We start from the raw sequence: 56,072 nt of genomic DNA, 5'->3' as shown, positions 1-56,072 counted from the left end.
TCGAACCGGTGATCGACCCTATGGGTGCTGACATGCCGACGGAGGGCGCTTTTTGGCTGCTTGGTCAGGTCTTGGGTTCGATGAGGGGCAACCTTTGCGGTAGGTGCGGTCCTGCTCACGCTCGGGCGCTCGGTGCGCCGTGGTCGTGGTGGTGGACCGCGGAGGAGTGGGTGCCTCGCTGCCGGCGCGGCCGCCCCGTGTCTCACGCGCCTCTCACAGGCATCTCACGGACGGGGTGTCATGGAGGGGCATCAGGCGTCATGTGGGACGGACTGGGTGAGCTCTGACCTGCACGACCCGGACGGGGGAACAGCGGGCGGCCGAACCGGGCCGTCGTAGGGCAGCCGTGGGCTTCGCCCATGAGTACGGTGCACGCCAGGGTCTGGCGATTCACGGCCGAGAAGGGGCCTGCCGGGGCGGAGGCTGTCCAGGCGGTGGAGGTCGGCCAGGGGCCGCTCCCGGTGTCGCTGGCCGCGCTGGCCAACATCAACGCCCTGGCCTGCGAGCTGCGCCGCACGGTCGACCAGCGCGTACGCAGCCACGAGATCAGCCTGCTGCTCAGCTACCTGAGTGGGGATGCCGGTTCGCGGCCGCTCGGGGTCGACTGCGGTGCGTTCGACTTCAGTTCCGGACATGTCCGACGCTTTGTCGGCGAGTGCACCGGGCTCGGTGTCATGACCGCTGCCAGCCAGACCCTGTTCACCTGGAAGTCCGGCGCCGACGGGCTCAGCAGCTTCGACGTCCTGCCCGACAAGCTCGTGGGCGCGTAGGTGAAGACCGGCGTCCGCCCGGATCTGCTCTACGACCTCGCCGCCGGTCCGCTCGCTGGCGAGGCGCGCGGTCGGCGCCGGGACGCGAAGCAGATGCTCCCGGCGGTAAAGGGAACCGCGGACCAGCGAGAGCGCCTGGAGAAGCTCGCGGCCTGGTCTGTGGGCCACGGTGATCACGACTACTTCATGAGCTGGGTGTGGCTTGGCGCGGGCGGTGTCTACGTCGACATCTTTCTGCCCAAGGACTCCCCGGCTACGGTCAGCCTGAAGACCGGGTGGATCAAGAAGCCCGGGAGCCGGCAGCCCTGGCGCTTCCGCCTCCCGAGGCCTGACCCCCGCCGACGGGTGGAGGTGAACCCGGAGGGCGACCTCGACCAGCCCTTCCTCCTGAACGAGCCGGGCGCCGATGCTCCGGACGGGATGGCCGACGAAGAGGTGCTTTCGGCCGACCGCGCCCGGCAGGTGGTCAACGCGGCGATGGACAGGGCCTTCGGCCGGGAGGGGCGAACGCTGGGCGAGCTCGGCGGCGTGCCGGTGCGCGGGACCTGGCTCAGGGCGGACGCCATCGGCCCCGCACGCCACGAGGTGCTGGTCGGTGTCCTCGGCGAGCGTGTCCCCGTAGACCTCCGGGCCCAGCGCCGCCGTCTTGAGGCAGGGCCGGGCCACCGGCTCGACCTGTTCCTCGAAGGCCGCCTGCTGACGCTCGTGCACCCGGTCGGCGAACCACGCCCCAGCTGGGGCCGTATCGCCGAGGAGGCTGTCGGCTGAGCCGGGTCGGCCTGTATCGGGCAGATCGACACCGAACTTCTGTTCTGATCGCCCCTGCGTCAAATGCGGTCTCAGAGCCGGCTGTTGTCCGCGATGATGGCGTGGTGCGAGTCACCCGCCTGCTGATCTCGAACTTCCGGGGCTGGAAGTCCCTCGACCTGCGTCCGCGTGACCACGTCGTGCTGGCGGGAGTTCCCCGCGCCGACCGTAGCGACATCGTCGAGGCGCTGGCCCGCGTGCTGGACCCGGACGCCGCACAGAGTCCCGCCCCGACCTCCACCAAGAGCCTCCCGCTGCCCAGGCGGACGCCCCGAAGGACGACAAGCTGGCGCTCCCGGGCGACAGTGGCCCAGGCGGAGCGTTCTGCAAGACCGAGCCTTTCGTTCGGACCGACTTCGCGGAGGTCGAGGTCACGCTGACCGACCTCGACCCGGGCATCGAGCAGTCGGAGAGGAGTACTGCCGAAGTCGATGCGGCGTTCGACAGTGGAGATCCGGACGTGGGCGCGGCCGTCGTCCGGCTCGTCTTCGCCTGTGACGACTTCGACGCCGCGGCAGCGCGCGTCAGCCGCGCCCTGGCGTCGGACGGCTCCGGGGTCCGCCAGTTGGGTTTCGTTGCAGTGGGGGATATGACCCGGGTCTTCCGGCGGCTCACGCCGGAGATCTACGGATCCCTGCGCGTCGAAGGGCTGGGCGGAGTCGCGGACACGGCGTTCAGGGACGCGTTGACGTTCGTGCCGTTCCGCGATCTCCCTCTGTGGTTCCAGTGGAAACGGATCGCCCTCACCGTCCTCCGTGTCCTTGAGGGGTACCGGCTCCGACTGGAGGATGCGGCGATCTCCCGCCGTGACGGTCTGCGCAGGGTGTGGAGGTCCAGGCGCGGCAGGTGCTGAATCCAGGGAACATGACATCACTCCGCCGAGACCGGGACGGTTCACGCGGAGGGGAGCGGACCTCGGCAGCCGTTCCTTGATCGCCGACGGGATGCAGCGGCTGTTCTCGATCAGCCGGGCCGAGGTCGGGTCCAGGATCAGCCAGTCCCGGGGGAACACCGGGTTCGGCTCCTGCCCCGACCTGGTCTGCAACGAGTCCGCCGAGTACTGGGCCCACGGCATGAACTACGGTGACGTCCTTTGCTGGGACGAGCAAGCCGACCGATCGGCACGGCGGGTCAAGCTCCTGCCTTCGGAGGACTCAAAGGCCTGGACCCTTCTGCGCTGACGGGCGGCGCCGGCAGCTCCTGGGATGCTGTAGCGGCATGGCCGGTCAGTACACGGGCCGCCGGCCGGGCCTGCAGGCAGATCCGGCTCGGACGCCGCTACCACTACGGCAAGGGAGTCGTCACGGAAAGCAGGCTCCGGCGAGAACTCCGGGAGTACCGGGAGAATGCCGCGCTGGAACGCATCGCTGGTGAACTCTCCGGCCTGTTCACCGGCGACGGCCTGGCGGCCGAAGCGGTACCCGCCTGGGTCGACGGGACCCTCTGGGGCTTCTGGGACATCTCCGCCCAGCCGGCGGCGGCCCTGCCCGACGACTCCGATCCCCGGACGGTGGACGCATGGGTCGAGGAACTGGTGGCGGGGCACGGCACGGCCGACAGGATCTATGTCGGCAGCCACTTGGGCATCCTGCCCTGGCTCGAGTGCAGACTGCCGGCCGGGGGATGGATGGCGCGGATTCGGCAGGCCATTGAGGAACCCTGGATGTTCCTGACCGGATCGCTGGACTTTCTCGTGGTGGTGGCCGAGGCGGAGTACTGCCACGAGGCCCACATCGGCCACCGCCCCACGACGGAATGACTCCGCCGGGCACGGTCCGGCGCCCTGCATCGTTTCAGGCCGGGACGGCCGCGGTGAGTCGCCCGTCGTCGTGTGGGATCCGAGTGGGGTGTGGGAGATGAACGCCGTCGAATCCGTCGCCGCCCTTGCCGAACTGCTGCGGAACAACCTGGACCGGTGCACCTGGACGGGCGCCCTCGGCCCGGAGGACGTCGCCCGGGCCGAGGAGCAGCTCGGGGTCGCCTTCCCGCCCTCCTATCGCCGCTTCCTGGCAGAGCTGGGGAGCTGCGAGGCCGAGGGCGAGGAGTTCCTCGGTGTCTACCGGACGGGTGCCATGGGCGATGTCCTGCTGGGCACCGTGTCCGAGACCCTGCATGCCCGGTCGGACCCGCGGTTCCCCCAGCACCTCCTGGTCGTCCAGTACGACGGCATGGGCGGCCTGGTGTCGATCGACGTCTCGCTCCGGGACGGCCGCGGTGAGTCGCCCGTCGTCGTGTGGGATCCGGGCGCGGCGGACCGCGGGGGTCCTGAGCTCCTGGCCGAGGACTTCGGCAGTCACGCCCTGCGCCAGTGCACCCGAGCGTTGGGCCGGTAGCCGTATGCGTGGTGGAGTCTCGGCGGGGTCTCACGGCTGACCGCGGCTTGTCCGCGGCTTCCCCGCGTCTCGCACGTTTCTCACCGGCGTCTCACGGACGGGGTGTCACGGAGCCGTATCAGCGGTACACGGGGTGGACGAGGCAGGCCCTGACCCGTGTGCCCCGGACGGAAGAAGACCGGGCGGACAGGCGTTCGGCCGCTGGGGGTGTCAGCGGGCCAGGGAGGGCGCAGGTCCACATCCTGTCGTCCCGACAGGGGTTCGCCTCATGGTCGCAGTTCAGAGGCGGCTTTCTCCTTCGCGGGGAAGCGGCCTTCGGCGCACTCCGGGACCAGCCTCTCACCTTCGTCCCACGTTTCCATGGTCCGACGCCGGGCTCGGAGGCCGTTCGGCGTCGCGAGCTGACGACGGCATGCGCCTGTTCCCCGGCAACGCAGCGGTCCGTAGCTCAGTCGGAAGAGCAGCCGTCTCCAAAGCGGCGTGCCGCAGGTTCGAGTCCTGCCGGACCAGCAGAAGTACCGGCCGTTCTCCGGGACCCCGCACATGCGGCGATCAGCAGAACCTGGTGGGCAGAAGCCTCAGGGGATGCGGTCGCATCACCCGGGCGAACGGGGCCGCGGGCAGGTGGTGAGGAACACCGCGACCGGCGCGGATCTCGCGCAGCGCCTCTCCCGCGCTCTCACGGACGGGGCGTCGTGGGGCGGCATCAGATGTCGTGCGGGGCGGATGAGGTGGGCCCTGACCTGCGAGGTTCGGGCCGGCGGACATCGGTCGGACGACCGTGCGACCGCCGAGGCCGAGGGGCCGCACGTGGTCGCTGGACGGCGATGGGGTGCCGGGCCCGTCACGGGCGCGGAGGAGACGGCGCGGTCGAGTGCGCCGGCGAGTGCGATGACGACCTCGTGGACTGCCTGGGGGAGCAGGCGGCCGTAGAGGTCGACGGTGGTGGCCAGGGTGGGGTGCCGCAGGGGCGTGGAGACGATGGCCGGCGGGACGCGTAAGCCGATCATGGTGGTCGCCGCGGTGTGCCTGAGATCGTGAACGCCGGTCCTGGGCAGCCCGGCTTCTGCGGTGCGGCGGTGCGGTTCGTTCGGCACCCGCCGGGGGTCGCGGCGGCCGCCGTCGGGGCGGGTGAGGACGAGCCCTTCCAGGGATGCGCCGGGGCGGACGCAGCCCCCGCACGCCTCGAAGGCCGGGAAAGGAGTGACCACGGGGGTCTGCCGGGTCAGTACCAGAGGGCCATTCCGACAGCCCCGGAGCCGGTTCGTGCCGCGTGGCGCAGCACCTCGAGCGGGCCGTCGATCAGCTTGCCCGCGTCGTGACCGGCGTCGTCGCCCATGCCGTCCAGCCACAGCCCGACCCGGGCGGTGACCTCGGCGCGGCGCGCAGGTTCCAGCGCGAGCGCCTGCCGGGCTTCGGGCAGGACGGCCTGCACCTGGGCGGCGTCGAGGAGGAAGTCGCCGAACCGGCCGGGCAGGTGCTGCGCGGAGGCGGGGCCCAGGGCCCAGGCCAGGGCCGCGGCCGGGTCGCCCTTGCGGGCGGCTGCGCAGAACAGTCCCTCGCCCTCCCGCTGGGGGACCAGTCGCAGGAGGTCGTCCCTCATGTCCTCCGCGGCGGCGGAGTCGCTCCGGGCGGCGTCCACCAGGTCGGCGAAGCGCCGGGCCGCGCCGGTCGGCGCCGGACAGTGCGGCCCTTCTTCGAAGAAGACCTCGGATGCGGACTGCCTCCGCCACCACTCCAGGTCGGCCGAGGGGGCCGGGGCTGCACCGTGTGCGGCGGCGGCGTCGGGGTGGACGCGGCGGATCCGGCTGATCTCGGGGTCCGGGACGGCGCCCACGACCCAGAACCCGGTCGCGCTCATCCGTTCCTCCTCGGAGCTGCCGCGGTGCGCCCCGCTGTCCATGGCCCGGCGCGGCTGGTCTGCGGGCCCCTGGGGCGGCCGGGCCGCCGGTGCGTGGTTCCCCGAGGCCGGCGGGGTGGAACGGTACCGCGAAGCGGTCCGCCGGCGCGCGGCCGACGGCGTCGGCCTCCCGGGCCTCCGGCGGGGGTGGGACCTCGCCGGTGAACAGGCCGGCGTCGCCGCCGTGCCGTACCGGCGCGAGGAGGTGTTCCCGTGGCGGTGCGACGGGCCGTGCCGTCAGCCGGGCGGACCGCCCCGGTCGGCGCCGCCGACGGCGTGGGGTCCACTGTCATCGTCCAGCGGGCGGTGCGGGCCGGGCGGTGCGCCCAGGGGCGGTGGCCGGCAGCGGGCTCAGGAAGCGCCGGTCGGCCGGGGCGACGTCCCGAAGCGGCCCGGCGGCGCGCAGGACGACGTCGAGGACGGCGTCCGGGTCTGCGGCGTAACTGTGCGCGAACCAGGCCATGTTGGCCTCCACCACGGCCCACTGCTCGGCCCCGGAGTCCGGGTCCTGGATCAGCCCGACGTCGACCACGACCGCGCTGGGCAGCGTGTGCGCGCAGGCGTCGAGCAGCGCGGCAGCGAACGTGCGGACCTCGGCCTCGTGCACGGCGCCTGCGAGCGGGGCGGTGTCCAGGTGTCCGAAGCGGGCGTAGCGGCTGCCCGCGGCGATGCGGCCGTCCAGGACGAACAGCCGGTACTCCCAGGCGAAGGTGACCGGGTCGCTGACGAGCACCGCCGTGTCCGGGCCGATCCGCTCACCGCTGCGTGGCAGGCGGCCGCCGTCGGCGTACACGGCGGCCGGGAACTGCTTGTCGCCGGGAGGCTTGACGAACCGCGGGCGGGTCGCGGTCCAGGCATCCGCGAGCGTGGTCAACTCGATCCGACGTCCGGTGAACTCCCGTGGCAGCTCGGTCTGCCACGCGTCCGACGGTTCGAGCAGTCCCAGGCCGAGGGCGCCGGCGCATCGATTGGCGGCCAGCGGGCCGCCGTACCAGTACACCTCCCGCCCGCCCAGCGCCGCTGCCGCATCCACGCTCACCGCGGCCGGCGCGGTGTGCTCCAGGCCGCGTCGCACCGCTGCCTCGGCCAGCACCACGCCGGTGCTGGTCTGCCGTCCCACGGTGAGCAGCACCGGACGGCGCGTGGCGGAGGTGTTCACGACGGGCACCGGAACTCTCGGACGGCCTCGGCCGGGCCCGCGAGGCGCTTGTCGGACCCCGCCGGCTCCTCGGCCGGCACCCGCCTCCGGCCTTCGGCCAGGGGTGCCCCCATCTCCAGGAGGGTTCGGCGGCCGGCCTGCCGGCCCGGGGAGCGGGCCGTGAAGGCGGCGTCCCCCCGGAACGTCGTCGCGCAGCCGGCCCCGGAGGCGGGTGCGTTCCGGCACCGGGCGGTGCGGAGCGCATGGTCCTCGTGCGGCACCGGGCAGAGGATCGGCTGCTTCGGCGGCCCGGGCGGCCCGGGCGGCCACGCCCGCCAATCCGACGCCTCGACCAGCGCGAGCTCCACCCGCCCGGTCGGACGCCGCAGCGTCACGGTATCCGTCCGCGCCATGAGCGCACTCCCCCCTTCCGCGTCGGTGGGCTGCCCACCGTAGTGGCGGCGCCGCATCGGCGGCGAACACGATGTCGTCCGCCGTCCGCGCGTGGCATGTCCCGAGGACGGTCCCGAGATCGCTCCGGCACTCGAGCAGCCGGAGTCGAGCGCCCGGGTGGCCCGCCTCGAACGGTCCCGGGGATGCGCGGGGCGTCACGCGGCGGAGCCTGCGCCGGGACCACGTGCGGCGCCACGACCGGACGCCACGGTGGCGCAGTGGCCGGCGGTGCGCTGCGCCGGGACCTCGGCGACGGTGCGGCCGGGCGGGACGTGGAGGAACCCGGTTGCACAGGTCATCGCCCGGCGCTCCGCATCGCCCAGGTCTCCAGCGCGGCGAAGTCGTCCGTGGTGAGGCCGCGGCGCGGGTCGACGTGGTGGAGCAGGGCAGGCCGGTCGTGGCGGGCGGCGATCCAGGCGTGGTCGGCGTCGGTGAGCTCGTCGTCGACCCAGGCGAAGGCACGGCCTCGGGCCCAGTGGGCCACGTGCCTGGTCTTCCAGTGCAGGCCCTCGGGGTCCTGGCGGTGCATGTCGGCCGAGGGCCACTCGATCACCGGAAGCTCGGGCAGACCGAGCGCCGGGGCGATCCAGTCGTTCGCCTCGTGCATCCACGTGGTCGCCCAGACCAGCTCGAACGGCAGCGCCCGCAACTGCCTCCCGTGGTCGGGGTCGAGCCACACCCGCAACGGCTTGACGTACTCGGCGGCCCGCAGCCTGCCGTAGGGGCGCGAGGCCGCCGGGGAGGCCGACCAGGACGCCGGGCGCATGCGGAAGGTGGCGTAGCCCGCCGGCCGCCGCTCCGGTTTCGCGGCGTAGGGGTTGAGCGGTCCGTCCACATCCAACAGGAGCAGGGGGCGCTGCACGGGCGCGGTCATGGCCTGCACGGTAGCTTCCGGCAGACCGGTCGCACACCCGGATATCCGGCGGGTGCAGCGGCCGGGCCGACCGGCGGTGGGGTGGCCGTCCGCTCCCGACAGGTCGGGTGCTCCCCGTGACGGTGGACGCGCCTCTGGGAACTCCCGCAGCCCGTGGTGGCCGCGCCGGTGCCGGCCGCACCCGTCGACCTGGTGACCCCGAGCCGGCCGCAGGGTTCGGCGGAGGCCCGGGATCCGTACCGGGCTCCGTGAGGTGAAGTCCGCCCGATCGGCCGGCCCCGGCCCCGGCTCCGCCGTCGGCGGCGCGGCGCGGCCCCGCACGGTCGTCCGCCTGCGTCCGCGCAGTCGACCGTCCGGCCCGTGGACCGGACCGGCATGCCCATCGCGTCCCGCCCGGATCCGTCGCCGCACTGCGACGGACGTCCCCTCCTTGCTCCCCCCCCCGGATCCACGGATCCGGTGGTCAGGGGCGTCCGCACTCGAAGCAACCTCGGGCGCGACGTGTAGTAGTTTGCCTGCGGTCGCTGCGCGTGCATCTTCCTCTCGCCCGGTCGACACGGGGCGAGGGGGCGCTCGGGCTGCAGGGGGCGGTCCGGCTGCGGCAGTCGACCGGCCCCTCCCGGCCCGGAGCGCCGGGGCGGGAAGCCCGCGGCCGGGCCTCGGGCGCCGGGGCGGCGGAACAGGTGGAGGCGAGGTTTCCAGTGGTTGCGGAGGCAGGATGACGAGCACGGCGAGCGCGGACATACCGGTCGAGGCCGGTGCAGGCATACCCCCGGCGGACGGTGGTGCGCGGCCGTCGACGCTCCGGCGCCGGGCTGCGCATCCGTACGTGTGGTTCAGCTGCCTGGTGTTCGCGCTGATGGTCCCGATCTGCCTCTGGCTGCCCTGGGGCGGCGACCTCGGCGTGCACGCGGCCACCCTGGAGCGGCTCCGGGCGAGCCTGACCCATCCCGGGAACCCCATGGTCGCCGAGCAGACGCCGAGCCCGTACTACTCGCCCTGGACGGTGTCGCTCGCGCTCATCGGGAGGCTGACGGGCCTGGGGACCTTCCACCTCCTGTCCGTGGGCGGCCTGATCTCGCTGCCGGTCATGGTGTCGGGTGTCTTCCGGCTCACCCGCGCCCTGACGCCGGCCCGGTGGGCGCCCGTGCTGGCGTTCCTGTGCGTGATGCTGCTGTGGGGCCCGCAGGTGTGGAGCTGGAGCGGCTTCCTGTCGCTCACCTCCTGGGCGCTGAGCCTGTCCTACCCGAGCACCATCGGCTGGGGCCTCACCCTGCACCTGTGGGCCTTCCTCCCGCTGGTGGCGCGGCGCGGCTGGCGGTGGCCGGACTGCCTCGGACTGGGGGCGTTCGCGGCGCTGGTCCTGCTGGTGCACCAGTTCACGGGTGCGATAGCCGTCATCGGCGCGGTCGCCTTCGCCGCGGCCTCGTGGCGCTCCCTCGACCGCATGGCCTGCCTGCGGGCGGGGTCCGGCATCGCGCTGACGGCCGTGATCCTGGCCCTGTGGCCGTACTACCGGTTCTTCTCCCTCGGCAACAGCCCGGAGATGGACGGCATCCACCAGCCGCTGTACCAGATGCTGCTCGCCCACTTCGGCTTCGCCCTCGTCGGCCTGCCCGCGCTCTACGCCCGGGCGCGCAGGCGGCTGCTCGACCCGCTGCTGCTGCTCTTCGCGGGGTGCACGGCGGTCTACCTCGCCGGCGCGGTGAGCGGGCACTGGGCCTTCGGCAGGATCCTGCCGGGGGCTCTGATCGCCCTGCAGTTCGCCGCCGCGGTCGAGGTGGCGGAGCGCGGCGGCGGCCTCCTGGTGCGGCGCGTGCTCACCCCGCTGGTGGCCTGCGGGCTCCTGGCGGGCCTGTGGGTGCAGTGCGGCACGGTCTCCTACACCGTGACCGGCTCCTCCTCGCTGACCCGCGACACCCCCGTCCCGCACCTGGACATCCTGAGCGGCTACACGTGGACGACCCCCTACGTCCGCCGCGGCGACGTGGTGATGACCGACAGCTACCACGCGCAGCGGCGCCTGCCCGCCTACGGCGGCTACGTCGTCTTCTGCCTCTTCCCCGACCCCTTCCTCAAGGACTGGTCCGTCCGGAGGGACGACACCGTGCGCTTCTTCAGCGCCTCCGCGAGCAGGGCGCAGCGTGAGGCGATCCTCCGCAAGTACCACGTCTCCTGGGTGATCGCCGCCCAGGGCGACTCCCCGCGGCGGACCCCCGGTCTCACGCACCCGGTCGCCGTCGGGCCCCACGGCGAGAGGCTGTACCGGGTCTCCGGGTACGCCCGCTGAGTCCCGGACTCCGGGCGGCCGGTCGGGTCGGTTGCGGCACCGGCAGGCCGGTCGCGTGTGCCGGGCCGAGGTCCCGGGCCGGTGCCGGGTGCGCTGTCAGGGCGCCCGGCACCGGCCGACAGGTCGACCGGTCAGCAGGTCAGCAGGTCGGCCGGCCGACCGGTGGCGATGACGGGGTTGCGGGTGCCGGGGATCCCCTCCGCGGCCTGCGACGTGCAGGTTCCGGAGGGCGGCGGCCGCCGTGCAGGGGGCCCGGAGCCCCGCATCCGGGGAGCCGGTGGTGCGGCGGCCGGTCCTCGGCGCCGGGCACCCCGGTATTCGGTTGCCGTCCCCTCCCGCCCGCAGTCATGATCAGCGGCATGTTCAGACGGTCCTCCAGGAAGGAACGCCCGCCGACCCGGCCCGAGCTGGCCCGGGCCTGGGAGCAGGTGGCGGCCGGCGACGTGCCGGGCGCCCTGCGGGAACTGCGGTCGTTCACGGCGCAGCCGGAACCGGTCGGCGACGACCTGGGCGAGCTGGCCCGGGTGGTGGCGCGGGCCGCCGCGGCCTGCGGGTTCGACGACCTCGCCACGGCCGGCACGGCGCTCGCGGAGGACTCCCGCCGGCCGCGGGCCCTGTACGACTTCGGGTACGCCTGTGTGGAACGCGGCGTGTCCTACCTGGCCGTCCCGGCCCTGAGGGAGGCACTGCGGCAGGTGCCGGACGCCCGGGGGATCAGGGCCGAGCTGGTCTCCGCGCTGGAGGACGAGCACCGCCACAGCGAGGCGGTGCAGCTCCTGGCGGAGCGCGAGGACGTGCTGGAGGACTGGCCCGAGCGCTACCTGCTCGCCTACAACGCGCTGATGGCCGGCGACCTCGACCGGGCCGCCGGAGCCTTCCGCCGCCTGTCGCCTCCGCCGGACCCGTGGCCCGGGGCCCACGGCCGCCTGGGCCGGATGCTGGAACGTGCCGAACTCGCCCGCACCGCCTCCCCGCTGGACCGGCGGGACCTGCGCGGCTGGCACTTCGCGCTCACCGGCGGCCTGCTGGGCACCCTGTCGCCGTACGGCTTCGCCGCCGGCATGACCGGCCGCTACGCCTACCTGCAGGACAGCTACGACCTGTGCCTGCAGGGCCTGCACCGGATGCGCCTCCTGCTGGACGCCACCGGCAGCCGTCCTCGGGCCGTGGCGCTGCTGCCCGACCGCGGCAGCCGCGCCCTGGGCCTGGCCGCCGCGGAGCTCCTCGGCCTGCCGAGCGAGCCCTTCGCGCCGGACCGCGCCGACACCGTGGTCGTCGCCCACGACCTCACCGGGACCGACCCCGACGCGGCGGCGCGGCTGCGCGAGCGCGCCCCCGGACAGGTCCTCTTCGAGCACGCGTCATGCTGGACCGGTCCCCCCGCCGTCACCGCGGACATCACCACCCTCCTCCACCAGACGGCCGTCGCCCCCTGGGGGGTGAGGACGCGCTTCACGGCCGAGGGGGAGGCCGAGCGCCTGCCCGCCGACGACCGGTCCGAGGCCGAACTGGCCGCCGAGATCCTGCGCGCCGACCCCACCCCCGACCCCGGGGACGGGGAGACCCCCGCCGACCCGGAGGCCGCGGTCGCCGCCTTCGCCGCGGCCGTGCGCGACCGGTGGCTCCTCGGCCCGCGCGACCCCGCCCGCTCGCCCGGACCGGTGCCCAGCTCCCGCTTCCGGTGAGGCCTCGCACGCCCCGGGCCCGGATCGCGGTCCGGCCCGCGGCGGCGTCCGCCCGGCCGGCGCCGACCGGACGCCGCCGACCGAACCCGCCGACCGAACCCGCCGCCCGCCCGGCCGGGCCGCGGTGCTCCGCCGGAGCCCCGCCGAAGCCCCGAACCCGTGGCGGACCGTCCCCGCCGTCTGCGACCATCCTGCCCATGCCGACCTTCGACGCGCCCGACGGTACCCGCCTCGCCTACCACCGCACGGGCTCGGGGGGCGACGGCCCGCTGGTGTGCATCCCCGGCGGGCCGATGATGCGGTCCGCCTACTTCGGCGACCTCGGCGGCCTGGCCGCGCAGCGGGAGCTGGTGCTGCTGGACCTGCGCGGCACGGGGGACTCCGCCCGGCCCGCCGACCCGGCCGGCTCCCGGGTGGACCGGCAGGCCGAGGACGTGGAGGCGCTGCGCACCGCCCTGGGCCTGGAGCAGCTGGACCTCCTCGGCCACTCCGCCGCCGGCGACCTCGTCCTGGCCTACGCGGCCCGCCACCCGGAGCGGGTGCGCTCGCTCGTGCTGGTCTGCGCGCGGGCCCGTACCGCGGGGATCGACTTCCCCGTCGAGCGGCGCCGCGAGGCGCTGGAGCTGCGGCGGGACGAGCCGTGGTTCGACGAGGTCGTGCCGGCCTTCGAGCGGGCGGTCGCGGGGGACGCGGACGGCGACGACTTCGCACTGCTGGACCGGCTCGCCTACGGCCGGTGGGACGCCGCTGCGCAGGCGCACGCGGCGGCGTGCGAGGAGTGGTTCGACGCCGAGGCCGCGGGCGCCTACCTGGCCCCGGGCGCCTTCGACGAGGCCGACACCGCCCGCGCGGTGCTGGGCAGGCTCGACGCGCCGGTCCTGGTGCTCTCCGGCGAACTGGACGGCTCGCCCCGCCCGGACGCCGCCGCCGAGGTCGCCGCGCTCTTCCCCCGCGGGGAGCACGTCGTCCAGGCGGGCGCGGCGCACAGCCCGTGGGTGGACGGTCCGGAGGTCTTCGCCCGCACCGTCGCGGACTTCCTGGCCCGGGTCTGAGCGGACCGCGGGCCCACCGGGTGCGGGGCGGCTCCAGCCGTCGCGCCCCCGGGTCGTGGACCGCGGCCGGCAGAACCGGGCCGCTTCCGGGTCCTCCGCGCCGGCCGGGGGAGCACGGAGGCTGCGACCGCCCGGATCGGCAGGGTTTCGACGCGGCGGACGGCCGCAGCGCCGGATCAGACGAACCGGACAGCTGTGCTCAGCAGGTAGGCCGCGGCGAACAGGAGGGCCGGGCGGCGGCCGCGCGAAGCCCACAGAGCGGCGGCCCCGCTGCCGAACCAGCAGAGTTCGAGGAGGGCGCGGGCCGGTCCGTGGACGGGGTGTGCCGCGGTGGGTGCTCCGAACAGGCCCCAGGCCAGGATGAGCAGGGCCGGGGTGCCGAGGGCCAGGAGCAGCCGCTTCGGCAGGCCCCCGTCGCGGGTGAAGCCCCAGTATCCCGCGGCGGCGTAGACGGCGAGCTCGACTAGGAAGGCGAGGACCGCGTCCACGCCCTCGACCGCATGCCGGATCACCGCTGCACCGCCCGGACCGGGACCGGGTGCAGCACGGCGAGGGCTCCTGCTCCGAGGGCCGTCCCCAGGTGGCGCCGGTGCCCGCCGGGCACGGAGTCGCCGGCCTGGGCAGGACCGGCGACGAGCAGCATCGGCGCCCCGGCGGAGCGGCCGCCGCCCGGCAGCAGCCAGGCTGCCGCAGGCCCCGGCGGCAGGGCGCGGGCGGCGCAGGTCCGAGCGGCGTGGGCCCGGGCGTGGAGGCCGATACCGGCGGTGGCCTGCGCGTCCTGGGGCAGGCCCGGCCCCGGGCGCGGCATTCCGTCGGCACGTGATCCTGCGGAGGCCGGCGCGGCGAGCGCGTCGGCGAGGAGCAGGGCGGTCATGTCATCCCCCGTAATCATTCGAGTTGTGAATGATATGGAGAAGCTATCATTCCTGCCATGACTGACGTCAAGGGACCAGAGGAGCTCGGGTCCACCGTCGCCTACCGGCTCGGCGCCCTGGGCTCGGTGGCGGAGAGCCGCTTCGCGGCCAGGGTCGAGCCCCTCGGGATCAAGCCCAAGCACGCGGGCCTGCTGGCGGCGCTGGCCGCCGGGGGCGCACCGTCGCAGCAGGACCTCGCGGCACGGCTCGGTGTTGCACCCAGCCTGGTGGTGTCCCTCGCGGACCACCTGGAGGCGTGCGGCGCGGTGGAGCGCACCCGGGACAGCCGGGACCGCCGCCGTCAGGTGCTCACGCTGACCCGCGAGGGCCGCGGCCTCCTCGCCCGCTGCGCGGCGGCGGCCCGGGAACTCGACGACGAGCTCACCGCATCCATGACGGGCCCTCAGGTCGCCGCCCTGCGGGAAGCGCTGGAGCTGGTGGGAAGGGGTCTCTAGGGCCGGACGGCTCACGGCGCCCTGGCGCTGTCCCGCACCGGGAGCTCCCGGCCTCCGCCCCCGGCACGGCCTCCGCCCCGGTCCGCCATGACCGGGGGAGGTGCCGCCGGGCCCCGGGGCACGGGCGGACCGCCGGCCGGGGGCCCGAGCGCCGGCCCGCTGCGGGCGGGCCGCCCCGGCCCGCACGCCGGCCGGGGGCCGGCCCCGGCGATCGGGGGCCGGCCCCCGGCCGGCCGTGCGAGGGAGCCCGGGCGCCGCGACGCGGCGGCGTGCCCGGGGCGGCGTGCCCGGAGCGTCGGCGCGCTCAGACGACGGTGGTGATCCGGATCGCGTCGACCACCGCCTCGGCGTTGCGCAGGGCGTCCGCCGAGGTGGCCCCCCTGGTCATCACCGAGCCCACCCGGTCCCAGGAGCTGCGCAGCTCGTGCACGGTGTCCCCGGACTCCAGGTGCAGCGAGAGCGAGAGCACGTCCGGCCGCCGGGCCGCCTCCTCGGCGCCGTCGACCGACACCACCTCGCCGGGCGCCGCCTCCATGAAGCGGACCGCGGCGCCGCCCGCCGCCTGCCGCGGCAGCGGCTCCGGGCGGCGGCCCTGCATGACGGTGTAGAACGCCCCGGCCAGGTTGATCCGGTACGCCTCCTCGATCAGCATCGGGATGCCGTCGCCGGGGAACCGGCCGGCGCACTCCACCAGGTACGGGCGGCCGTCGCTGACGATCCACTCGCAGTGCACCATGCCGCTGCCGAAGCCGACCGCGCGCAGCACCGCCTCGGTCCGGGACACCAGCAGCCCGCTCAGCGAGGCCGGGATGCCGGCGGCCGGCACCGTGTGCCCCAGCTCGATCGGGCGCGGCCCCGGGTAGAGCAGCTTGCCGGTGACGTTGGAGAACAGCACCTCCCCCTCGCGGACCAGCAGCTCGACGCTGTACTCCTCACCGTGGACGTACTGCTCGACCAGCATCCGCAGTTCGCGCTCCCGGTCCGGCACCCGGTTGCCCTCGTCCTGGCTGGTGCACTCCGCCCAGACGGCGTCCAGGCCGTCCAGCGAGTGCAGCACCCGGGTGCCGACGGAGGCCTGCCGGTCGGCGGGCTTGAGCACCAGCGGGCCGGGGTGGGCGGCGGCGAACTCCCGCACCCCGTCCGGGGAGGCGACCTCCCGGGACGCCGGGTTGAGGATGCCGGCGGCCCGGGTGACCCGGCGCAGCAGCGACTTGTCCCGCATGACCTGGGCCGCCCCGGACCCCGCCCCCGGCAGGCCGTACCGCTCGGCCAGCCGGGCCGCGAACGGCGTGGCGTACTCGACCAGCGGGGCCACCACGGCCGGGTCGAGGTCGGGGTGGGCGGCGAAGAACTCGTCCGCCGCGGCGGGGAGCTGGTACTCCCACTCGATCAGCCCGCGCAGCATCGCGGCGCCCTCGAGGGCGTTCTTGACGTCGCACTTGCGGATCACGTCCGGCTCATCGACGACGATCACCGAGCCGGGGGCGAACTCCTTGATGAAGGGGAGGACGTTGACGTAGCCGACGATGATCCAGGGCCGCTCGGTCATGGTGCTTCTCCTGATACCGGGACGAAGGGAGGGGTCAGTGGCGGATCTCGAGCGTGCAGCACTTGACGCTGCCGCCCGCCTTGAGCAGCTCGGACAGGTCCACGTGGTGGGTGCGGAAGCCGTGGGCGCGGAGCCTGGCCGCCAGGCCGGCGGCGGGCTCGGGGAGGATGACGTTGCACCCGTCGGAGACCAGGTTGAGCCCGAAGACCAGGGCGTCCTCCTCGTCCGCGAGGACGGCGTCCGGGAACAGGCCCTCCAGCACCTCGAGGCTCTCCGCGTCGAAGGCGCCCGGGTAGTACACGACCTCGTCGTCGTCGAGCGCGGCCAGCGCGGTGTCCAGGTGGTAGAAGCGCGGGTCGACCAGTCTCAGGCCGACCACCGGGCGGCCGAACAGGGCCTCGGCCTCGGCCTGGGAGCGGGGGTCGGAGCGGAAGCCGTTGCCGGCCAGGACCGCTCTGCCGGTCGTCACGTAGTCGCCCTCGCCCTCGCTCGTGAAGGCGGCCCGGACCACGTCCGTGTACCCCTGCTCCCGGAACCACTCGGCCCAGAGCCCGGCCTCGGCCCGGCGCTCGGGGTGGCGGAACCTGGAGACCAGGACCTTGCCGTCCACCACGAGCGCGCCGTTCGCGGCGAACACCATGTCCGGCAGCCCGGGGGCGGCGTCGATGGTCTGGACGTAGTGGCCGAGCTCGACGAACAGGGTGCGCAGGCTCTCCCACTGGGCGACGGCCAGGGCCCGGTCGGTGGGCTTCCCGGGGTCCATCCACGGGTTGATGCTGTAGCTGACCTCGAAGTGGTCGGGGCGGCACATCACGTAGTTCCGGATGCGCGCCTGGCGCGGGGCCGGGGCGGCCTCGGGTGCGAGGAGTTCGGTCACGGGGGAGTCCTTCCGGGGTGTGGGGGACCGCGGTCCGGGCGTGCGGGGCCGGGTCCGGGGTGTGGGGGGCCGCGGTCCGGGCGTGCGGGGCCGGGTCCGGGGTGTGGGGGTCCGCGGTCCGGGCGTGCGGGGCCGGGACCGGGGTGTGGGGGCCGGGGCGCGAGGGCCGGGGCGGGGCGGGTCCTTCCGGGGTCAGCCGGTGATCCCCAGGCTGAGCGGGAAGCTGGGCCTGCCGCCCAGGAGGTGGGCGCCGGCGGACTGCAGGATCCTGTCCTGGGCCACCACGTGCTGGCACATCGTCATGGTGTCGCGGAGCCAGCGGTCGAGCGGGCTGGGCTTGTAGATCGACGCGGTCTGCATCAGGTCGTAGAGCCGCATCACCACGGAGCGGGCGGTGCGGAAGGCGTGCAGCCGGGAGAGGGGGAGCGCGGCGCGCTCCTCGGGGGTGAGGTCGTCGAGGGTGCCGCCCGCCTCCAGCACCTCCCACTGGCGCCGCATCGCGCCGTAGACCGCGCTGCGGGTGGCGTTGAAGTCGGCCTCGCACTCGGCCAGGGTGACCTGCACCCGCCAGGTGTCCGCCCAGCCGCCCCCGCCGGCGGGGGACTTGGCCACCACCTGGGCGCGCACCCAGTCCAGCGCGGCACGGGCGACGCCGAGCGGGACACCGGGCATGTTGCGCATGTGCACCTCGGGCTGGGCCAGCGGGCCCTCGCCGTTGCGGACCGTGCCGAAGGTGAGTGTCCGCCCCTCGGGGACGAACACGTCGTGGATCGCGTAGTCGCAGCTGCCGCTGCCCGCCAGGCCGGTGGTGTTCCAGGTGTCGATGATCTCGACGTCCGCCTGCGGCACCATCAGCAGGAGGGAGTCGTGCGCGCCGTCGAGCAGGAGGGGTTCGCCGTCCTCGTAGAGGAAGGCGCCGGAGATCACCCAGTCCGCGTGGGTGATGCCGCTGCCGAACTGCCACCGTCCGGACAGGCGGTACCCGCCGTCCACCCGTTCGGCCCGGCCGGTGGGGAAGAGCAGGCCGGCGGTGGCCATGTCCAGCCGGGGGAACATCTCCTTGGCCACCGTCTCGTCGAGGAACGAGGCGTAGAGGCCGGAGTCCATCCCGATCATCACGGCCCAGCCGGCCGAGGAGTCGCCGTAGGCCAGGGCCTCGACCACCTCGGTCTGCTCGGCCGAGGTCAGCTCCGGACCGCCCCACGCCTTGCTGAAGCCCATCCGGAACGCGCCGGTGGAGCGGACCAACTCGACCACGTCGGCGGGCAGGCGCCGGTTCTGCTCGATCTCGGCCGCGCGCTCCCGCAGCTGCGGGGCCAGCGCCTTCGCGGCGGCGAGGATCTCGGCGGCGGTGTTGGGGACCGCCCGGGTGTTCGTCATCTCAGGACTCCTTGGTCGCGGCGGTCGCCAGCGGGTGGAAGCTGCCGTGCAGGAAGAGCAGGGGGGGCTGGTGGTCGCGGACGCCGGTGGAGACCACCTCGCCGATCACCATCGTGTGGTCGCCGAGGTCGAAGCTGTCCCAGAGCACGCACTCCAGGCTGCTCTGCGCGTCCAGCATCAGGGCCCCGGTGGCCGGTCCGGGGTTGGCCCGGAGGGCGGCGACCGCCTCGGCGCGGTCGTCGCGGCCCCGGGCGAGCCGGCGGGCCAGCGGCTCGGCGCCGCTGTCCAGGATGGAGACCGCCCACTTCCCGGTCTCGAGCAGATCGCCCAGGAACTGGGAGTCGCGGTGGAGCGAGAGCGAGACCAGCGGCGGGTCGAGCGACACCGAGGTCAGCGAGTTGAGCGTCACCGCGTCGTGGCGGCGGAGGCCCTCGCGGTCCGCGTAGGTCGTGGCGACGCAGACGCCGGTGGCGAAGTTGCGCATCGCGCCGCGCAGATCTGGTGACATGACGGCTCCTCCTCGGGGCTAGACGGCCTGGCTGAAGGTGAAGACCCGCTCGGGGTCGTAGCGCTGCTTGACCTCGCGGAGCCGGTCCAGGTTGGGGCCGAAGTAGGCGGCCTGGGCCTCGGACAGGTCGGGGTCGGCGAAGTTGACGTACGAGGCGTCCCGCGCGTGCTCACCCATCGCGGCGTACAGGCCGGTCAGCCACTCGAGGTTGGCCCGGCGCACCTCCTCCGGGTCCTCGGCGGACCAGGACGTGTCCATGGAGACGAGGAAGAGCACGTCCCGGTGGGGGAAGGCGGTCTCGGTGACGGGCACCCGGTTGATGGCGCCGCCCCAGGTGAACAGGGCGACGCCGGCCCCGTCCGGGTTGCCGCTGCCGGGCCACTTGCGCAGGGCGGTCAGGACGGTGTCCACGCCGGCCTCGGTGAGCGGCTCGCCGACGGTCCGGGTGCGGACCGCGAACGGGTCCCCCGACGTCTCGTGGCGCAGGTAGTCCTTGGCCTCCCAGTAGCCGCGGTCCTCGATGTCCACCGTGGACGGCGAGCCGACCTCCAGCGCGGGCGCCAGCAGTCCGCGCAGCTCCGAGGCCGGGCCCAGGTGCTGGCCGATCACCGAGACGGTCCCGTCGTCGTCCCCGGACCGGTTCACGCCGATCCGGGCGGCGAACCGGTCCGGAGCGTCCCGCATGATCCGCTGCATCACCGGCAGCACCGCCTCGGCGTCGTCCAGGGGCCACAGCACGAGGCAGGTGGAGCTGGCGACCGTCGGCCGGGCCTGGAAGGTGAAGGAGGTGTTGACCCCGAAGTTGCCGCCGCCGCCGCCCCGGCAGGCCCAGAACAGGTCGGCGTGGTCGGTCTCGTTGCAGGTGACCAGCGTGCCGTCGGCGAGCACGACCTCGGTCTCCACCAGGGAGTCGCAGGTGAGGCCGAACGCCCGGGAGACCGCGGCCACGCCGCCGCCGAGGGTGAGCCCGCCGATGCCGACCTCGTCCGAGTTGCCGAGCGGCACCGCCAGGTCGTGGCGCTGGAGCTCGGCGTACAGCTCGCCGGAGCGGACCCCGCCGGCGACCGTGACCAGCTCCCGCTCGCGGTCCACCGTGATGGTGTCCAGACCGTGCAGGTCGAGCACCAGTCCGGTGGTGGCGGCCTGGCCGGCGTAGCTGTGGCCGCCGCCGCGGGCCACCACCGGCAGCCCCTGCGCCCGGGCCCAGGCGATCCCCCGGGAGACGTCCGCGACGCTCGCCACCGAGAGCACCCCGGCCGGGCGGATGTCCGCGTAGCGCCTGTTGAACGCGCTGCTGGCCTCGTCGAAGCCGGGGTCCCCCGGCAGCCGCACCGTTCCGTCGACCTGCCCGCGCAGGCCCTGCCAGTCGGTCATCCCGTTTCCTCAGCTTCCGTTACCTCCGCCAGGTACGAGACGCCGGTCTCGGCGTGCGGCCCGTACCGCTCCCACTCCTCGCGGAGCAGCAGACCGCCGCCGGCTCCCTGCTCCGGGGTGTTGACGCTGCGTCCGGCGATCACGTCGCCGCCGTCCAGCACCATCGTGTAGACGAGCCGCAGGGTGCCGTCCGGACCGCAGACCCCGTTCACGCTCCCCCGGCGGACCGGGCCGCCGGCGAAGTCCGCCCAGACCAGGTCGCCCTCCTGGTGGTAGCGGGCCGTCACCCCGTCCGCGGAGGCCGCCTTCCGGAACCGGCGGCCGTCGTAGTCGATGGTCATCCGTCCACGTCCAGCAGTCCGGCGGGCATCTCCAGCCGCGCGGCCACGTCCTTGCGCTCCAGCGGCTCCGCGTCCAGTCCGACGGCCGCGACGGCGGCGGCGAGGCGCTCCCGGCAGGTCTCCCGGTCCTCGCCGGTGCAGACCACGAAGGAGTGCCGGGCCAGGTACCCGCCGGGCGGGAGCCGCAGCTCGGTGCCCGGCTCGACCATCGGCGAGGCGGTCACCAGCCCCGGCAGGCCGGTCGGCACGCGCACCTCGCGGACGGTGACGTCCTCCGGCGGGTAGCCGAAGCGGATGCCCGCGACCCCGTGCCGGGTGAAGGCGGTGTCCGGGCGGTGCCCGGCCGCGACCTCCACCAGCAGCTCGCCGGGGTCGATCCCGGTGGCGATCCGGCCGAGGAAGGGGATCAGGTCCCCGCCGAGCCGGCCGTTGATCTCGATGATCACCGGGCCGAGGGAGGTGAGCCTGACCTCGGTGTGGGTCAGCCCGTTCTCGACGCCGAGCACCTCGTGCGCCTTGGTCAGGACGTCGATCAGCCGCTGGTCCTGCAGCAGCGGGTCGGCCGCGTCCACGACATGGCCCACCTCCTCGAAGTACGGGTGGAGCCCGGTCTCCTTGCGGGCCACGAACATCGCCCGGTACTCGCCCCGGTGCACCACGCCGTCGACGCTGATCTCGGGGCCGACGGCGTAGCCCTCCACGATCGCCCCGCCCCGGAACGGCTCGTCCCCGACCAGGCTGGCGTTCGAGGCGACCAGGTAGGCCTGGTCCAGCTGCGTCTCGTCCTCGGCGAGGACGACGCCCATCGAGGCGCCCAGCGCCCGGGGCTTGACGACCACCGGGTACCCGATCCGGGCGGCCGCCTCGCGGGCCTGCTCCGGCGTGTCGGTCAGCTCGAAGCCGGGCTGGGGGAGGCCGGCGGCGGTCAGGGCCGACCGGGTCCGGTGCTTGTCCCGGCAGCCCTGCACCCCGGCCAGTCCCAGGCCCGGGACCCCGAACTCGGCGGCCAGCTCGGCGGCCGGCATCACCAGCGGCTCGTCGTAGCAGAACAGCCCGACCACGGTCCGGCGGCCCGCGATCTCCCGGGCGGCGGCGCGGAGCTCCTCGTGGTCGAACACGTTGACCACGGTGATCTCGTCGAAGTGGTCCTGCTGCCAGGTGGGCCTGAGGTTGTTGACCAGGACCAGCTTGAGGTCCAGCTCGGCCGCCCGGCGGGCGGCGGACTCGATCAGGTACTCGCGGTACACCTTGAGCCCGCTGCCGATCACCAGCAGCACGCGGTCCTCGGTGGTCATATCGTCTCCTCTCGGAAGTCTGTGGTCAGTGCCTCGAGAATCCGTTCGGCGACCAGCGGTGCGGTCCGGAAGCCGTCGCCCCCGCTGGCCGTCCGGGCCCAGGTGCTCGGGCCGATCCGGACGAGGTGGGCGGCGCCCGTCTCGGCGTCCACCAGGTAGTGGCAGCGCTTCACCGCGATCACGGAGTAGCGGTCGGGGTCGGTCAGGAACCGCTCGGCGAGCACCTGCTCCGCCCACCGGCGCTCCTCCACCGCGGAGCCGGTGGTGACCGCGTCCGCCTCCCGGCAGACGGAGGCCGAGCTCACCTTGAGCAGCGTCCCGTCGCCCGGTGGCAGCAGCCAGGCCAGACCCGAGGTGCCGATCCGGCCGATGCCCGGGGTGTTCTCCCAGGCCGAGGCCAGCTGCTCCGGCGGCTTGAGGTAGACCAGGGTCTGCCGGTGCAGCACCATCGGCAGGTCGACCAGGTCCTTCGACCAGGGGCCGGTGGCGATCAGGGTCAGGTCGGCGTCCAGGAACTCCGCGTCGGGCAGGTACACCCGGCCGGTCTCCGGGTCCACCGCCTTGACCTGCTGCCAGGGGCGGAGCGTCACGTTCGGCTGCTCGTTCAGCCAGCGGACGAGCACCTGGAGCGCGTGGTCGGCGAGCAGGACGCCGCCGTGTCGCTCCAGCACCCCGACCGTGCCCTCGGGGAACCGGACGTGGGGCACGGTGGCCGGGTCGACCAGGCCCACCGGGAGGTCGGCGGCGGCCGCGGCGTCCATCACCGCGTCCACCTCCCCGGCCGACCAGGCGGTGATCATGCCCACCCGGCGGTAGAACTTGGATCCGGTCAGCGCTTCCAGCGCCATCCAGCGGCGGTGCGCCACCGCCACCCGCCGGGAGGCGGCGAGGTCGGCCAGGTCGAGTGCGCGGACGGCCCGGTGCTGGTCGAAGGAGGTGGAGCCGGGGTTGGGGATGGCGTCCCGGTCCAGCACGGTGACGCGGTGCCCGGCCAGCGCGCACCGCACCGCCGAGAGCAGTCCGGTCACCCCCGCCCCGACCACCAGGACCCGTCGCGCGTCGGTGGGCATCTCACACCGCCCCGCCGTCCAGCCGCGGCAGTTCCCTCACCGTGATCCCGGTCGTCCGGTCGCCCCGTCCCAGCCGGGTGTCGACCCCGGCCTGCTCGGCGAGGTCGATCAGGATCGGGGCGGCGTTGCGCAGCACCGTCTCCACCTGGTGGCAGAAGTCGCCCGCCTGCGCGTCGGACACCTCCCAGCGGTCCAGCCGGCCCAGCTGCTCGGCCAGCGTCTCCGCCGCCCGGCCGAGACTGAAGGAGTCGAGCCCGTAGGCGGCGGCGAACCGCTCGGTGATCCGGTCGGCGGCCTCACGGGAGGCGGCGGAGACCGGCAGGGTCTGCCCGGCCCACCGCCCGGCCTTCGCGGCCACCCGGTTCCACGGCTCGACCAGCCGGGCCCCGGTGACGGCGGCGACCGCCGCCCAGCCGAAGTTGGTGCGCTGGTGCTCCGGACTGGTGGCGGCCAGGTGGTAGCGGCCGACGTCCCGCGGCAGCCGGTCCGCGAGCTCCTGCCCCCAGACCAGGTGGCCCCGGCTGGTGGAGAACTTCTGGTGCTCCAGCTCGTAGAACTCGTTGGTGACGAACCGGGCCGGCAGGGCGTACCGGTCGTGCAGGGCGAGCAGCATGGCCGCCCCGGCGACGGCGAACGGGAAGGTGTTGTCGAAGCCGAGGAAGTAGACGACCTCGGTCCCGGACTCCGGCCACCAGAGCTGGTCGTCGGCCGACAGCACCTCGCCGCGCGCCTCGGCGGACAGGGCGGTGGTGTAGACGGACCAGGCCATCGTCTCGGCGTTGGGGTTGATGCACTGCCCGGTGGTCTCGGGGAACGGGGCGGGGATGCCCCAGGAGACCGGGTAGGTGACCGGGAAGTCCGGCAGCGGACGGGCGAGCATCTCCGCGACGGCCTGGGCCATGTGCGGCCGCAGCGCGGCGCCGGACTCCGCGAAGTACGCCTGCAGCCGCTCCCGGTACTCCTCCAGCGGCAGCACCAGGACCGGGACCTCGCGCAGCTCCAGGACCTCCTCGGGGTTCTCCGTGGAGCGGGGGTCGATCAGGTCGCCGGCCGCCAGCGGGTGGCCGCAGCTCTCGCAGAGCCCGGCGCAGCCCTCCGCCAGGCAGTTCGGGCAGCCGCCCCGGACGAAGCCGTCGACCAGGTACTCCCCGGTCCTGGGCGCGTAGGGGAACCGGGTGGGCCGCAGGACCAGCCGCCCCTCGTCGTGGAGCCGGCCCATGAACCTCAGCACCTGCTTGGTGAAGCGCTCCTCGTCCCGGGTGAAGCCGTCCACCGCGATGCCCATCGCGGCGAGCGTCGACTCGATCCTGGCGGTGGAGTCGGCGACCAGGGCCTCGGGGGTGGTGCCCAGCCGGCGGGCGGTGGTGACCACGAAGGTGGAGGTGTCCTGGGCTCCGGTGCCGAGGACGGCCTCCCGGCCGACGGCGCGCTGGTAGCGGGTGAAGACGTCGGCGGCCAGGAACGGGCCGGCCAGGTGGCCGAGGTGCAGGTCGCCGTTGGCGGTCGGGGCGGGGGAGATCACCGCCACACGCTTGCTCATGCCGTGCTCCCCTTCTGGTGGCGGGTCAGGAAGGTCACCGACATGTCGGCGTCCCACCAGATCCCGTAGTACTCGAAGTCCGCGGAGGAGGCGTTGACCACCTTGTGGGTGCAGCCCGGCGGCAGGTGGACGATGTCGCCGGCGGCGAACTCGTGCTCGACGCCGTCCACCACCAGGGCGGCGCTGCCGCTCATCGCGATGAAGATCTCGTACTCGTGGTGGTCGTGCGGGGTGGACTCCCCGCCGGCCCGGACCACGCACCACGCTCCCTCGAAGGGGGCGTTGAGCGCGTCCCAGGGCTGCAGGCGTTCGCCCTCGATGCCGTAGGCGGGGGTCAGGTTGGCTCGGTCCAGACGGCGGATCTCCATCAGCGGGCACCCGCCGTCGCGGCGACGCTGCGGCGGTCCAGCAGGTCGGTGGTGATCTCGTGCGACCGCTGCGCGAGCACGCTCAGCAGCGAGTCGGATATGCCGTGGGTGGCCTCGTTGAAGCCCTGCAGGTAGAGGCCGGCGCGGGCGTCCTCGCCGAGGTCCACCCGGTAGCGGCGGTTCACCTCGATCCGCTCCAGGCCCACCTGGTCGGCCAGGCCCCGGACCATCGCGGGCATGCGCTGGTCGTAGCCGGTGCCGAGCAGGACCAGGTCGCAGCGGAGCGCCTCCACGCGGCCGGTCTTGCGGTCGCGCAGCTCCAGGACCACCTCGCCGTCCTCCTCGCGGGCGGTGAGCACCTCGGTCATCGGCCGGACGGCGGAGCGCTGCGAACCCGTCAGCTTCTGCTCGTAGAGCATCAGGTAGGTCTCGTCCAGGAACGGCGCGGCCAGGCCGGCGTAGTTGGTCAGGCGGACCTCGTCCAGGATCTGCCGGCGCGCCTCCGGGGGGCTCGCGTGGAACTCGTCGATGAAGGACGGGAAGAAGAGCTCGTTCACGAACTTGCTGGTCTGGTAGTTCATCAGGCCGACCGAGCGGTGCACCAGGGTCGGCTGGCTGAGCGGCAGGTCCTGGTGGACCGAGACGAACATCTCGGCGGCGCTCTGCGCGGCGCCGACCACCACCACCCGCACCGGGCGGTCGATCGGGTACTGGGCGATCCGGGTGGAGTACTGGGAGCTGTGGATCACCCGGTCGTGCGGCAGGCCGGCGAACTCCGCGGGGACGTGGGCGTCGCGGCCGGTGCCGACCACCAGGTCGCGGGTGTCCACCGTGTCGCCGTCGGCGAGGGTGGCGCGCCAGCCGGTCACGGTGCCGTCGTCGGCCCTGCGCGGGGCGACGCTCTGCACCCCGGCGTTGTAGCGGACCCCCACGTGGTCGAAGGAGTTGGCCACCCACTGGAGGTACTCGGAGATCTCCCGGCGGAAGGGGTTGAAGGTGCCGAGGTTGACGAACTCGTCCAGCCGGCCCTTGGCGTGCAGGAAGGAGAGGAAGGAGAAACGGCTCCGGGGGTTGCGCAGGGTCACCAGGTCCTTGACGAAGGAGACCTGGCTCCGGGCGAACGGCAGCAGCAGGTTGCGCTGCCACTGCACGTCCGGGTGCTGCTCCAGGATCAGGGTGTCGGCCGCCAGGCCGGTGGCCCCGGACTCCTCGATCGCCACCGCCAGGGCCAGGTTGGACGGGCCGGCGCCGATCGCCAGGACCTCGACCTCGTGGTTGGTCATGTTCTGCCACCTCGCTACTCGTCCTACCGCCCGTTCGAGCGAGCAGGTGAACGGCCCGTGCTGCTGTTCGGATCCGTTCGGTAGGACGAGTACACCGAGGGCGGCTGTTGATCGACAGGCTTGTCCGGAGCGGACAATCAACCTGCGGGGGAGCGGGGTTGACCGGCAGGTCAGGTCAGCTGCCGGACACCGGCCCCGGGCCGGATCCGGGGGAACGGCACGGAGCGGCGGGGGAGCAGGTTGTGGGCCGGATCGCGGTCCGCGACGAAGGCCCGCGCCAGCGGGTCGAGCCGGTACGCGCCGAGCCGCTCGGTGGGCCGGAGCATGCCCGCCTCGACCAACTCGTCGATCAAATGGTCGGCCCCGGCCAGGATCGACTCGTCGGCCCGCAGCTCCGGCTGCGGCAGGTCCGCCAGCCGGTCGAGCAGGTCGGAGGCGGGGTCGCCGAGCTGGACGTGGGCCGAGTTGAGGACCTCGCGCAGGGAGAGGTCGCCGACGCTCAGCCAGTCCAGCAGCGCCGCGGGCCGGTCCAGCCGGTTGACGGCCCAGCGCAGCGAGGTCTCGGGGTGGGCGAGCAGTCTGCGGGTGGCGATGTCCAGGGCCAGCGGCAGGTCGCCGCAGAGCTCGGCCAGCCGGTCGGCGCTCACCGGGTCGGCCTGGGCGCGCTCCGGCAGCCTCCGGACGATCAGCGCGACCGAGTCGGCCCGGCGGAGCGGCTCCAGCCGGACCCGGTGGACGTCGCGCAGGCCGAGCAGCGAGGAGCGGCCGACCACGATGGTGGTGCTGGTCGCCGAGTCGGCCAGCAGCGGGCGGACCTGCCGCTCGCAGTGCACGTTCTCCAGCAGCACGAGCACCCTGCGCTGGGCGAGCAGCGAGCGGTAGAGTCCGGCCCGCTGGTCCGCCGCCGCCGGGATCTGCCCGGGGGGCACCCCCAGGGCCGCGAGGAGCTCGGCGAGCAGGCCCGACACGTCGTACCCGCCCGCGGGCACCGGGCCCACGTCGGCGTAGAGCTGGCCGTCCACCATGGCCGGGGCCAGGTTGTGCGCGTGGTGCAGGGCCAGGTCGCTCTTGCCGACGCCGACCGGACCGCTGATCACCACCGGGCCGGCCGGGGCCGAGGCGAGCCGGGCCAGCTCCTCGCCGCGGCCGACCGACCCCTGCGGACGGGGCGGCAGCCGGAACGGCTTCGGCAGCGCCGGCGCGGTGGCCCGGGGCGCCTGGTGCGCCGCCCGGGCCGCCGGCTCCCGGGGTGCCGACCCCCGCGCCGCCGGCTCCCGGGCCGCCGACGGCCCGGGCGGCGCGGCCGGGCGCGGCGGCACCGCCGGTATGCCGCTGCCGGCCGCCACCAGCCAGCGCCGGCGCCATTCCTCCCGGTCGCCGCCGCAGGCGGCCACGTACGCCAGCGCGACCTGCAGCGTGGGCAGCCGGTGCCCGTTGGCCGCGCTGGACAGCACCGAGGCCGAGTACATGGCGGTTGCGGCCATGTCCCGGTACGTCGGGCTGCCGGCCTCGATCCGTAGGCGGCGCAGGCGGCTCGCGAACTCCGCGACCGCCCCGCCCGATGCATCCACTGGTTTCTCCGGCCTGCCCATTCCCATCCCCTGATCTCTCGTATGCATCGCGGATGTTTCGTGTACACGTGGAGACATGGGGAGCGGGCCGGTCCGATGTCTCCGGCCGACCCGCACCCCGTGTCCGGGCATCTCCTCGGGCTGCGGGGCTCCCCCGCACGCCTCAGCGGCTGAAGCTGCCGTTCAGCGCGCCGAAGTCGAGCGCGCCGGCCAGCTCGTCGTACGTGCCCCTGTCGACCAGCTCCGCGGCGGCCCGCCGGGCCAGCGTGTAGGCGGCCTGGGCGACGGCGGTGCCGACGCTGACCCGGCGCACGCCGGCCGCCTCGAACTCGGCCACCGTCGGCGCGCCGGGACCGGCCATCACGTTGACCGGCAGCGGCTGGCCCTTCACCAGCTCGGCGATCACCGCGAGGTCGAGCAGGCCCGGCACGAACAGGCTGTCCGCCCCGGCCTCGGCGTAGACGGCCGCGCGGGCCAGCACGTCGGCCTGCCGCCCCTCGGGCGCGCCGATCTGGAAGAGGAACACGTCGGTCCGCAGGTTGACCACCAGCTCCGGCAGTCCGGCCTGCTCCGCCGCCCGCCGGGCGGCGCGGATCCTGGCCGCCTGCTCCTCGGCCGTGAAGAGCGTGCCGTCCGGCCTGGAGTCCTCGAGGTTCACGCCGACCGCGCCGGCCTCGACCACGGCGGTGACGGTCGCCGCCACGTCCTCGGGCGCGGGCCCGTACCCGCCCTCGATGTCGGCGGTCACCGGCACCTCCACGGTGTCGGCGATCCGGCGCACCAGGGCGGCCATCTCGTCCCGGGTGAGCGCCTGCTGGTCCGGCTTCCCCGCCGACCAGGCCACGCCGCCGCTGGTGGTGGCGATGGCCCGGGCGCCGCCCTGGGCGATGAGCGCCGCGCTGCCGGCGTCCCAGGCGTTCGGGAGCACCAGCACGCCCTTCTCGTGCAGTTCGCGGAGGAGGACGGCCTTGGCCTGCTGACTGTGCGCCATGACGGCACCTTTCATGAAGGGGTGTTGAACCGACATACTTCTGGATCGGGGAGAAAACGGTCCACGCGGTCACGCGGACTCCGTCACGTTGCGGCCCGCGGCCCACCGCGGCCCACCGCCCGCCGCACGCGGCCCGCGGCCGGTCCGGGGGACCGGGGTGGCGCCTCCGGTGGAGCCGGGGGAGGCGCCACCTCCGGAGCGGAACGGGACGGCCCGGGTGCGGTGGGGCGTGCGGACGGTCAGGCGAGCGCGGGCTCCTCGAGCCGGGTCTCCTGGACCGCCGGGCGCCTCGTCCCCACGGACAGCAGCGCCGCGCCGACGCTGAGGGCGCCCGCGACGTACCACGCGGGCGCGTAGGTGCCGAAGCTGTCCCGCGTGATGCCGGCCACGGTGGCGGCGAAGGCGGCGCCGAGCTGGTGCGCGGCGAAGATCCAGCCGAACACGATCGGGGCGGACATCCCGAAGTGCTCCCGGCACAGGGCGACCGTCGGCGGCACGGTGGCGATGAAGTCCATGCCGTAGAAGACGACGAACACGACCATGAAGCCGGTGACCTGCTTGTCGAACAGCTGGGGCAGGACCAGCAGCGACAGGCCGCGGAGCACGTAGTAGGCGGCCAGCAGGACCCGCGAGTCGTAGCGGTCGCTGAGCCAGCCGGACAGGACCGTGCCGATGAGGTCGAAGATCCCGATCATGGCGAGCAGGCCGGCGGCGGTGACCGTCGGCATGCCGTGGTCGTGGGCGGCGGGGATGAAGTGGGTGTTGACCAGGCCGTTGCTGGTGGCGCCGCAGATCGCGAACGCGGTCGAGAGGAACCAGAACGTCCTGGTGCGGGCGGCGCTCTTCAGGCCGTCGACGGCGAGCCGCGCCGCGTTGCCGGTGGCGGGCGGCGCGGGCACGACCTCGTCCGCCCCGTACGGCGGGATCCCGAGGTCGGCGGGGTGCTCCCGGAAGAACAGCAGCACGAGCGGCACCGTGGCGAGGGCCACCAGGGAGACCACGATCGCGGCGGTCCGCCAGCCGCCCGGCGCCTCGGAGAGCTTCGCCACCAGCGGCAGGAACACCAGCGAGCCGGTCGCGCCGCCCGCCGAGAGCAGGCCGGTGACCAGCCCCTGGCGCTTGACGAACCAGCGGGTGCCGATCGTGGCGACGAAGCCCAGGGAGATGGAGCCGGCGCCCAGGCCGACCAGCACGCCCCAGAGCATCACGAGCTGCCAGGACGCGGTCATGAAGACGGTCAGTCCGCTGCCGAGGGCGATCAGCGTCATGGCGCCCGCGGTCACCTTGCGCACGCCGAAGCGCTCCATCAGCGCGGAGGCGAACGGCGCGGTGACGCCGTAGAGGGCGAGGTTGACGGACATGGCGAATCCGATGGTCCCGGTGGACCATCCGAACTCGCGTTGCAGCGGCTCCACCAGGGCACCGGGGGTCGCCCGGAACCCAGCCGCCGCGACCAGTGCGACGAATCCGATGGCCGCGATCATCCACGGCCAGACGTGCTTGTGACGAATCATCTGCCCAGCGTGATCGATGCCGCACCGGCCCGGGAAGCGGAGCGGGGACACCCTGTCAGGTCCGCTGCGGCCGCAGGTCCGCCGGGGCGCTCAGCCGCCGACCGTGAGCTGCCGCGCCGACGTCGCCTCGTCGATGTCGGACGAGCGCACGGTCACCGCGACCGTCCAGTCGCCGGCCGGCGCGAGCCGGACCGCACCCGACCAGCGTCCGGCGCCGTCCGGCCGGAGCGCCGGCCGCAGCGGCCCGAGGTCCCGGGCGGGCAGCGTGAAGGCCAGGCGGACCTCCGGCTCGTCCGCCGGCCCCCCGCCCGCCTCGGCCAGCCGCAGCCGGACGGTCCAGCCCCCGGTTGCCGCCGGGACGAGGACCACCGTCGCCGTGCCCCTGGCGTTCGCGGTCCGGCCGCCCGTGTCGAACGGGATCCTCAGCGTGGCGGTCCGGCCCGGTGCGGCGTCGGCGGCCGGCGCGGCCGGGCTCCGCGGGGCGGACCCGCCCGCCGCGGACGCCGTCCGCCCGGGCGGTGAGGAGGTGAGCACCGTGGTCACCGCGAGCACCACCACGGCCACGGCCGACTCCGCCAGGACGGAGCGCCGCAGGCCCGCCCGCGCGGACCCGCCCTCCCGCGCGGACCCGCCCTCCCGCGCCTCCGTGCCGGTCCGCAGGCGGGCGAGGCGGGACCGGGAGACCCACGCCGCCGCGACCATGAGGGCCACGCATCCGATCTTGACCAGCAGCAGCCGCCCGTACCCGGTGCCGGACAGGGCGCCCCAGGAGCCCACCTCGCGCCAGGACCGGTACAGCCCCGTCAGGACCAGCACCGTCACCGAGACGAGGGCCACCCGGGAGAAGCGCTCCACCGCCGCGGGCGCGATCCCCTGACGGAGCCCGGCCGCCAGCGTCGCCAGACCGCCCAGCCAGGCCGCCATCGCCAGCAGGTGCAGTGCGGTCACCGGCAGGGCCAGCCAGACCTGGGCGCCCTCGGAGGAGTGGTCCGTCACGACCCAGGTCGCCGACAGCCCGACCGCCAGCGCCAGTCCGGCCGTGCCGAGCCGTGACCGGGACCGCCCGGCCGCCTCGGTGCCGGGCCGGCCCAGCTGTCCCACGAGCAGCACCAGGAACACGCCGCCCGCGGCGAGCAGCAGCAGCCTGGCCGCCAGCGCGAGGTAGATCCGCTCGTCCACGGGGACGTGGACGTGCGCCGACGCGGGATCCGCCGACGGCGCGATGCCGCCGCCCTGTTCGTACGGGCCGCGCAGCATCATCAGCACCACGGTGGAGCCCAGCAGGCCGATCCAGCCGGCCGCCAGCAGCCGCTGCACCTGCGGGACGGACGCGCCGGCCGGCCAGCAGACCAGGACGAACGCCACCGCCCCCGCCAGCAGGGCGAACGCGGCGTACGCGACCGCGCGCCCGGTGCCGTACAGGAAGGCGACCAGGCCGTCCGTCCGGGGGCCCCGGAGCGCCGCGACCGGGACGGAGCCGGCCGACGGCGCCCCGACGGAGAACGTGAAGGCGCCGTCGAGCGGGTGCGAGTCCGCGGAGACCACCCGCCAGGCCACCGTGTAGGTGCCGTCGGCGAGGCCGCCGCGCAGGGCGACCCGCACGGTGTCGGCCCGGCCGCCGGGGTGCCCCGGGGCGCCCGCGTCGACCCGCCCGCCCGCCGGGTCGAAGACCCGGAGGGAGTCGGCGGGCAGTGTCACTCCCTCGCCGAAGGTGAGCGTGACGGCGGACGGCGCCCTCGGCACCACCGACTCCTGCGCCGGGCCGGTGGAGACGAGCGCCGCGTGCGCGGACGCCGTGCCCGCCCCGCCGAGCACGGCCAGCACGGCCGCGAGCACCGCGACCAGCGCCCCGACGGCCCGGCGCACCCGCACGGATCCCGTGGTCATACCTGACTGCTCCCCCGTCGGTGGACGACCGGCCCGCCCGGCTCCCCCGCGGGGGACGGCGGCGAGCCCTGCCCGTGGACGGCCGCCCGCAGCCGGTCCGCGGTTCCGGGTGCCGACGGGCCCTGACATTATGACCGCCGCCCCGCCGGCGGGTTGTCCAGCGTCAGGGCGGTGCAGCGGATCCCGCCGCCGCCCTTGGCCAGTTCGGACGTGCCGAGTTCGACCACCTCCAGGCCGCGGTCGCGCAGGGCGGCGGCCAGCCGCGGTGCGCCCCGGGTCATGGTCACGGTGGTCCCGTCGCTGACGAGGTTCAGCGCGAACCGCGCCGCCTCCTCGGCGGACACCTCGACCAGGTCGGGCCCGAGCCTGCGCAGGGTCCGCTGACTGCGTGCCTCGAGGGCCTCCGGGCAGTACGCCAGGATGTCCGGGGAGACGACGGCGACGGCCAGGTCGAGGTCGTACCAGCGGGGTCCCGCCGTGCGCAGCGGCACCACCTCGTACTCCAGCTCGCGGGCGAGCAGCGGGAGCATCCGCACGTCGGTGCGCTGGCCGTACGCCGCCAGCAGCAGGTCGCCGCAGGCCAGCGCGTCGCCCTGGCCGCTGAAGGCGTGGGGTGCCCCGACGACCTCGAACCCCCGGTCGGCCAGCCACTCCCGGAAGTACGGCACCTCGTTCCTCCGCTCGGGCGGCGGGCAGCCCAGGACGGCCCGGTCGCCGCGGACCACGGCGGCGTTGGCGGTGAACACCATGTCCGGGCACTCCGGTGCGGACGGCAGGTACTCGACCTTGCGGCCGGCCGTGAGGTGCGCGGCCACGATCGCCTGGTGCTCGGCGAGCGCCGCCTCGGTGTCGGGCTGGACCGCGGTGTCCATGTAGGGGTTGATCGCGTAGTCGACCCGGAAGTGGCTCGCGTCGGAGACAAGGAGTTCGCTGTTCACGGTGCCCTCACTCTGATGGTCTGCTGGAGCCCGCCCGGTCGGGCGGGCCCGGTGCGGAGCCAGTCCGGGGCGCCGTCCGGCCCGGCCGCGGCGACGCCGCACGCACCGGGCCCGCGGAACGGGCCGGGCCGGACCTCGCGCGGCCCCGCCGGCCGGGCCGACGGCGGACTCCGGTACCGGATCGGGACGATCGGCGTCCGCGTCGACCGAGTCCACCAGCGCGTCGGATTGATCGCGAGCCCCGGACGGCAGGAGCAATCAAGTCCGCGACGGGGTGCGTCCGTCCGCCGCCGGGGTGTTTCCCGGACACACGCGGAATCGCCTCCGGACCTGACGGAGTCCGCCCCGGACTTCCGGAGAAGGGCCGCCGGCGGGTGAGGGGTCGCGGAGGATTCGCCCGCCCGTTCCGGACGGCTCCGGAATGCTCCGGACAACCCCGGATTCCGGCGCGCGGAGGAGTTCCGGGGACCTGACGAAGTTGACCGCCGCGCGTTGTCCGCCCGGTGCCGCGACAGCACACTCGGCGAAGGCCGTCCGCCGGTGCGGCGCGGACGGCGGCCCGGCGTCCGGACACGCCCTCTCCGAGACGGTGAACCCCTCACGACCACGGAGGTCCCTAGTGACCAGCGACGCGATCGCGACCCGACCGGCCGCAGCCGGGTCCGCCCTCCCGGAGGGCCGGGACGGCCTCCGGAGGGCGCTTCCCGCACGGCAGCAGCCGCAGTGGGAGGACCTCGACCTCCTGGCCGAGGTCACCTTCGACCTCGCCGACCGGCCGGGTCTCGTCACCGCCGGGGAGGCGGCCGAACTGCGCGGCCTGCTGGCCGGGGTGGCGGCCGGCCGGTTCCACGTGGTCCAGGCGGGGGACTGCGCCGAGGACCCCGCCGAGTGCGGGCCCGGACACGTCGCCCGCAAGGCGGCGCTGCTCGAGGCGCTGGCCGGGGTGATGTCCATGAACACCCTGCTGCCCACGCTCAGGGTCGGCCGGATGGCGGGCCAGTTCGCCAAGCCGCGCTCCCGCCCCACCGAGCTGGTGGACGGGGTGGAGCTGCCGGTCTACCGGGGCCACATGGTCAACGGCCCGGAGCCGGACGCGCGGCTGCGGCGCCCGGATCCGCGGCGGCTGCTGTCGGGCTACGAGGCGGCCGGCCGGGCCGTGGAGGCGCTGCGGAGCCGGACCGCCCTGCAGCCCCCGGCCCTCGCCACCCCGGTGTGGACCAGCCATGAGGCGCTGCTGCTGGACTACGAGGTGCCGCTGGTCCGCTCGGACGACAGCGGCCGGCGCTACCTCGCCTCGACCCACTGGCCCTGGATCGGCTACCGCACCAACCAGGTGGACGGCGCCCACGTGGCGCTGCTGGCGTCGGTGGCCAACCCGGTGGCCTCCAAGGTCGGGCCGGGCACGGCGACCGGCGACCTGCTGGCCCTGTGCGAACGGCTCGACCCCGACCGCGAGCCGGGCCGGCTCACGCTGATCGCCAGGATGGGCGCGGACGCGGTCGCCGGGCGGCTGCCGGCCATGGCCGCGGCCGTGCGCGACGCCGGGCACCCGGTCGTCTGGCTGTCGGACCCGATGCACGGCAACACGGTCGGCGGGCCGGGCGGCCTCAAGACCAGGCTCGTGGAGACCGTGGTCCGCGAGGTGAGGGAATTCCAGGACGCCATCGGCGACGCCGGCGCGGTCGCCGGCGGCCTGCATCTCGAGACCACGCCTGACGACGTCTCCGAATGCGTCCACGACGGGCGGTCCGTGGAAAGCCTCGGGGACCGGTACACGAGTCTCTGCGACCCGCGGCTGAATCCGGCGCAGGCCCTGGAGGTCGCCGCCGCCTGGCGGGGCCGGCCGCTCCCGCGGTGACGGGCGCCGCTTTCCGATGGTTCCTCAGTACTGATTCTTCCTCAGCGGAATTCCCGGTCGGCCGCGGTCGACCGCCGTCGAATGTCGGGGGCCCGATGCAGATCGATGGAATACGCGGCAAGGCCGCGCTGGTCACCGGGGCGGCCGGCGGCATAGGCGGGGCCGTGGTGCGCACCCTCGCCGCAGGCGGCGCCGCGGTCGCGATGGTCGACCGGGACGCCGGCCGGCTCGAGGAGCTCGCCGGGGAGGTGCGCGACTCCGGCGGGCGGGCGGAGGCGTTCCCCGCCGACGTGACCGACAGCGCCGCCGTCGAGGCCGTCGTCGACCGGGTCGAGCGGCGCCTCGGCCCGCTGGACTGCCTCGTCAACGCCGCCGGGGTGCTGCGCCCGGGCCGGGCGCGGGACCTCACCGACGAGGACTGGGCGGCCACCTTCGCGGTGAACACCGCGGGCGTCTTCTTCGTCTCGCGCGCCGTGGTCAACCGGATGGCCGGGCGCCGGCGGGGCGCCGTCGTGACGGTGGCGTCCAACGCGGCCGGCACCCCCCGGGTGGACATGGCCGCGTACGCGGCGTCCAAGGCCGCCGCGACCATGTTCACCAAGTGCCTGGGCCTGGAGGTGTCGCGCCTCGGCATCCGCTGCAACGTGGTGGCCCCCGGCTCCACCGACACCCCGATGCTGACCGCCCTGTGGGACGACGGCGCGGAGCAGGCGTCGGTCGACGGCGTGTCCTCCGCCTTCCGCGTCGGCATCCCGCTGGGGCGCATCGCGCGGCCCCGGCACATCGCCGACGCGGTGGTGTTCCTGCTCTCCGACCAGGCCGCCCACATCACGATGCACGACCTCACCGTCGACGGCGGTGCGGCGCTCGGCCACTAGGCCGTGCCCGGCCGTTCGCGCCGGGCGGGAACGACCGGACACGACCGGACACGACCGGACACGACCGGACACGACCGGACGCGGCCCAGGGCCGCTCCGGCCTCCAGAGAGGACACGCCCCGTATGGGAATCCCGGCCATCGCGGCCTACCCGATGCCGACCGAGGACGAGTTGCCGGAGAACACCGCCCGGTGGACGGTGGACCCGCGGCGGGCGGTCCTGCTGGTCCACGACATGCAGAAGTACTTCATCCGGCCCTTCCCCGCCGACCGGTCCCCGGTGACGGAGCTGCTCCGCAACCTCACCGCCCTGCGGGAGCGCTGCGCGGAGCTCGGCGTCCCGGTCGCCTACACCACCCAGCCCGGCGGGATGACGGAGGAGCAGCGCGGCCTGCTGAGGGACTTCTGGGGCTCCGGGATGACGGCCGCCCCGGAGCACCGCGAGGTGGTCGACCCGATCCGGCCCGGGGTGGGCGACCTGGTGCTGACCAAGTGGCGCTACAGCGCCTTCCACCGCACCCGGCTCCTCACGTGCATGCAGGCGCGGGGGCGCGACCAGCTCATCGTGTGCGGCGTGTACGCCCACGTCGGCGTCCTCATGACCAGCATGGACGCCTTCACCTCCGACATCCAGCCGTTCCTCGTCGCCGACGCCGTCGCGGACTTCTCCCCCGAGCACCACCGGTTCGCCCTGCGCTACGCCGCCGACCGCTGCGCGATGACGGTGACGACCGCCACCGTCCTCCGGCAGCTCGCGCCGGTGGGGGCCGGCGGCCGCACCCGACGGGTGGGCGGGCCATGACGCGCCCAGCGGGGGCCGGTCCGCACGGCGGGGCACTCCTCGGGCAGGTCCTGGCCGCGCGGCACGCGGACTTCGCGTTGCTGCACCGGCCGCGGACGGGGCCGGCCGGGCGGATCGAGGTGCTGGTCGGCGACACCGCCGAGGTCGCCGCCCTGGCCGACATCCCGCTGAGCAGCGGCGCCCCCGGTCCGGACGGGGCGCCGGCCGGGGGCGCCGGGCACGAGGTGCTGGCCGTGGTCCCCTACCGGCAGCTCGCCGAGCGCGGGTTCGAGGCGGTGGACGACGGAGCCCCGGTGATCACGCTGCGCGTCCGTGCGCAGGCGTCGGTCCCCGTCGGCGAGGCGCTCGCGCAGCTGCCGGACATCCGGACCGACCTGGTCGGCGGCGCCTTCGACATCGACGACGCGGCCTACGCGGACATCGTCCGCCGGGTGGTCGCCGAGGAGATCGGCGCCGGCGAGGGCGCCAACTTCGTGGTCAGGCGGACCTTCACCGCGGACATCTCCGACTACTCGCCGCTCTCGGCGCTGGCCGTCTTCCGCCGCCTGGTGGAGCGGGAGCGGGGGGCGTACTGGACCTTCGTCGTCCACGCGGGCGGCAGGACGTTCGTCGGCGCGACCCCGGAGCGGCACCTGAGCCTGTCCCGCGGGGTCGCGGTCATGAACCCGATCAGCGGAACCTACCGGTACCCGGCGCAGGGCCCCACGCTGACCGGGATGCTGGCCTTCCTGGCGGACCCCAAGGAGGCCGACGAGCTCGCGATGGTCGTCGACGAGGAACTGAAGATGGTGGCCCGCGTCAGCGACTCCGGGGTCCGGGCGAGCGGTCCGCACCTGGTCGAGATGGCCGGCCTGGCGCACACGGAGTACGTCGTCGAGGGCCGGACGACCGCCGACGTCCGCGACGTCCTCCGGGAGACCCTGTTCGCGCCGACGGTGACCGGCAGCCCGCTGGAGAGCGCGGCCAGGGTCGTCCGCAGGTTCGAGCCGCACGGCCGCGGCTACTACAGCGGCGTGGCGGCGCTCATCGGCCGCGACGCCGAGGGCGGCCGCACGCTGGACTCCGCGATCCTGATCCGGACCGCCGTCATCGACGCCGCGGGCCGGACGACCGTCGGGGTGGGCGCCACCCTGGTCCGCGACTCCGACCCGGAGGCGGAGGCGGCCGAGACCCGGGCCAAGGCGGCCGGGCTGCTGTCCGCCCTCGGCCACCGGTCCCCGACGCGGCGGACCGCCCCGCGCCCGCGGCCGGCTCCGGGGGCACCGTCCTTCGCCCGGCACCCCGACGTCCTCGCCGCACTGCGGCAGCGCAACAGCGCCCTCTCCTCCTTCTGGCTGGAGGACGGGCCCGCTGCCCGTCCGGTGCCCGGGCTCGCCGGCCGGACGGTGCTGGTGGTGGACGCCGAGGACACCTTCACCGCGATGTGGGACCACCAGCTGCGCTCGCTCGGGACGACCGTGACCGTACGCCGGTTCGACGAGGCGTACGACACCGGCGGGTACGACCTCGTCGTGCTCGGGCCCGGGCCCGGGGACCCGCGGCGGCGGCACCACCCGAAGATCGCCCGCCTGCGCGCCGTCACGCGCCGGCTGCTGGACGAGGGGCGGCCGTTCCTCTCGGTGTGCCTGAGCCACCAGGTGCTGAGCGGCCTGCTCGGCCTCGAGCTGGTCCGCAGGGACCGCCCCGACCAGGGCGTGCAGAAGAAGATCGACCTCTTCGGCCGGTCCGAGCTGGTCGGCTTCTACAACACCTTCGCGGCGCGCGCGGACGCGGACCTGATCGTCGCCCCGGGCGTGGCGGGCGCCGTCGAGGTCTGCCGGGACCGGGGGACCGGGCAGGTCCACGCCCTGCGCGGCCCGGGCTTCCGCTCGGTCCAGTTCCACCCGGAGTCGCTGCTCAGCCAGAACGGCGTGCGCGTCACGGCCGACCTGCTCGCCTCCCTCCTGGAGGAGCGGACCCTCCCTGCGGACCGGGGCGCCGCCCCCCTGACGACGGGGCCCCGGGTGCCGCGGTCCGCCGGCGGGACGGGCGGCCGCCGGCCGGACCACCGCCCCGACCCCCCGATCCTGCGCCAGGGGCTCCGCACCGGCCCGCCGGCTCACTAGGATGACCGCGCCGATCGAAGGGGGAGAGGGCATGACGGGCGGACGGCTCCGGCATCTGCGTGCGGCTGCGGTGAACATCGACGGTGTGATGCTGAACGACACCTTCAGTCCGGTGATCCACCACTTCATCGTCAGCCGGGGCGGCGTCTACACGGCGGAGCTGGAACGGCGGATCTTCTCGCAGCGGCAGGCCGAGGCCGCGCAGGTGATCGCCGAGGCGGCGGGCGTCGACTGGCCGCCGGAGAAGGTCCGGGAGGTCTACTTCCGCGAGAGGGCCGAGTACCTCGAGCGCCACCCGGTGCGGATCCTCGACGGAGCGGTCGCCCTGGCCGGGCTGCTCCGCTCGGTGGGACTGCGCACGGTCTGCTACGGCGGCCTCGACCGCTCCCACTTCGACAGCGCCCTGGGCGGGCACGCCGGCCTCTTCGACGACCCCGGGTACGTGTGCACCGACGCCTACCGCCCCGGGATCCGCGAGATCGTCACGGAGACGTTCGGGCTCCGGCCCGACCAGGTGCTCGTCATCGACGACGTGGCGCGGGTCGCCGAGACCGCCCGCGGACTCGGGGTGCCCTTCATCGGGAACCCCAGCGACTTCGAGCACGGCTTCCAGCGCGAGGCGATGCGCGAGGCGGGCGTGCGGCACCTGGTGCGGTCGCCGGCCGGGATCGGGGAGGACCTGCTGCGGACCCTGGACGCCGAGGCCGAGGCCGGGACCTGCTGGCGCGGCTGACGGCCGGACCCCCTGCGCCGTGCGCACACGGACCGGCGGATTCCCGTTCGCGGGCCGCCGGTTTGCGCTATGAATCCAGCATGACACCACATGGGAGTGGGCTCCTTGCCGGCAAGGTGGCCCTCATAACGGGTGCGAGCAGCGGGATCGGCGCCGCAGCCGCACGGGTCTTCGCACGCGAAGGCGCTTCCGTGCTGCTCGTCGCCCGGCGGGAGAGGCAGCTGGCCGACCTGGTCGACGAGCTGCAGGCCGACGGCCACAAGGCCCGGTACGCGGTCGCCGACGTGGCGCGCAGCGGCGAGGTCGCGGAGGCGGTGCGGGCCGCGGTCGAGCACTTCGGGCGGCTGGACGCGGCCTTCAACAACGCCGGGTACGGCGCGGAGCGGACGCCCCTCCACCTGATGGACGACCAGGTCTACGACCAGATCATGGACACGAACGTCCGCGGCGTCTGGAACTGCCTGCGCCACGAGATCACCGCGATGCTGGAGACGGGCGGCGGCTCCATCGTCAACACCACCAGCGTGGGCGGCCTGGTGGCGACGCCGGTCGCGGCGCCCTACGTCACCTCCAAGCACGCGGTCGTCGGCCTGACGCGGGCGGCGGCGGCGGAGTACGCCGCCCAGGGGATCCGGGTCAACGCGGTGGCCCCGGGGACGACGCGCAGCGAGATGGTGACCGAGTGGTTCCGGGCCGACCCCGCCGTGGAGCCGATGCTCCACCAGCTCACCCCGCAGGCGCGGACGGCCGAGCCCGAGGAGATCGCCGAGGCGGCCGCCTGGCTCTGCAGCGACCGCGCCTCGTTCGCCACCGGTGTGGTCCTGCCGGTGGACGGCGGGTTCACGATCCTGTGACCGGACGGCGGACGGGGTCCCGCTCCTGCGGGACCCCGTCCGCCGTGCCCGTCCGCCGTGCCCGTCCGCCGTGCCCGTCCGCCGTGCCCGTCCGCCGTGCCCGTCCGCCGTGCCCGTCCGCCGTGCCCGTCCGCCGTGCCCTGCGGGCCCGGCCCCCCTGCCCGGCCCCCCGCCCGCGCGGCGCGGCCTACGCGGTGGGGACCGCGAGGGTGATGGTGGTGGTGAACGCGGTCCGGCCGTCCTGCTCGGCCCGCACGGACACGGTCCTGACCGCCGGATCGGGCGAGTCGTGCTCCTCCGCCTCGATCAGGCAGGGGGCGTCGAACTCCACGTACCGCTCGAAGGAGCTCTCGGCCGCGACCGCCGTGCTGCCGGGGGCGAGGAGGCGCGTGACCTGCCGGGCGGCCTCCAGCAGCACCATCCCGGGGATGTGGTCGCCCGGGTGCTCGAAGAGCACGGGGTGGCGCCGGTCGGCCCGGAGCAGCCAGCGGCGCGGGCCGTCGCCGGGGGAGAGCACGACGTCCGGGGCGTACCGGCGGTCGACCAGCGCGGGCTCGACCGGCTCGGCCAGCGGCATCCCGGTGCCCGGCCCCGGCGCCAGCCGCCCGCCGCGGATCCGGCGGTAGACCTCCGGCCGGAGCATGGTGGCCTTCGCCAGGCCCGAGCCCATCGGCCGGCCGTCGCGCAGGATGTCGATGCCGACCTCCACCCCGGCCACCTGGCCGCCCGTACGGCGGAGCTTCGAGCAGGTGACGGACAGCGACAGCTCGGCCGGAGCCCCGAGGACCTCCAGCTGCGCCGGTTCGCACCGGTACTGGAGGCTGTTCAGGATGAAGTGGCTGTTCAGCGGGACGCCGTACTCGGCGTGCGAGACCAGGGTGCCGACCTGGCGGATGGTCTCCGCGACCAGCGTCGAGTCGTAGTACAGCCCGCACGGGGACGTGAAGTAGCTGTGCGCACGCGGCCACTGGGCGGAGGCGATGAAGCGGGAGTCGTCCAGGCGCAGCCAGTCGGTCAGCAGGACCTCGGCCACGGAGGCGCGGTGGACGTACTCCTTGGGCACCGTGGTGGTGAACCGCCTGTGCTGCCGCTGTGACGGGATGAAGACGTTCGCGGAGGAGCCGTGGAGCTGCGGGAACGCGGAGAGCGGAGCGTCCGGTTCCACGTCGATCGAGAGCAAGGGTGTGGACATGTCCCCCCCAAAGGAGATTCGAACCCCTGTCGGCTGGCCGCTACAATACAGGTCGGCCGGTATGTTTTATACAGGTCGGCCCTGGTGACTTGATACGTTGTCGTACCAACCGTCCCGGCCATCGCCCGGGCAGCGACGGCGCGACCACAGCAACGGGAGAAACCGCATGGCACAGCAGGCGCGGGCACTGGAGACGAGGCGGCTCATCCTGCAGGGCGCGGCGATGGTCTTCGACGAGATGGGCTACGACGCGGCGTCGATCAAGGAGATCCTGTCCCGGGTCTCGGTGACCAAGGGCGCCCTGTACTTCCACTTCCCGTCCAAGGAGGACCTGGCGCGCGGGGTCCTGGAGGAGCAGACGCTGCACCTGCACGTGCCGTCCCAGGCGTCCAAGCTGCAGGAGGTGGTGGACCTCGCCATGGCCGTCGCCCACGCGCTGCCGAACGACGCGACGCTGCGCGCCGGGAGCCGCCTGGCGATGGAGCGCGGCTCCGTCGACTTCGCGGCGCACAGCCCCTTCCTGGCCTGGGCCAAGGTGTGCGAGGAGCTGCTGGAGCAGGCCAAGCGCGACGGCGAGGTGCTGCCGCACGTCGACTGCCGCGAGACGGCGGAGCTGATCGTCGGGTCCTTCACCGGGATCCAGGCCTTCTCCCAGGTCAGCTCGGGGCTGATGGACCTGGAGAAGCGGGTGTCGGCGATGTGGAAGCACCTCTTGCCGTCCGTCGCCGTCCCGGCCGCGCTGGCCCGGCTGGACACCGGCCCCGACCGGGGTGCGCGACTGCGGCAGTCCGGCACCGACTAGGCCCTGTGCGGCCGTCCCTTGGGGCAGGGGCCGGAGCGCGCGGGTGCGGTCGGCCGCGGGGCGGAGGACCGGCCTCGTCGCGGCCCTGCCCCGCCGGCGCGACCACCCGCCGGCCGGCCGGGCGGACGGCGCTCCGGGCCGGTCCGCCTAACGCGCGCGCTCCGCGGGCCGGCGGGGCGGGTCCGCCGGCCCCCCGGGCCCGCCCTCCCGGGGTCCGGCGCCGGCGGCCGGCGGCCGCGGCGGGGCGGGGGGCACCGTCCGCCCGGAGGGGCGGAAGCGGCCGAGCTGCCCCGCAGGCACGAGGGCGGGCAGCAGGGCGTCCCACATCCCGGCGACGACCGGCGCGGCCAGCCACTCCCGGTCCTGGCGGGAGAGCATCTCGATCCCCGCCGTGGTCGCGGTGAGCATGCGGGCGGCCTGCTCCAGGTCCAGGCCGGGCAGCAGCTCCCCCCGGCGGGCGGACCGGGCGAGCAGGAGCGCCACGGCCCGTCCCCAGCTCGGGTACGGGCTGGGGTGCGGGCCCTCGCCCGGCCGGCGGGCGTCGCAGAGCTGCAGGCCCGCCCGGAACACGACGTCGTGGCGGAACCGGTCGGCCAGGCAGTGGGTCATGTCGATCAGCCCTTGCAGCACCGGCCCCCCGGACGTCCTGGCCGCCCGGACGATGCCCCGCCAGTCCGCGCCCGACTGCGCCGCGACGGCCTCGGCCAGCTTCTCCTTGGAGCTGAAGTGGAAGTACAGGGCCCCTTTCGAGACCTTGGCCGTCTCCACGATGTCGCCCAGGCTGGTCGCCGCGAAGCCCGTCGTGTCGAAGCACACGGCCGCGGCCCGGACGACCAGCTCGCGCGTGCGTTCGGCTCGTTCCTGACGTGGCATGGCTTCCCCCTCGTCGCGGCGGCCCCGGGTGGGCGGCGGTCGGGGACCGTCCGGTTCCGACCGCATCCCGCTTCGGACACCGTCGGACCGTGGAGCCCGCATGTGGCCGGTGAACGACACTCTAACAAACCAACCAAGCGGTATGTTATCTCGTCGTCGGGTGGGCTCCCAAGGGGTCTGCAGCGACTTGACGCAGTATAGAAAACCAACCGTCCGGTACGGTATGGTCGATCGCGTCGACGTTCCGCACCCGGCCTCCGACGCTGCCGCCTGCGGGGGGTGCCGGCGACCGAGGAGAGGGAGGGGATCCATGGAAGGCGTGGAGAGGGATGCCCCGGCGCAGACACGGGGCGACGTCGCGGACGACCTCGTCACCGAGTTCTGCCGGCGGATGCTGGCCTCGCTCAAACGGCGCGACCAGCGGGCCAGGGGGGAGTGGTACGTCTCCGGGTTACTGTCCGTGCCGGGACGCAAGTCCATGCGCGCCCTGGCCGCCGTGGCCGACCACGGCGCCGCCGAGCAGAGCCTGCACCACTTCATCAGCGACTCCTCCTGGGCGTGGGGGCCCGTGCGGCAGGCGCTCGCCCGCCATCTGGACCGGGTGCTGCTCCCGCAGGCATGGGTGGTCGACTCCATGGCCATCCCCAAGGCCGGGGCGCACTCCGTCGGGGTCGAGGAGTCCTTCCGCTCCGACCTCGGCCGGGTCGTCAACAGCCAGCAGGCCTACGGCGTCTCCCTGGCCAACGAGCAGGTGAGCGTGCCCGTCAACTGGGGCCTCAACCTGCCGTCCGAGTGGCTGGAGGACGAGGAGCGGCGGCGGCGGGCCCGGATCCCGGACGGCGTCGCGGCCATGAGCGTGGAGGCGGGCTTCGTCCACACGGTGGCCGAACTCGCCGACGCGGCCTGGGGACTGCGCCGTCGGCCCGTGGTCCTGGACGCCCGCACCCTGGACCCGCCGGCCCTCGTCGAGCAGTTCACGCGCGGGGGCGTCCCGTTCGTCATGCGCGTCGACGGGGCGACCCGCGTGGTCGGCTCCGACCCCGGTCGGTCCGGTCCGGGGGAGCGGCTGTTCCAGGCGCAGCAGTTGGCCGAGCGGGGGAAGAAGCTGTCCAGGCCGGTCTCCTGGGTCGACCCGGAGTACTCGGTCACGCGATCGGTCCTGGTGGGCGGCACCAGAGTGGCCGTGCCGACCGTGCGCACGCCGGGAGCGCCGCCGCTGCCCCGCCGGGCGCTGACGCTCGTCGGCGGCTGGCCGATGCAGAAGGGCCGGCCGCCCGAGCTGTGGCTGTCCAACCTGCCGGACGTGCCCCCGGCCGCGCTGCTCCGGCTGGGGCGGTTGACCCGGCGGGTGAGCAGGGACTTCACGGAGGTCAGCACACGGGTGGGCATCCGGGACTTCGAAGGGCGCTCCTACGCGGGCTGGCACCGCCATGTGACGCTCTGCTCCGTGGCCCACGCGATCCTGGTGCTCTCCTCGGCGCGCCACCGGCGCCTCGGCGCCTCAGAGGAGCTTTCCGCCTGAGACGGCGGGCTCGGCCTCCCGGGCCGCCCGCCGGACCAGTTCGACGCGGGCCGCCCTGCGCATCGCCGCGACCGGCACGTCGGTCAGGCCGGTCAGCAGCTCGACCTGCCGCACCGTCCGGTGCAGCAGCACGGACAGGCCGTCGACCACGGTGCTGCCGGCGAAGCCCGCCGCCTTGGCGAGCCGGGTCGGCCAGGCCGAGCACACCGCGTCGAGGACGGCGGCGCCGGAGTGGGCCACGGCCGGGGCGAGGGGGTCGGCGGCGTTCGCGGGCAGGGTGGAGACCACCACCGAGACGCCCCGGAGCAGTCGGTCCAGCGCGTCGAAGTGGTGCAGGTCGACCGAGACGCCCAGCCGGCCGGCCGCCGCCTCGACCTCTCCGGCGCGACTGCGCTCCCGGACCACGACGACCGGCTCCCTGACACCGAGCTCCCGCAGGGCGGCCAGCGCGGAGCAGGCCGCGGCCCCGCCGCCCAGCACCACGGCGGATCCCGGCGCCCCGAGGCCGGCCTGGTGGAGGGCGGTGGTGATGCCGTGCACGCCGGCGTGGTCGCCGAAGCTCCGGCCGTGCCGGAAGACCACCGTGTCCGCCCCGCCCACGTCCAGGGCCAGGTCCGACACCTCGTCGACCAGCGGCAGGACGGCCCGCTTCAGCGGCACGGCCAGGCACAGCCCGGCCCGGCCGTCGCCGAGCGAGTCGAACAGCGCGGGCAGCGCGGGTTCACCGCACTCGACCGCCTCGCAGTTCCGGTCCAGTCCCATGGCCGCGTAGGCGGCACGGTGCAGCGTGAGGGACAGGGGGCGGCCGATCGGCGATCCGAGGACCGCCGTCCGGCCGCCCCCGCGGCCCCCGGGCGCCGCGCGGCCCGCGGGTGTCTGATCTGCGTGCATGGATCGGGGACGCTCCTTCTGGTGCGGAGGATGGATTCCGGGTATCGGAACAGCCTAGAAGCCGGACCGCCCGGACAGGGCGCCGAGTTGACATAGATCCGCTGCGGATCGGGCTGCGGGCCGTTTCTTCGTCCGCACGCGAACGGCCTCCTGTTTCTCAGCCCCGCAAGGTGACGAAATCGCCGTCGGCCGTTTGCCGCCGAACCGGCCGTCGGGGAAGGGTCGAATTCCGCGGGGCCGCCCGCCGGTGCGCCGGTGCGCCGGTCCCTTCCGGCCCCTGGTGACTGGGAGTTGCGACCGTGGCCGACACCGCCCTCGTCCGCCGCCCGCCCACCGGACACGCGCACACGCCGGCCGGGGCGGCCCCGGGACCGTCCCCGGCAGCGCCGGTGCCGGGCGGGGCGACCGGACGGCGGGCCGCAGCCCGGGCCGTCGGCGGCCGGACCGCGACCGGACGCCCCGCCGGGGAGCCGGGAGCCGGGACGGCGAGGGTGCTCGTCGCGGGCGGCGGCATAGGCGGGCTGGCGACCGCGCTGAGCGTCGCCCGGCGGGGCCGTCGGGTGCTGGTGCTGGAGAGCCGCGGCGACTTCACCGAACTCGGCGCGGGCATCCAGCTGGCGCCCAACGCGTTCCGCGCGCTGGACCGGCTCGGGGTGGGGGACCCCGTCCGGGACCGGGCCGTCCACGTCGACGAGCTCTCCTTCATGGACGGGACCACGGGGGAGCGGGTCACCGGCATGCCGCTCGACGCCGCGTACCGCCGGCGCTTCGGCAACCCCTACGCGGTGGTCCGGCGGGCCGACCTGTACGCGCCGCTGCTGGAGGCGTGCCGGGCCTCGCCCGCCGTCGAACTGCGCACCGGCGCCCGGGTGGACCGCTACACGCAGGACGGCTCGGGGGTGACCGCGCACCTGGCCTCCGGCGGGCAGGTGCACGGCGCGGCGCTGATCGGCGCCGACGGGATCCACTCCGCCGTGCGCCGGCAGCTGGTCGGGGACGGCCGCCCCCGGGTGTCCGGGCACACCATCTACCGCTCGGTCGTCCCCATGGAGCGGGTGCCCGGGGAGCTGCGCTGGAACACGGTGACCCTGTGGGCCGGTCCCGGCTGGCACGTCGTCCACTACCCCGTCGGCAACGGCGGGTTCCTGAACCTGGCCGCCACGCGCGACGACGGCGCGACGGAGGCGGTCACGGGCGTCCCGGTGCCGAGGGAACGGGTGCTCGGGGAGTTCCCGCAGCTGAGCGAGGTCCCGCGCACGCTGCTCGGCCTCGGCGAGGACTGGCGCTCCTGGGTGCTCTGCGACCGCGACCCGGTGGAGCGGTGGACCGACCGGCGGGTGGTCCTCGTCGGGGACGCCGCCCACCCCATGCTGCAGTACGCGGCCCAGGGCGCCTGCCAGGCCCTGGAGGACGCGGTGGTCCTCGGCGAGCTCGTCGACGCCGGGGAGGCGGGGTTCGAGCAGTGCTTCGAGGCGTTCGCCGACGAGCGGCGCGAGCGCACCGGCGCCGCCCAGCTGGTCGCCCGCGAGATGGGCCGCCGGCTCTACCACCCGGCCGGCGAGGCCGCCCGGCGGCGCAACGCCGTGCTGGCCGCGCTGTCCGCACGGGACCTGCGTGAACGGGTCGCGTGGCTGCACGGCGCCGGGGCCGGCGCCCACGGGGCGGCGGGCGAGGGGCCGGACCGGGCCGGCCGGACACGCGCCGGGCGGTTCCACCGGTGAACCACGGCGGCCCGTCGCTTCTTCCGATCAACGCTACCGATCAACGGGACGACCGGCCAGGCTGCTCACCGGGAGCAGCTGCGAGCACTCGCGGGCGGCCTCGAATGCGGCGCGGGCAAAGCCCTTTCCACGCAATGACCCGAGGGGATGCACACCCATGAACATCATCAGCTGGAACGGCACCGAACCGGAGAACCCGCTGGTGCCGGGCGACGCGACCGAACGCGACAGCGTGAAGATCGTGAACGCCCTCTTCACCGGCCTGGTCGAGTACGAACCGAACACGGCCGAACCCCGCACCGCGGTGGCGAAGTCGATCGACTCGGCGGACTCCCGCGTCTACCGGATCACCCTGAACCCGGGGTGGACGTTCCACGACGGGACCCCCGTGACCGCCGCGAGTTTCGTCGACGCCTGGAACTACACCGCCCACGGCCCGAACGGGCTGCAGGGCGCCGAGTACCTGTCCCACATCCAGGGGTACGAGGCGACCCGGAGCGGATCCGCCAACGAGCTGTCGGGCCTGAAGGTGATCGACGACAGCACCTTCGAGGTGACGCTGTCGGCGCCGTTCTCGGCCTTCGTCACCCAGCTCGGCTACGCCGCGTTCTTCCCCCTGCCGCGCAGCTTCTTCGCCGACCGCAAGGCGTTCGAGGCCCACCCGGTCGGCAACGGGCCGTTCGCCTTCGCGTCGCACACCCCCGGCGAGAACATCGTGCTGAGGCGCTACGACGCCTACGCCGGGGCCCGCCGGCCGCACGTGGACGGCGTGGAGTTCCGGTTCTACCGGATGCTCGAGGACGCCTACGCGGACGTGGTGGCGAACCGGCTCGACTACCTCGACTTCGTCCCGGCGGACGCGCTCGACGGCGGCAGGTACAAGGAGGAGCTGGCCGGGCGCTACGTGTCCAAGCCGTACATGGGCGTGCAGTCCCTCTCGTTCCCCCTGTACGACCCGCGCTTCCGCGACCCGCGCCTGCGGCAGGCGATCTCCATGGCCATCGACCGGCAGTACGTGATCGACAAGGCGTTCGACGGCGACAAGATGCTGCCGGACGGGCTGGTGCCGCCGATCGTGCCCGGGTACGGCGGCGACGCCGGCGGCGACCTGTGCACCTACCAGCCGGAGAAGGCGAAGGCGCTGTTCGACGCCTGCGACTTCGAGGGCCCGATCGAGCTGACCTCCAACGACGACTCCGCCAACCAGGTGTGGATCGACGCGGCCTGCACCACGATCACCGCGGCCCTGGGCGTCGAGGCCCGGTACGCGCCGGTCCCGACCTTCGGCGAGTTCCGCAGGCTGGTCAACGAGCAGAAGGTCACCGCCGTCTTCCGCTCCGGCTGGGTCGCGGACTACCCGTCGATCGAGAACTTCCTCAACCCGATCTTCCGCACCGGTGCGGCGGTCAACGGCTCCGGCTACTCCAACCCGGAGGTGGACGCCCTGCTGGCCGAGGCGGACGCGGCGTCCACGGAGAAGGAGGGGTGGGCGCTCTACCAGCAGGCGGAGAAGCTGATCCTGCAGGACATGCCGGCGATCCCGCTGTGGTACCAGAAGGTGGAGTCGGGCTGGTCCACCCGGACCAGGAACGTCACCGTCACCCCGCTGCTGCAGCTGGACCTGTTCGACGTGGTGCTCGAGGACTGACCCGCCGCGCGATCCCCGCCGCCGCGCGCCCGCGACCGGCCCCGGCGGCGGGGCTTCCGCACCCCCGTGGCCGCGCGGCCCCGGCCGGGCCGGTCCGGGGTAGCCTGGACATCACCGAAGGCATTTCGCACGCCGGCATCTGACATCGGCGTCGTCTCCGGCGAACGGCTATCCCGGATCCTGCCCTGCCGGATCCGGAGACGGGTCCCTGACCATGACTGCGACCCTCGACCGTACGGCGACGCCCGAGGCCCCGGAACCCACCGTGCGGCTGTCCCTCGCGCCGGACGGCGTGCGCGCCGGCCGGCTGGACGGTGCCTGGTGGCCCCGTTCGCGCGACCTCCTTCTCGAACTCCCCTTCCTGGCCGCGGAACTGGACAGGCGGTGGGGCCGGGTCACCCGGATCACCGTGAACCCCGCGCAGTGGCCGGCCGTCCCCCGGCGGATCCCGGTCGCCGGGCACACCGTCCGGGCGGGCTGGTTCACCGTCGAGCAGGACGAGCACGTGATCTCGGTGAGCTCGTACACCCTGCACAGGCTGGACCTGCTGGTCGTCCCGCCGCCGACGGACGCCGTCGGCGCCGCCCGGCTGATGTCCCGGGCCGCCGACCCCGCCAACACCCTCACCGCGAGCGCCCTGATCGCCGCGGAAACGGGCGTCGGCGCCGCAGAGCGCGAGGTGCGCACCGGCTTCCTGCCGTCGGCCGCCACGCCCGCCGACAGCCCGGGCGAGGCCGGCAGGCGCGCGGACGTCGCCCGCGTCCGGGCCGCCGCGTGGCCCGTACCCGCTGAGCAGGCAGGCCGGCCGGGGCCGGACGCGTCGCTCGTGTGACCCCTCGGTCCGGGCCTGCGGGCCGCCGACCGGGTGAGGATCCTCCCGGAGCCGGGCCCTGACCGCCGGGGACCGGGGGCGCATGGCGGGGCCGGGGGCCGATGGCCGGTGGGGCATGGCGGGAGGGTGCGCACGGACACGTCCCGCAGGTGGCCGGCCGCCTGCGGCCCGGGCGGACCCCCGCCGCGGGCGGGCGTCCGGGCGGCCCGCCGCTCCTGTGCGACCGCCGTCCTCGGTGCCGCCGGACCCGGCGGCCCTCGGCCCGGTCCCCCGGGGCCGGTCCGCGCCGGAGGCCCGGCCGGGGGGCGCGGCGGCCCGGCGGCCTACTCCTTGGCCTCGTTCTTCTCCTTGATGCGCTGCGCCTCCTTGCGGACCTCCGCCTGGACGGCGCGCTCCTGCCGGAGCCAGTCGGGGCCGGCCTCCTTCAGCGCCTCGATCTGCTCCGTGGTGAGGGCCTCGGTGACCCCGCCGCGGGCGAGGCCCGAGATGGAGACGCCGAGCTTCGCCGCGACGACCTGCCGGGGGTGCGGGCCGTTGCGGCGCAGGTCCACCAGCCACGCGGGGGGATCGGCCTGCAGCGCGTTCAGCTCGTCGCGCGAGACGACGCCCTCCCGGAACTCGGCAGGGGTGGCTTCGAGGTAGACACCCAGCTTCTTCGCCGCGGTCGCGGGCTTCATCGTCTGGGTGGCCTTGGGCTTGTGCGCTGTCATGGTGCCCAGGGTACCGAGCGGCAGGGTGCCCTGGTCACGGCCGGTAGCCTGGGGGGCGTGGCAGACGTGGAAGCAACCCCTTCGTTCCGGCTCGCGTACGTTCCGGGGGCGACGCCCTCCAAGTGGGTGCGCACCTGGAACGACAGACTGCCCGACGTCCCGCTCGCCCTGGTCCCGGTCGCCGCAGGCGAGGCGCAGGAGGCGCTGCTGGGCGGCGGCGCCGACGCCGGGGTCGTGCGGCTCCCGGTCGACCGGACGCGCCTCAGCGCGATCCCCCTCTACACCGAGACCACGGTGGTCGTGGTCCCGAAGGACCACTTGGTGGCCGCGGCCGACGAGGTGGTCCTCGCGGACCTGGCCGACGACATCGTGCTGCACCCCCTGGACGACACCCTCTCCTGGGAGGGCCTGCCCGGACTGCCCGCGCTCGAGCGCCCCGCCACGACGGCGGACGCCGTCGAGCTGGTGGCGGCGGGGATCGGGCTCCTCGTCGTCCCCCAGTCGATCGCCCGCCTGCACCACCGCCGGGACCTCACCTACCGGACCGTCGCGGACGCCCCCCAGTCGCAGGTCGCGCTGTCGTGGCCGGAGGGCGGGACGACCGACCTGGTGGAGGAGTTCATCGGGATCGTCCGCGGCCGGACGGTCAACAGCTCGCGGGGGCGCGCACCGCAGCCCGCACAGCCGAAGCAGAAGCGCGGCGCCGCCCCGGCCGGGACGCGCCAGGGGAGCGCGGCAGGGGGCGGGATCGGCGGGCGCCCGCGCGGCGGCTCCGGCGGCTCGAAGGCCGGCGGTTCCAAGGGCGGCGGCTCCAAGAGCGGCGGTTCCAAGGGCGGCGCCCCCAAGGCCGGCCGGCGGGGCAGGCCCGGACGCCGGTCCTGACCCCGCGCCGGCGGCTCCGCCGGAGCGCGGGCGCACCTCGGCGCCCCCGCACCCCCGCGCGGGTGCTTCCCGCGCGGGGGCGGCGGCCCCGGCCGGTCCGGGCCCCGTGCGGGAGGCGACGCGCCCCGACCGGGGGACGTCCGCGCGGGCGTCCCCGGCCGGCGGGTCAGTCCGCCGTGGCGATCAGCGGCTGGAGCAGGACGTCCGGGTTGCCGCGCTGGAAGGCGCTCAGGTGCCACTTGTCGGCGAACAGGGCGAGCAGCACGTCGTCCGAGCGCCGGGTGAGCACCTCGCCGTCGGTCAGGCGGGCCTTGGCCAGTGCCGCCGCGCCGTCGGCGTCGGTGACCCGGGCCAGGCGGTAGGAGAGGTGGTCGAGGGTGATCGGGGAGGAGAACTCGTGCTCCATCCGGTGCAGGACGACGTCGAACTGCATCGGGCCGACCGCCGCCATCACCGGTGCCTGGTCGCCGCGCCGGTCGGAGACCAGCACCTGGACCACGCCCTCCTCGTCCAGCTGCGAGACGCCCTTGCGGAACTGCTTGGACCGGCTGATGTCCTTCGGCCGGGCCACCGCGAAGTACTCGGGGGCGAAGGCGGGCAGCGGCGGGAACTCCGCCTTCCTCCCGGTGTAGAGGGTGTCGCCGACCCGCAGGGCGCTCGCGTTGATCAGGCCGACCACGTCGCCGGGGTAGGCGGTGTCGACCACGGTGCGCTCGGCGCCGAAGACGGTGTGCGCGTACTTGGTGGCGAAGGAGCGGCCGCTGGCCGCGCGGGTGACGTTCATGCCGCGTTCGAAGACGCCGGAGCAGACCCGGACGAAGGCGATCCGGTCGCGGTGCGCCGGGTCCATGTTCGCCTGGATCTTGAAGACGAGGCCGGAGAAGTCCTCGCCGACGTCGCGGCTGCCGCCCTTGGCCAGCGGGCGGGGCCCGGGGGAGGGGGCCAGGTCGACCACGGCGTCAAGCAGGAGCTTCACGCCGATGTTGGTCAGCGCGGCGCCGAAGAAGACCGGGCTGATCTTGCCGGACTCGAAGGCCTCCTGGTCGTAGCCGGGACCGGAGGAGAGCACCAGCTCCAGCTCCTCCAGCGCGGTCGTCCACGCCTCGCCCTCCTCCTCGGCGGCCTGCTCGGAGGTGAGCTCCTCCTCGAGGGCGGCGTGGGTGCCGGCGGGCACCTTGGTGTAGCGGAGCATCCGGTCGGGGTCCTCGGCCTGGACCAGGCCGCGCAGGTTGCCGGCGACGCCGACCGGCCAGACCACCGGCACGGGGGTGATGCCCAGGTGGGTCTCGATGTCCTCGAGCAGGGTGAGGGCGTCGCGGCCGCGGCGGTCCCACTTGTTGATGAAGGTGATCACCGGGACCCCGCGGTGGCGGCAGACCGCGAAGAGCTTGCGGGTCTGCTCCTCCAGGCCCTTGGCCGCGTCGACCAGCATGATCGCGCAGTCGACGGCCGACAGCACCCGGTAGGTGTCCTCGGAGAAGTCGGCGTGGCCGGGGGTGTCGACCAGGTTCATCACGTGGCCGCGGTGGCCGAACTGCAGGGCGGCCGAGGTCACCGAGATGCCGCGCTCGCGCTCCAGCTCCATCCAGTCGCTGGTCACGCCGCGCCGCCCGCCCTTGGCGTGCACCGCGCCCGCCGAGGTGATCGCCCGCGCGTGGAGCGCGAGCGCCTCGGTGAGCGTGGACTTGCCCGCGTCGGGGTGGCTGATCACGGCGAAGGTCCGGCGGCGGCCGGCCTCGTCGAGGACCTTGAGGACGGGGACGGACTGTTCGCTGCTCACGTGTCTCCTCGGGTGCGGCTGGGCATCAGGCCGGTGATGCCTCTCCGTACCTGTCGGGCCGGGCGTCCGGTCCGCCGGGCCCGAGAGGCGATTCTATTCCGCCCGCCGGCGCAACCCCGAACGGTGCAGCGTGCGGGCACCGGGCCCGCGCCGGCGCCCCGCGCGGCGCCCCGCGCGGCCCGGAGCGGCGCCCGCGCAGCCCGTGGCGGGCCCGGGCGGGCTCAGCCCGGGCCGCCGCCGCCGGGGCGGCGCAGGTGGAGCCAGGCGTCGCGGGCCCGCCGTCCGGCCTCGGTGCGGCTGCGGGCGACGAGTTCGCGCGCCTCCTCGGGCGTCTCCACCATCGGCCCCGACCCGCGCAGCGGCCGCCCGGCGGTCTCGTGCAGGGACAGCGTGGCGGCGAAGCCGACCACGCCCGCGGCCATCAGGTAGTACGCCGGGACCATCCGGTTCCCCGTGGCCTCCACCAGCGCGGAGGTCACCAGCGGGGTCGTGCCGCCGAAGAGGGACACCGACAGGTTGTAGGAGATCGACAGCGCGCCGTACCGGATCCGGGTGGGGAACAGGGCGGGGAGCGTGGAGGCGCTGGCGCCGGCGAAGCACACCAGCAGCAGGCCCAGGACGAGGCACCCCGCCGCGGGCCGCCAGACCCCGCCGCTGCGGATCAGCAGGAACGCCGGCGCCGCCAGCACCACCAGGGCGACGCTGGCGCCCATCAGCACGGGCCGCCGGCCCCAGCGGTCGGAGGAGCGGCCGACCGTCGTGATCGTCAGCGCGACGACGAGCATCGTGCCGAGCACCAGCAGCTGCGCGGTGGTCTCGTCCTGGCCGAGGGTGGCCGTCATGAAGGTGGGCAGGTAGGACGTCACCATGTAGCTGGTGACGTTGTAGAGCAGCACCAGGCCCATGCAGACGAGCAGCGCCTGCCAGTGCCGGGTGAAGATCTCCCGCAGCCGCCCGTGGCCCGACTGGCGCGCCTCCTCGACCGGGTCCCCGCCGCCGGCGGCGACCGCCGCCGCGGTCTCCCGGTGCATCTGCTCCGCCTCCTCCCGGAAGGTCGGGCGTCTCCTCCAGGCGCATGCGCATGTACAGGCCGACCAGGCCGAGCGGCCCGGCGACCAGGAAGGGGATGCGCCAGCCGCCGGACTCCATCGCGTCCGTCCCCAGCACGGCCACGAGGACGGTGACCAGGCCCGAGCCGAAGGAGAAGCCGATGAAGGTGCCGAAGTCCAGCCAGCTGCCGAGGAAGCCGCGCCGCCGGTCCGGCGCGTACTCGGCGATGTAGGTGGTCGCCCCCGCGTACTCGCCGCCGGTGGAGAAGCCCTGGACCAGGCGGCAGGCGAGGAGCAGCAGCGGCGCGGCGACGCCGACGGCGGCGTAGGTGGGCAGCAGGCCGATGGCGAAGGTGCTCGCCGCCATGAGGACCAGCGTGGCGGCCAGCACCCGGCGGCGCCCGATGCGGTCGCCGAGCGGTCCGAAGACCAGTCCGCCGACCGGACGGACGAGGAACGCGGCGGCGAAGGTGCCGAAGCTGGCCACCACCTGCAGGCCCGGGGAGCCGGAGGGGAAGAAGACCTTGCCCAGCGTGGCCGCCAGGTAGGCGTACACGCCGAAGTCGAACCACTCCACGGTGTTGCCGAGGGCGGCGGCGGAGACCGCCCGGCGCAGTTCCGGGCGGTCCACGACGGTGACGTCCTCGATGCCGAGGGGCTCCTTGCGCCTCCGCAGGAGCGTGCGCCGCATGCGGTCGGTGGCGGAGGGCCGTGCGTCGCGCGGCGGCCTGCCGCTCTGGGGACTGGACGTCGGACGGCCCGTGCTCATGTGCCCTGCCCGCGGGTTGGGATCCCTGCCCTCCCGGTGCGGCCGCGGACCCGGCACGGCCGGCCCGCGTGCGAGGCCCGGCCGCGCGGTTCCGGATCCTGCGCCGGGAAAGTGCCTTCCGACCATTTAAGTACAGATATGTACGGGGGTGTGGTCCGGGTGCGGTCACCCGGCGCACCCCGCGGGGTGCCCGCCGCTGGGGCGGTCCGGGCCGACCGGTCGACGAGGACCGCGCCGAGGTCCCGTTCGAGCTGCTTGATCTGGGCGCCGATCCCCGGCTGGCTGACGTGCGCGCGGGCGGCCGCGCGGGTGAAGCCGCCCTCCTCAGCCGCGGCGACGAGGTGCTCCAGCTGCCTGAGCTCCATAACCCGGAATGATCGCAGCGATAGCAAGGATTCGTTGGAGTTGTGGGAAGGCGGCGTCGAGACTGGACGGGACCGAGAGAAGGCCCCACCCGAAGGGAGACCCCGTGCCGCACGAGAAGGCCCGGCAGCCGGAGGACCTCACCCGCCTGTTCGTCGAACGCGCCAACGCCGGCGACGCCGAGGGCATCGCGGCGCTCTACGAGAAGGACGCCGTCATGGCCTACCCGCCGGGCAGTGTCACGGCGGGGCGCGAGGCCATCCGCGGGCTGTGGGAGGCGGTGCTGGCCCACGCGCCGCACTTCGCACCCGAGCCGCCCCTGCCGACCCTGGTCAGCGGGGGGATCGCGCTCACCTCCACCGTCGCCAAGGACGGCACCGGGGCCCGCGTGCAGGTCGTCCGCCGGCAGCCCGACGGCACCTGGCTGCGCCTGCTCGACCAGCCGGAGTTCGCCCCGCCCGCGGACTGACGCCCCGTCCGGCGGGGAGGCCCGGCACCCGCCCGGCCGGGCACGGGTCCGCCCCGGCCGGGGGGGTGCCGGGCCGGGGCGGGAGGGGTGTGGTCGGGGGGGCGGGGCCGGGGGGCCCCCCCCCCCCCCCCCGGCCCGGGCGGGGGGCGGGGGCCGGGGGGGACGGCGCCGCCCGCCCCCGGG

At 74.8% G+C, this 56,072-nt stretch carries 50 protein-coding genes, 1 tRNA gene and 1 pseudogene; 23 read left to right on the top strand and 29 right to left on the bottom strand.

The annotated features are described in order from the left end of the window. Positions 1-359: 359 nt before the first annotated feature. The 6 genes from LO771_RS19825 (at position 360) to LO771_RS19800 (ending at position 4,420) form a co-directional block, all read left to right on the top strand. On the top strand, positions 360-770 hold the full coding sequence (locus tag LO771_RS19825) for a hypothetical protein (protein ID WP_230654354.1): 411 nt from the start codon (positions 360-362) through the stop codon (positions 768-770). Continuing rightward, on the top strand, positions 771-1,538 hold the full coding sequence (locus LO771_RS19820) for a hypothetical protein (RefSeq protein WP_230654352.1): 768 nt from the start codon (positions 771-773) through the stop codon (positions 1,536-1,538). A gap of 499 nt (positions 1,539-2,037) precedes the next feature. After that, on the top strand, positions 2,038-2,430 hold the full coding sequence (locus LO771_RS19815; protein ID WP_230654350.1) for a hypothetical protein: 393 nt from the start codon (positions 2,038-2,040) through the stop codon (positions 2,428-2,430). Between the two features lie 240 nt (positions 2,431-2,670). Further along, the gene (locus LO771_RS19810) at positions 2,671-3,336 is read left to right on the top strand and encodes a hypothetical protein (RefSeq protein WP_230654349.1); all 666 of its coding nucleotides are present in this window, start codon (positions 2,671-2,673) and stop codon (positions 3,334-3,336) included. 97 nt (positions 3,337-3,433) lie between these two features. Continuing rightward, the gene (locus tag LO771_RS19805; RefSeq protein WP_230654348.1) at positions 3,434-3,910 is read left to right on the top strand and encodes an SMI1/KNR4 family protein; all 477 of its coding nucleotides are present in this window, start codon (positions 3,434-3,436) and stop codon (positions 3,908-3,910) included. A gap of 437 nt (positions 3,911-4,347) precedes the next feature. Then, positions 4,348-4,420: transfer RNA gene (locus LO771_RS19800), tRNA-Trp, on the top strand. Positions 4,421-5,135: 715 nt separating this feature from the next. Here the strand turns inward: LO771_RS19800 and LO771_RS19795 are convergent. From LO771_RS19795 to LO771_RS19780, 4 genes are all read right to left on the bottom strand, one after another. Further along, positions 5,136-5,771 carry a hypothetical protein gene (locus LO771_RS19795; RefSeq protein ID WP_230654346.1) on the bottom strand — a complete coding sequence of 212 codons (636 nt, stop codon included), beginning with the start codon at positions 5,769-5,771 and terminating at the stop codon, positions 5,136-5,138. Positions 5,772-6,099: 328 nt separating this feature from the next. Further along, entirely contained in the window at positions 6,100-6,969 is an 870-nt protein-coding gene (locus tag LO771_RS19790) for an ATP-grasp domain-containing protein (protein WP_230654344.1), read from the bottom strand. Positions 6,970-7,556: 587 nt separating this feature from the next. Next, positions 7,557-7,700, bottom strand: coding sequence for a hypothetical protein (locus tag LO771_RS19785; protein ID WP_230654343.1), 144 nt, complete (start codon positions 7,698-7,700; stop codon positions 7,557-7,559). Further along, positions 7,697-8,275, bottom strand: coding sequence for an HAD domain-containing protein (locus tag LO771_RS19780; protein WP_230654341.1), 579 nt, complete (start codon positions 8,273-8,275; stop codon positions 7,697-7,699). Before LO771_RS19780 ends, LO771_RS19785 begins: the two co-directional genes overlap by 4 nt. A gap of 829 nt (positions 8,276-9,104) precedes the next feature. Here LO771_RS19780 and LO771_RS19775 point away from each other — a divergent pair. The 3 genes from LO771_RS19775 to LO771_RS19765 all read left to right on the top strand — a co-directional run bounded on the left by LO771_RS19775 (position 9,105) and on the right by LO771_RS19765 (position 13,302). Further along, positions 9,105-10,565: a hypothetical protein gene (locus LO771_RS19775; RefSeq protein ID WP_230654340.1), complete on the top strand. Its 1,461-nt coding sequence runs from the start codon at positions 9,105-9,107 to the stop codon at positions 10,563-10,565. A 359-nt stretch (positions 10,566-10,924) separates the two neighbouring features. After that, entirely contained in the window at positions 10,925-12,250 is a 1,326-nt protein-coding gene (locus LO771_RS19770; protein ID WP_230654338.1) for a hypothetical protein, read from the top strand. 197 nt (positions 12,251-12,447) lie between these two features. Continuing rightward, entirely contained in the window at positions 12,448-13,302 is an 855-nt protein-coding gene (locus LO771_RS19765) for an alpha/beta fold hydrolase (RefSeq protein WP_230654336.1), read from the top strand. Between the two features lie 176 nt (positions 13,303-13,478). On the opposite strand, the gene LO771_RS19760 is transcribed toward LO771_RS19765, so the two are convergent. Together LO771_RS19760 and LO771_RS19755 are read right to left on the bottom strand one after the other, a co-directional pair. Next, positions 13,479-13,814: a YrdB family protein gene (locus tag LO771_RS19760; protein WP_230654334.1), complete on the bottom strand. Its 336-nt coding sequence runs from the start codon at positions 13,812-13,814 to the stop codon at positions 13,479-13,481. Beyond that, positions 13,811-14,176, bottom strand: a complete 366-nt coding sequence (locus LO771_RS19755) for a hypothetical protein (protein WP_230654332.1) — start codon at positions 14,174-14,176, stop codon at positions 13,811-13,813. Before LO771_RS19755 ends, LO771_RS19760 begins: the two co-directional genes overlap by 4 nt. Before the next feature lie 57 nt (positions 14,177-14,233). Here LO771_RS19755 and LO771_RS19750 point away from each other — a divergent pair, with 57 nt between their 5' ends. Continuing rightward, a complete protein-coding gene (locus LO771_RS19750; protein ID WP_230654330.1) occupies positions 14,234-14,671 on the top strand; it encodes a MarR family winged helix-turn-helix transcriptional regulator in 438 nt (145 codons plus the stop codon). Positions 14,672-14,975: 304 nt separating this feature from the next. Here the strand turns inward: LO771_RS19750 and LO771_RS19745 are convergent, their stop codons facing one another. The 16 genes from LO771_RS19745 to LO771_RS19670 form a co-directional block, all read right to left on the bottom strand. Then, a complete protein-coding gene (locus tag LO771_RS19745; protein WP_230654328.1) occupies positions 14,976-16,220 on the bottom strand; it encodes an ATP-grasp domain-containing protein in 1,245 nt (414 codons plus the stop codon). 34 nt (positions 16,221-16,254) lie between these two features. Beyond that, positions 16,255-17,097: a dimethylargininase gene (ddaH, locus tag LO771_RS19740; protein ID WP_230654326.1), complete on the bottom strand. Its 843-nt coding sequence runs from the start codon at positions 17,095-17,097 to the stop codon at positions 16,255-16,257. A 192-nt stretch (positions 17,098-17,289) separates the two neighbouring features. After that, positions 17,290-18,477 (bottom strand): acyl-CoA dehydrogenase family protein, encoded by a 1,188-nt coding sequence (locus LO771_RS19735; protein WP_230654324.1) that lies wholly within the window; start codon positions 18,475-18,477, stop codon positions 17,290-17,292. 1 nt (position 18,478) lies between these two features. After that, on the bottom strand, positions 18,479-18,985 hold the full coding sequence (locus LO771_RS19730; RefSeq protein ID WP_230654322.1) for a flavin reductase family protein: 507 nt from the start codon (positions 18,983-18,985) through the stop codon (positions 18,479-18,481). 18 nt (positions 18,986-19,003) lie between these two features. Further along, a complete protein-coding gene (locus LO771_RS19725) occupies positions 19,004-20,359 on the bottom strand; it encodes an FAD-binding oxidoreductase (RefSeq protein ID WP_230654320.1) in 1,356 nt (451 codons plus the stop codon). Next, positions 20,356-20,700, bottom strand: a complete 345-nt coding sequence (locus LO771_RS19720; protein ID WP_230654318.1) for a hypothetical protein — start codon at positions 20,698-20,700, stop codon at positions 20,356-20,358. Before LO771_RS19720 ends, LO771_RS19725 begins: the two co-directional genes overlap by 4 nt. After that, entirely contained in the window at positions 20,697-21,995 is a 1,299-nt protein-coding gene (locus tag LO771_RS19715; RefSeq protein ID WP_230654316.1) for an ATP-grasp domain-containing protein, read from the bottom strand. The genes LO771_RS19720 and LO771_RS19715 overlap by 4 nt, the downstream gene beginning before the upstream one ends. After that, positions 21,992-23,065: an FAD-binding oxidoreductase gene (locus tag LO771_RS19710; protein WP_230654314.1), complete on the bottom strand. Its 1,074-nt coding sequence runs from the start codon at positions 23,063-23,065 to the stop codon at positions 21,992-21,994. Before LO771_RS19710 ends, LO771_RS19715 begins: the two co-directional genes overlap by 4 nt. A gap of 1 nt (position 23,066) precedes the next feature. Beyond that, positions 23,067-24,605 carry a class I tRNA ligase family protein gene (locus LO771_RS19705; RefSeq protein WP_230654312.1) on the bottom strand — a complete coding sequence of 513 codons (1,539 nt, stop codon included), beginning with the start codon at positions 24,603-24,605 and terminating at the stop codon, positions 23,067-23,069. Then, complete coding sequence (locus LO771_RS19700; RefSeq protein ID WP_230654310.1) at positions 24,602-24,973, bottom strand: cupin domain-containing protein; 372 nt, start codon at positions 24,971-24,973, stop codon at positions 24,602-24,604. The genes LO771_RS19705 and LO771_RS19700 overlap by 4 nt, the downstream gene beginning before the upstream one ends. After that, positions 24,973-26,256, bottom strand: coding sequence for a lysine N(6)-hydroxylase/L-ornithine N(5)-oxygenase family protein (locus LO771_RS19695; protein WP_230654308.1), 1,284 nt, complete (start codon positions 26,254-26,256; stop codon positions 24,973-24,975). Before LO771_RS19695 ends, LO771_RS19700 begins: the two co-directional genes overlap by 1 nt. 170 nt (positions 26,257-26,426) lie before the next feature. Beyond that, entirely contained in the window at positions 26,427-27,827 is a 1,401-nt protein-coding gene (locus tag LO771_RS19690; protein ID WP_230654307.1) for a helix-turn-helix transcriptional regulator, read from the bottom strand. Positions 27,828-27,990: 163 nt separating this feature from the next. Next, positions 27,991-28,818 carry an isocitrate lyase/phosphoenolpyruvate mutase family protein gene (locus tag LO771_RS19685; protein ID WP_230654305.1) on the bottom strand — a complete coding sequence of 276 codons (828 nt, stop codon included), beginning with the start codon at positions 28,816-28,818 and terminating at the stop codon, positions 27,991-27,993. Between the two features lie 239 nt (positions 28,819-29,057). Continuing rightward, entirely contained in the window at positions 29,058-30,332 is a 1,275-nt protein-coding gene (locus LO771_RS19680; RefSeq protein ID WP_230654303.1) for an MFS transporter, read from the bottom strand. A gap of 90 nt (positions 30,333-30,422) precedes the next feature. Further along, a complete protein-coding gene (locus LO771_RS19675; RefSeq protein WP_230654302.1) occupies positions 30,423-32,219 on the bottom strand; it encodes a copper resistance protein CopC in 1,797 nt (598 codons plus the stop codon). Positions 32,220-32,347: 128 nt separating this feature from the next. After that, positions 32,348-33,157 carry a dimethylarginine dimethylaminohydrolase family protein gene (locus LO771_RS19670; protein WP_230654300.1) on the bottom strand — a complete coding sequence of 270 codons (810 nt, stop codon included), beginning with the start codon at positions 33,155-33,157 and terminating at the stop codon, positions 32,348-32,350. Positions 33,158-33,776: 619 nt separating this feature from the next. Between LO771_RS19670 and LO771_RS19665 the strand changes: the two genes are divergently transcribed. From LO771_RS19665 to LO771_RS19640, 6 genes are all read left to right on the top strand, one after another. Further along, positions 33,777-35,015 (top strand): 3-deoxy-7-phosphoheptulonate synthase, encoded by a 1,239-nt coding sequence (locus LO771_RS19665; protein ID WP_230654298.1) that lies wholly within the window; start codon positions 33,777-33,779, stop codon positions 35,013-35,015. Positions 35,016-35,110: 95 nt separating this feature from the next. Beyond that, positions 35,111-35,893 (top strand): 2,3-dihydro-2,3-dihydroxybenzoate dehydrogenase, encoded by a 783-nt coding sequence (locus LO771_RS19660; protein ID WP_230654296.1) that lies wholly within the window; start codon positions 35,111-35,113, stop codon positions 35,891-35,893. 123 nt (positions 35,894-36,016) lie between these two features. After that, positions 36,017-36,694: an isochorismatase family protein gene (locus LO771_RS19655; RefSeq protein ID WP_230654294.1), complete on the top strand. Its 678-nt coding sequence runs from the start codon at positions 36,017-36,019 to the stop codon at positions 36,692-36,694. Continuing rightward, positions 36,691-38,799 (top strand): anthranilate synthase family protein, encoded by a 2,109-nt coding sequence (locus tag LO771_RS19650; RefSeq protein ID WP_304944843.1) that lies wholly within the window; start codon positions 36,691-36,693, stop codon positions 38,797-38,799. Before LO771_RS19655 ends, LO771_RS19650 begins: the two co-directional genes overlap by 4 nt. Before the next feature lie 31 nt (positions 38,800-38,830). Then, positions 38,831-39,532 carry an HAD family phosphatase gene (locus LO771_RS19645; protein ID WP_230654293.1) on the top strand — a complete coding sequence of 234 codons (702 nt, stop codon included), beginning with the start codon at positions 38,831-38,833 and terminating at the stop codon, positions 39,530-39,532. 80 nt (positions 39,533-39,612) lie between these two features. Further along, positions 39,613-40,386 carry an SDR family NAD(P)-dependent oxidoreductase gene (locus LO771_RS19640; RefSeq protein WP_230654291.1) on the top strand — a complete coding sequence of 258 codons (774 nt, stop codon included), beginning with the start codon at positions 39,613-39,615 and terminating at the stop codon, positions 40,384-40,386. 187 nt (positions 40,387-40,573) lie between these two features. Here LO771_RS19640 and LO771_RS19635 read toward each other — a convergent pair whose 3' ends face one another. Next, positions 40,574-41,578: a ScbA/BarX family gamma-butyrolactone biosynthesis protein gene (locus tag LO771_RS19635; protein WP_230654290.1), complete on the bottom strand. Its 1,005-nt coding sequence runs from the start codon at positions 41,576-41,578 to the stop codon at positions 40,574-40,576. Positions 41,579-41,744: 166 nt separating this feature from the next. Between LO771_RS19635 and LO771_RS19630 the strand changes: the two genes are divergently transcribed. Continuing rightward, the gene (locus LO771_RS19630) at positions 41,745-42,380 is read left to right on the top strand and encodes a ScbR family autoregulator-binding transcription factor (RefSeq protein ID WP_230654289.1); all 636 of its coding nucleotides are present in this window, start codon (positions 41,745-41,747) and stop codon (positions 42,378-42,380) included. Positions 42,381-42,527: 147 nt separating this feature from the next. On the opposite strand, the gene LO771_RS19625 is transcribed toward LO771_RS19630, so the two are convergent. After that, complete coding sequence (locus LO771_RS19625; RefSeq protein WP_230654287.1) at positions 42,528-43,253, bottom strand: ScbR family autoregulator-binding transcription factor; 726 nt, start codon at positions 43,251-43,253, stop codon at positions 42,528-42,530. A 310-nt stretch (positions 43,254-43,563) separates the two neighbouring features. On the opposite strand from LO771_RS19625, the gene LO771_RS19620 reads away from it, so the two are divergent. Then, positions 43,564-44,775, top strand: a complete 1,212-nt coding sequence (locus tag LO771_RS19620) for a transposase (RefSeq protein WP_230654285.1) — start codon at positions 43,564-43,566, stop codon at positions 44,773-44,775. On the opposite strand, the gene LO771_RS19615 is transcribed toward LO771_RS19620, so the two are convergent. Then, positions 44,755-45,666 (bottom strand): shikimate dehydrogenase, encoded by a 912-nt coding sequence (locus tag LO771_RS19615; RefSeq protein WP_230654283.1) that lies wholly within the window; start codon positions 45,664-45,666, stop codon positions 44,755-44,757. The two genes, LO771_RS19620 and LO771_RS19615, sit on opposite strands and share 21 nt — an antisense overlap. 491 nt (positions 45,667-46,157) lie before the next feature. Between LO771_RS19615 and LO771_RS19610 the strand changes: the two genes are divergently transcribed. The 3 genes from LO771_RS19610 to LO771_RS19600 all read left to right on the top strand — a co-directional run bounded on the left by LO771_RS19610 (position 46,158) and on the right by LO771_RS19600 (position 49,867). Next, positions 46,158-47,387, top strand: a complete 1,230-nt coding sequence (locus tag LO771_RS19610; protein WP_230654282.1) for an FAD-dependent monooxygenase — start codon at positions 46,158-46,160, stop codon at positions 47,385-47,387. Positions 47,388-47,544: 157 nt separating this feature from the next. Beyond that, positions 47,545-49,035, top strand: coding sequence for an ABC transporter substrate-binding protein (locus LO771_RS19605; protein WP_230654280.1), 1,491 nt, complete (start codon positions 47,545-47,547; stop codon positions 49,033-49,035). A 214-nt stretch (positions 49,036-49,249) separates the two neighbouring features. Continuing rightward, positions 49,250-49,867 (top strand): DUF5994 family protein, encoded by a 618-nt coding sequence (locus LO771_RS19600; protein WP_230654278.1) that lies wholly within the window; start codon positions 49,250-49,252, stop codon positions 49,865-49,867. 323 nt (positions 49,868-50,190) lie between these two features. Here LO771_RS19600 and LO771_RS19595 read toward each other — a convergent pair whose 3' ends face one another. After that, entirely contained in the window at positions 50,191-50,577 is a 387-nt protein-coding gene (locus LO771_RS19595) for a DUF5997 family protein (RefSeq protein ID WP_230654277.1), read from the bottom strand. Positions 50,578-50,634: 57 nt separating this feature from the next. Between LO771_RS19595 and LO771_RS19590 the strand changes: the two genes are divergently transcribed. Next, positions 50,635-51,459 (top strand): LysR family substrate-binding domain-containing protein, encoded by an 825-nt coding sequence (locus LO771_RS19590; RefSeq protein WP_230654275.1) that lies wholly within the window; start codon positions 50,635-50,637, stop codon positions 51,457-51,459. Between the two features lie 166 nt (positions 51,460-51,625). Here the strand turns inward: LO771_RS19590 and LO771_RS19585 are convergent, their stop codons facing one another. The 3 genes and pseudogenes from LO771_RS19585 to LO771_RS30785 form a co-directional block, all read right to left on the bottom strand. Then, positions 51,626-53,239 carry a peptide chain release factor 3 gene (locus LO771_RS19585; RefSeq protein WP_230654273.1) on the bottom strand — a complete coding sequence of 538 codons (1,614 nt, stop codon included), beginning with the start codon at positions 53,237-53,239 and terminating at the stop codon, positions 51,626-51,628. A 221-nt stretch (positions 53,240-53,460) separates the two neighbouring features. Next, a pseudogene (gene proP, locus LO771_RS19580) lies at positions 53,461-54,979 on the bottom strand (glycine betaine/L-proline transporter ProP). Positions 54,980-55,053: 74 nt separating this feature from the next. Beyond that, positions 55,054-55,422, bottom strand: a complete 369-nt coding sequence (locus LO771_RS30785; protein ID WP_255744593.1) for a LysR family transcriptional regulator — start codon at positions 55,420-55,422, stop codon at positions 55,054-55,056. A gap of 104 nt (positions 55,423-55,526) precedes the next feature. Between LO771_RS30785 and LO771_RS19570 the strand changes: the two genes are divergently transcribed. After that, positions 55,527-55,889: a nuclear transport factor 2 family protein gene (locus tag LO771_RS19570; protein ID WP_230654272.1), complete on the top strand. Its 363-nt coding sequence runs from the start codon at positions 55,527-55,529 to the stop codon at positions 55,887-55,889. The last annotated feature ends 183 nt before the right edge of the window (positions 55,890-56,072 follow it).

It is taken from the genome of Streptacidiphilus sp. ASG 303 (assembly GCF_020991365.1).
GTDB lineage: Bacteria > Actinomycetota > Actinomycetes > Streptomycetales > Streptomycetaceae > Peterkaempfera.
Note: the sequence above shows the minus strand (reverse complement) of the source record. Positions and strands in the feature narration are given on the sequence as shown.

Bases quoted from the DNA above. Each gene is read 5' to 3' on its own strand.
- LO771_RS19660 (WP_230654296.1), top strand. From the start codon at position 35,111: ATGCAGATCGATGGAATACGCGGCAAGGCCGCGCTGGTCACCGGGGCG.
- LO771_RS19655 (WP_230654294.1), top strand. From the start codon at position 36,017: ATGGGAATCCCGGCCATCGCGGCCTACCCGATGCCGACCGAGGACGAG.
- LO771_RS19615 (WP_230654283.1), bottom strand. From the start codon at position 45,666: ATGCACGCAGATCAGACACCCGCGGGCCGCGCGGCGCCCGGGGGCCGC.
- LO771_RS19675 (WP_230654302.1), bottom strand. From the start codon at position 32,219: ATGACCACGGGATCCGTGCGGGTGCGCCGGGCCGTCGGGGCGCTGGTC.
- LO771_RS19725 (WP_230654320.1), bottom strand. From the start codon at position 20,359: ATGACCGACTGGCAGGGCCTGCGCGGGCAGGTCGACGGAACGGTGCGG.
- LO771_RS19825 (WP_230654354.1), top strand. From the start codon at position 360: ATGAGTACGGTGCACGCCAGGGTCTGGCGATTCACGGCCGAGAAGGGG.
- LO771_RS19780 (WP_230654341.1), bottom strand. From the start codon at position 8,275: ATGACCGCGCCCGTGCAGCGCCCCCTGCTCCTGTTGGATGTGGACGGA.
- LO771_RS19640 (WP_230654291.1), top strand. From the start codon at position 39,613: ATGACACCACATGGGAGTGGGCTCCTTGCCGGCAAGGTGGCCCTCATA.
- LO771_RS19630 (WP_230654289.1), top strand. From the start codon at position 41,745: ATGGCACAGCAGGCGCGGGCACTGGAGACGAGGCGGCTCATCCTGCAG.
- LO771_RS19710 (WP_230654314.1), bottom strand. From the start codon at position 23,065: ATGCCCACCGACGCGCGACGGGTCCTGGTGGTCGGGGCGGGGGTGACC.
- LO771_RS19605 (WP_230654280.1), top strand. From the start codon at position 47,545: ATGAACATCATCAGCTGGAACGGCACCGAACCGGAGAACCCGCTGGTG.
- LO771_RS19705 (WP_230654312.1), bottom strand. From the start codon at position 24,605: ATGAGCAAGCGTGTGGCGGTGATCTCCCCCGCCCCGACCGCCAACGGC.
- LO771_RS19625 (WP_230654287.1), bottom strand. From the start codon at position 43,253: ATGCCACGTCAGGAACGAGCCGAACGCACGCGCGAGCTGGTCGTCCGG.
- LO771_RS19735 (WP_230654324.1), bottom strand. From the start codon at position 18,477: ATGACGAACACCCGGGCGGTCCCCAACACCGCCGCCGAGATCCTCGCC.
- LO771_RS19730 (WP_230654322.1), bottom strand. From the start codon at position 18,985: ATGTCACCAGATCTGCGCGGCGCGATGCGCAACTTCGCCACCGGCGTC.
- LO771_RS19750 (WP_230654330.1), top strand. From the start codon at position 14,234: ATGACTGACGTCAAGGGACCAGAGGAGCTCGGGTCCACCGTCGCCTAC.
- LO771_RS19715 (WP_230654316.1), bottom strand. From the start codon at position 21,995: ATGACCACCGAGGACCGCGTGCTGCTGGTGATCGGCAGCGGGCTCAAG.
- LO771_RS30785 (WP_255744593.1), bottom strand. From the start codon at position 55,422: ATGGAGCTCAGGCAGCTGGAGCACCTCGTCGCCGCGGCTGAGGAGGGC.
- LO771_RS19695 (WP_230654308.1), bottom strand. From the start codon at position 26,256: ATGACCAACCACGAGGTCGAGGTCCTGGCGATCGGCGCCGGCCCGTCC.
- LO771_RS19745 (WP_230654328.1), bottom strand. From the start codon at position 16,220: ATGACCGAGCGGCCCTGGATCATCGTCGGCTACGTCAACGTCCTCCCC.
- LO771_RS19720 (WP_230654318.1), bottom strand. From the start codon at position 20,700: ATGACCATCGACTACGACGGCCGCCGGTTCCGGAAGGCGGCCTCCGCG.
- LO771_RS19785 (WP_230654343.1), bottom strand. From the start codon at position 7,700: ATGACCTGTGCAACCGGGTTCCTCCACGTCCCGCCCGGCCGCACCGTC.
- LO771_RS19700 (WP_230654310.1), bottom strand. From the start codon at position 24,973: ATGGAGATCCGCCGTCTGGACCGAGCCAACCTGACCCCCGCCTACGGC.
- LO771_RS19795 (WP_230654346.1), bottom strand. From the start codon at position 5,771: ATGAGCGCGACCGGGTTCTGGGTCGTGGGCGCCGTCCCGGACCCCGAG.
- LO771_RS19650 (WP_304944843.1), top strand. From the start codon at position 36,691: ATGACGCGCCCAGCGGGGGCCGGTCCGCACGGCGGGGCACTCCTCGGG.
- LO771_RS19595 (WP_230654277.1), bottom strand. From the start codon at position 50,577: ATGACAGCGCACAAGCCCAAGGCCACCCAGACGATGAAGCCCGCGACC.
- LO771_RS19805 (WP_230654348.1), top strand. From the start codon at position 3,434: ATGAACGCCGTCGAATCCGTCGCCGCCCTTGCCGAACTGCTGCGGAAC.
- LO771_RS19680 (WP_230654303.1), bottom strand. From the start codon at position 30,332: ATGATTCGTCACAAGCACGTCTGGCCGTGGATGATCGCGGCCATCGGA.
- LO771_RS19645 (WP_230654293.1), top strand. From the start codon at position 38,831: ATGACGGGCGGACGGCTCCGGCATCTGCGTGCGGCTGCGGTGAACATC.
- LO771_RS19755 (WP_230654332.1), bottom strand. From the start codon at position 14,176: ATGACCGCCCTGCTCCTCGCCGACGCGCTCGCCGCGCCGGCCTCCGCA.
- LO771_RS19635 (WP_230654290.1), bottom strand. From the start codon at position 41,578: ATGTCCACACCCTTGCTCTCGATCGACGTGGAACCGGACGCTCCGCTC.
- LO771_RS19600 (WP_230654278.1), top strand. From the start codon at position 49,250: ATGACTGCGACCCTCGACCGTACGGCGACGCCCGAGGCCCCGGAACCC.
- LO771_RS19765 (WP_230654336.1), top strand. From the start codon at position 12,448: ATGCCGACCTTCGACGCGCCCGACGGTACCCGCCTCGCCTACCACCGC.
- LO771_RS19770 (WP_230654338.1), top strand. From the start codon at position 10,925: ATGTTCAGACGGTCCTCCAGGAAGGAACGCCCGCCGACCCGGCCCGAG.
- LO771_RS19620 (WP_230654285.1), top strand. From the start codon at position 43,564: ATGGAAGGCGTGGAGAGGGATGCCCCGGCGCAGACACGGGGCGACGTC.
- LO771_RS19685 (WP_230654305.1), bottom strand. From the start codon at position 28,818: ATGGCGCACAGTCAGCAGGCCAAGGCCGTCCTCCTCCGCGAACTGCAC.